Annotated in this window: 70 protein-coding genes and 1 pseudogene; 34 read left to right on the forward strand and 37 right to left on the reverse strand. The window is 65.6% G+C overall.

From position 1 onward, the window contains the following. Nucleotides 1-49: 49 nt before the first annotated feature. From ACKUB9_RS15975 to ACKUB9_RS16005, 7 genes are all read right to left on the reverse strand, one after another. The gene (locus ACKUB9_RS15975; protein ID WP_407523546.1) at nucleotides 50-529 is read right to left on the reverse strand and encodes a GAF domain-containing protein; all 480 of its coding nucleotides are present in this window, start codon (nucleotides 527-529) and stop codon (nucleotides 50-52) included. Nucleotides 530-869: 340 nt separating this feature from the next. Then, the gene (locus tag ACKUB9_RS15980) at nucleotides 870-1,379 is read right to left on the reverse strand and encodes a Ros/MucR family transcriptional regulator (RefSeq protein ID WP_407523548.1); all 510 of its coding nucleotides are present in this window, start codon (nucleotides 1,377-1,379) and stop codon (nucleotides 870-872) included. A gap of 182 nt (nucleotides 1,380-1,561) precedes the next feature. Next, nucleotides 1,562-1,903 carry an ArsR/SmtB family transcription factor gene (locus tag ACKUB9_RS15985; protein ID WP_407523550.1) on the reverse strand — a complete coding sequence of 114 codons (342 nt, stop codon included), beginning with the start codon at nucleotides 1,901-1,903 and terminating at the stop codon, nucleotides 1,562-1,564. After that, entirely contained in the window at nucleotides 1,890-2,333 is a 444-nt protein-coding gene (locus ACKUB9_RS15990; protein WP_407523553.1) for an SRPBCC family protein, read from the reverse strand. Before ACKUB9_RS15990 ends, ACKUB9_RS15985 begins: the two co-directional genes overlap by 14 nt. Nucleotides 2,334-2,756: 423 nt before the next feature. Further along, nucleotides 2,757-3,044 (reverse strand): VOC family protein, encoded by a 288-nt coding sequence (locus tag ACKUB9_RS15995; RefSeq protein WP_410823535.1) that lies wholly within the window; start codon nucleotides 3,042-3,044, stop codon nucleotides 2,757-2,759. Nucleotides 3,045-3,089: 45 nt separating this feature from the next. Next, nucleotides 3,090-5,954, reverse strand: coding sequence for an EAL domain-containing protein (locus ACKUB9_RS16000; RefSeq protein ID WP_407523559.1), 2,865 nt, complete (start codon nucleotides 5,952-5,954; stop codon nucleotides 3,090-3,092). A gap of 714 nt (nucleotides 5,955-6,668) precedes the next feature. After that, nucleotides 6,669-7,898: an HWE histidine kinase domain-containing protein gene (locus ACKUB9_RS16005; RefSeq protein WP_407523562.1), complete on the reverse strand. Its 1,230-nt coding sequence runs from the start codon at nucleotides 7,896-7,898 to the stop codon at nucleotides 6,669-6,671. Nucleotides 7,899-8,174: 276 nt separating this feature from the next. Between ACKUB9_RS16005 and ACKUB9_RS16010 the strand changes: the two genes are divergently transcribed. From ACKUB9_RS16010 to ACKUB9_RS16020, 3 genes are all read left to right on the forward strand, one after another. Then, nucleotides 8,175-8,597, forward strand: a complete 423-nt coding sequence (locus ACKUB9_RS16010; RefSeq protein WP_410824723.1) for a response regulator — start codon at nucleotides 8,175-8,177, stop codon at nucleotides 8,595-8,597. Nucleotides 8,598-8,605: 8 nt separating this feature from the next. Next, the gene (locus ACKUB9_RS16015) at nucleotides 8,606-9,121 is read left to right on the forward strand and encodes a response regulator (protein WP_407523568.1); all 516 of its coding nucleotides are present in this window, start codon (nucleotides 8,606-8,608) and stop codon (nucleotides 9,119-9,121) included. A gap of 251 nt (nucleotides 9,122-9,372) precedes the next feature. Beyond that, the gene (locus tag ACKUB9_RS16020; protein WP_407523571.1) at nucleotides 9,373-9,504 is read left to right on the forward strand and encodes a hypothetical protein; all 132 of its coding nucleotides are present in this window, start codon (nucleotides 9,373-9,375) and stop codon (nucleotides 9,502-9,504) included. 119 nt (nucleotides 9,505-9,623) lie between these two features. On the opposite strand, the gene ACKUB9_RS16025 is transcribed toward ACKUB9_RS16020, so the two are convergent. The 3 genes from ACKUB9_RS16025 to ACKUB9_RS16035 form a co-directional block, all read right to left on the reverse strand. Further along, nucleotides 9,624-9,968, reverse strand: a complete 345-nt coding sequence (locus ACKUB9_RS16025; RefSeq protein ID WP_407523573.1) for a DUF1236 domain-containing protein — start codon at nucleotides 9,966-9,968, stop codon at nucleotides 9,624-9,626. Nucleotides 9,969-10,060: 92 nt separating this feature from the next. Continuing rightward, nucleotides 10,061-10,273, reverse strand: coding sequence for a hypothetical protein (locus tag ACKUB9_RS16030; RefSeq protein WP_407523577.1), 213 nt, complete (start codon nucleotides 10,271-10,273; stop codon nucleotides 10,061-10,063). After that, nucleotides 10,270-10,659, reverse strand: a complete 390-nt coding sequence (locus ACKUB9_RS16035) for a hypothetical protein (RefSeq protein ID WP_407523579.1) — start codon at nucleotides 10,657-10,659, stop codon at nucleotides 10,270-10,272. The genes ACKUB9_RS16030 and ACKUB9_RS16035 overlap by 4 nt, the downstream gene beginning before the upstream one ends. Nucleotides 10,660-10,911: 252 nt before the next feature. Between ACKUB9_RS16035 and ACKUB9_RS16040 the strand changes: the two genes are divergently transcribed. The 6 genes from ACKUB9_RS16040 (at nucleotide 10,912) to ACKUB9_RS16065 (ending at nucleotide 13,924) form a co-directional block, all read left to right on the forward strand. After that, nucleotides 10,912-11,427: a phosphate-starvation-inducible PsiE family protein gene (locus tag ACKUB9_RS16040; RefSeq protein ID WP_407523582.1), complete on the forward strand. Its 516-nt coding sequence runs from the start codon at nucleotides 10,912-10,914 to the stop codon at nucleotides 11,425-11,427. A 506-nt stretch (nucleotides 11,428-11,933) separates the two neighbouring features. Further along, nucleotides 11,934-12,707, forward strand: coding sequence for a Crp/Fnr family transcriptional regulator (locus tag ACKUB9_RS16045; RefSeq protein WP_407523584.1), 774 nt, complete (start codon nucleotides 11,934-11,936; stop codon nucleotides 12,705-12,707). 146 nt (nucleotides 12,708-12,853) lie between these two features. After that, complete coding sequence (locus ACKUB9_RS16050) at nucleotides 12,854-13,066, forward strand: hypothetical protein (protein ID WP_407523586.1); 213 nt, start codon at nucleotides 12,854-12,856, stop codon at nucleotides 13,064-13,066. Next, nucleotides 13,063-13,335, forward strand: coding sequence for a hypothetical protein (locus ACKUB9_RS16055; protein ID WP_407523588.1), 273 nt, complete (start codon nucleotides 13,063-13,065; stop codon nucleotides 13,333-13,335). Before ACKUB9_RS16050 ends, ACKUB9_RS16055 begins: the two co-directional genes overlap by 4 nt. Nucleotides 13,336-13,404: 69 nt before the next feature. Next, nucleotides 13,405-13,605, forward strand: a complete 201-nt coding sequence (locus tag ACKUB9_RS16060) for a hypothetical protein (protein ID WP_407523590.1) — start codon at nucleotides 13,405-13,407, stop codon at nucleotides 13,603-13,605. Nucleotides 13,606-13,771: 166 nt separating this feature from the next. Beyond that, on the forward strand, nucleotides 13,772-13,924 hold the full coding sequence (locus tag ACKUB9_RS16065) for a hypothetical protein (protein WP_407523592.1): 153 nt from the start codon (nucleotides 13,772-13,774) through the stop codon (nucleotides 13,922-13,924). Between the two features lie 415 nt (nucleotides 13,925-14,339). Here ACKUB9_RS16065 and ACKUB9_RS16070 read toward each other — a convergent pair whose 3' ends face one another. The 3 genes from ACKUB9_RS16070 to ACKUB9_RS16080 all read right to left on the reverse strand — a co-directional run bounded on the left by ACKUB9_RS16070 (nucleotide 14,340) and on the right by ACKUB9_RS16080 (nucleotide 16,186). Next, a complete protein-coding gene (locus ACKUB9_RS16070; RefSeq protein WP_407523594.1) occupies nucleotides 14,340-14,639 on the reverse strand; it encodes a hypothetical protein in 300 nt (99 codons plus the stop codon). Nucleotides 14,640-14,776: 137 nt separating this feature from the next. After that, nucleotides 14,777-15,670 (reverse strand): YsnF/AvaK domain-containing protein, encoded by an 894-nt coding sequence (locus ACKUB9_RS16075; protein WP_407523596.1) that lies wholly within the window; start codon nucleotides 15,668-15,670, stop codon nucleotides 14,777-14,779. 3 nt (nucleotides 15,671-15,673) lie between these two features. After that, nucleotides 15,674-16,186 carry a YsnF/AvaK domain-containing protein gene (locus ACKUB9_RS16080; RefSeq protein WP_407523876.1) on the reverse strand — a complete coding sequence of 171 codons (513 nt, stop codon included), beginning with the start codon at nucleotides 16,184-16,186 and terminating at the stop codon, nucleotides 15,674-15,676. 236 nt (nucleotides 16,187-16,422) lie between these two features. On the opposite strand from ACKUB9_RS16080, the gene ACKUB9_RS16085 reads away from it, so the two are divergent. From ACKUB9_RS16085 to ACKUB9_RS16100, 4 genes are all read left to right on the forward strand, one after another. Further along, nucleotides 16,423-17,139 carry a glutathione S-transferase N-terminal domain-containing protein gene (locus ACKUB9_RS16085; RefSeq protein ID WP_407523598.1) on the forward strand — a complete coding sequence of 239 codons (717 nt, stop codon included), beginning with the start codon at nucleotides 16,423-16,425 and terminating at the stop codon, nucleotides 17,137-17,139. 340 nt (nucleotides 17,140-17,479) lie between these two features. After that, entirely contained in the window at nucleotides 17,480-18,871 is a 1,392-nt protein-coding gene (locus ACKUB9_RS16090; protein ID WP_407523600.1) for a methyl-accepting chemotaxis protein, read from the forward strand. 50 nt (nucleotides 18,872-18,921) lie between these two features. Then, nucleotides 18,922-19,257, forward strand: coding sequence for a hypothetical protein (locus tag ACKUB9_RS16095; RefSeq protein WP_407523602.1), 336 nt, complete (start codon nucleotides 18,922-18,924; stop codon nucleotides 19,255-19,257). Between the two features lie 217 nt (nucleotides 19,258-19,474). After that, nucleotides 19,475-19,777, forward strand: a complete 303-nt coding sequence (locus ACKUB9_RS16100) for a response regulator (RefSeq protein ID WP_407523604.1) — start codon at nucleotides 19,475-19,477, stop codon at nucleotides 19,775-19,777. Between the two features lie 239 nt (nucleotides 19,778-20,016). Here ACKUB9_RS16100 and ACKUB9_RS16105 read toward each other — a convergent pair whose 3' ends face one another. From ACKUB9_RS16105 to ACKUB9_RS16115, 3 genes are all read right to left on the reverse strand, one after another. Further along, nucleotides 20,017-20,652, reverse strand: a complete 636-nt coding sequence (locus tag ACKUB9_RS16105) for an NAD(P)-dependent oxidoreductase (RefSeq protein ID WP_407523606.1) — start codon at nucleotides 20,650-20,652, stop codon at nucleotides 20,017-20,019. Between the two features lie 75 nt (nucleotides 20,653-20,727). After that, the gene (locus tag ACKUB9_RS16110; protein WP_407523608.1) at nucleotides 20,728-21,003 is read right to left on the reverse strand and encodes a hypothetical protein; all 276 of its coding nucleotides are present in this window, start codon (nucleotides 21,001-21,003) and stop codon (nucleotides 20,728-20,730) included. 120 nt (nucleotides 21,004-21,123) lie between these two features. Beyond that, nucleotides 21,124-21,846, reverse strand: a complete 723-nt coding sequence (locus ACKUB9_RS16115) for a GNAT family N-acetyltransferase (protein ID WP_407523610.1) — start codon at nucleotides 21,844-21,846, stop codon at nucleotides 21,124-21,126. Nucleotides 21,847-22,036: 190 nt separating this feature from the next. On the opposite strand from ACKUB9_RS16115, the gene ACKUB9_RS16120 reads away from it, so the two are divergent. After that, complete coding sequence (locus ACKUB9_RS16120; RefSeq protein ID WP_407523612.1) at nucleotides 22,037-22,558, forward strand: hypothetical protein; 522 nt, start codon at nucleotides 22,037-22,039, stop codon at nucleotides 22,556-22,558. Nucleotides 22,559-22,563: 5 nt separating this feature from the next. On the opposite strand, the gene ACKUB9_RS16125 is transcribed toward ACKUB9_RS16120, so the two are convergent. Then, entirely contained in the window at nucleotides 22,564-22,704 is a 141-nt protein-coding gene (locus ACKUB9_RS16125; RefSeq protein ID WP_407523614.1) for a hypothetical protein, read from the reverse strand. Nucleotides 22,705-22,735: 31 nt separating this feature from the next. Next, a complete protein-coding gene (locus ACKUB9_RS16130) occupies nucleotides 22,736-24,475 on the reverse strand; it encodes a potassium/proton antiporter (protein ID WP_407523616.1) in 1,740 nt (579 codons plus the stop codon). Nucleotides 24,476-24,681: 206 nt separating this feature from the next. Between ACKUB9_RS16130 and ACKUB9_RS16135 the strand changes: the two genes are divergently transcribed. The 5 genes from ACKUB9_RS16135 (at nucleotide 24,682) to ACKUB9_RS16155 (ending at nucleotide 28,538) form a co-directional block, all read left to right on the forward strand. Continuing rightward, nucleotides 24,682-25,182, forward strand: a complete 501-nt coding sequence (locus tag ACKUB9_RS16135) for a hypothetical protein (RefSeq protein WP_407523618.1) — start codon at nucleotides 24,682-24,684, stop codon at nucleotides 25,180-25,182. 256 nt (nucleotides 25,183-25,438) lie between these two features. After that, nucleotides 25,439-25,879, forward strand: a complete 441-nt coding sequence (locus ACKUB9_RS16140; protein ID WP_407523620.1) for a hypothetical protein — start codon at nucleotides 25,439-25,441, stop codon at nucleotides 25,877-25,879. A gap of 222 nt (nucleotides 25,880-26,101) precedes the next feature. Beyond that, complete coding sequence (locus ACKUB9_RS16145; protein ID WP_407523622.1) at nucleotides 26,102-26,302, forward strand: hypothetical protein; 201 nt, start codon at nucleotides 26,102-26,104, stop codon at nucleotides 26,300-26,302. 599 nt (nucleotides 26,303-26,901) lie between these two features. Continuing rightward, nucleotides 26,902-27,153 carry a hypothetical protein gene (locus tag ACKUB9_RS16150; protein WP_407523624.1) on the forward strand — a complete coding sequence of 84 codons (252 nt, stop codon included), beginning with the start codon at nucleotides 26,902-26,904 and terminating at the stop codon, nucleotides 27,151-27,153. A gap of 80 nt (nucleotides 27,154-27,233) precedes the next feature. Then, complete coding sequence (locus ACKUB9_RS16155; protein WP_407523626.1) at nucleotides 27,234-28,538, forward strand: pilus assembly protein TadG-related protein; 1,305 nt, start codon at nucleotides 27,234-27,236, stop codon at nucleotides 28,536-28,538. Nucleotides 28,539-28,698: 160 nt separating this feature from the next. Here ACKUB9_RS16155 and ACKUB9_RS16160 read toward each other — a convergent pair whose 3' ends face one another. Both ACKUB9_RS16160 and ACKUB9_RS16165 read right to left on the reverse strand, forming a co-directional pair. Beyond that, entirely contained in the window at nucleotides 28,699-31,929 is a 3,231-nt protein-coding gene (locus ACKUB9_RS16160; RefSeq protein WP_407523628.1) for an ATP-binding protein, read from the reverse strand. Between the two features lie 96 nt (nucleotides 31,930-32,025). Beyond that, nucleotides 32,026-32,466, reverse strand: coding sequence for an SgcJ/EcaC family oxidoreductase (locus ACKUB9_RS16165; RefSeq protein WP_407523630.1), 441 nt, complete (start codon nucleotides 32,464-32,466; stop codon nucleotides 32,026-32,028). Nucleotides 32,467-32,593: 127 nt separating this feature from the next. Here ACKUB9_RS16165 and ACKUB9_RS16170 point away from each other — a divergent pair, with 127 nt between their 5' ends. Next, entirely contained in the window at nucleotides 32,594-32,845 is a 252-nt protein-coding gene (locus tag ACKUB9_RS16170; protein ID WP_407523632.1) for a hypothetical protein, read from the forward strand. Nucleotides 32,846-32,987: 142 nt separating this feature from the next. Here the strand turns inward: ACKUB9_RS16170 and ACKUB9_RS16175 are convergent, their stop codons facing one another. After that, entirely contained in the window at nucleotides 32,988-33,611 is a 624-nt protein-coding gene (locus ACKUB9_RS16175; protein WP_407523634.1) for a sigma-70 family RNA polymerase sigma factor, read from the reverse strand. A gap of 340 nt (nucleotides 33,612-33,951) precedes the next feature. Between ACKUB9_RS16175 and ACKUB9_RS16180 the strand changes: the two genes are divergently transcribed. The 3 genes from ACKUB9_RS16180 to ACKUB9_RS16190 all read left to right on the forward strand — a co-directional run bounded on the left by ACKUB9_RS16180 (nucleotide 33,952) and on the right by ACKUB9_RS16190 (nucleotide 35,119). Further along, a complete protein-coding gene (locus tag ACKUB9_RS16180; protein WP_407523636.1) occupies nucleotides 33,952-34,188 on the forward strand; it encodes a hypothetical protein in 237 nt (78 codons plus the stop codon). Between the two features lie 2 nt (nucleotides 34,189-34,190). Next, complete coding sequence (locus tag ACKUB9_RS16185; RefSeq protein WP_407523638.1) at nucleotides 34,191-34,430, forward strand: hypothetical protein; 240 nt, start codon at nucleotides 34,191-34,193, stop codon at nucleotides 34,428-34,430. A gap of 254 nt (nucleotides 34,431-34,684) precedes the next feature. Beyond that, nucleotides 34,685-35,119: a hypothetical protein gene (locus ACKUB9_RS16190; RefSeq protein ID WP_407523640.1), complete on the forward strand. Its 435-nt coding sequence runs from the start codon at nucleotides 34,685-34,687 to the stop codon at nucleotides 35,117-35,119. A gap of 6 nt (nucleotides 35,120-35,125) precedes the next feature. On the opposite strand, the gene ACKUB9_RS16195 is transcribed toward ACKUB9_RS16190, so the two are convergent. Next, entirely contained in the window at nucleotides 35,126-36,550 is a 1,425-nt protein-coding gene (locus tag ACKUB9_RS16195) for a hypothetical protein (protein WP_407523642.1), read from the reverse strand. Nucleotides 36,551-37,211: 661 nt separating this feature from the next. On the opposite strand from ACKUB9_RS16195, the gene ACKUB9_RS16200 reads away from it, so the two are divergent. Together ACKUB9_RS16200 and ACKUB9_RS16205 are read left to right on the forward strand one after the other, a co-directional pair. Continuing rightward, nucleotides 37,212-37,895 (forward strand): hypothetical protein, encoded by a 684-nt coding sequence (locus tag ACKUB9_RS16200; protein ID WP_407523644.1) that lies wholly within the window; start codon nucleotides 37,212-37,214, stop codon nucleotides 37,893-37,895. Continuing rightward, complete coding sequence (locus ACKUB9_RS16205) at nucleotides 37,895-38,092, forward strand: hypothetical protein (RefSeq protein WP_407523646.1); 198 nt, start codon at nucleotides 37,895-37,897, stop codon at nucleotides 38,090-38,092. The genes ACKUB9_RS16200 and ACKUB9_RS16205 overlap by 1 nt, the downstream gene beginning before the upstream one ends. A gap of 229 nt (nucleotides 38,093-38,321) precedes the next feature. Here ACKUB9_RS16205 and ACKUB9_RS16210 read toward each other — a convergent pair whose 3' ends face one another. Next, a complete protein-coding gene (locus tag ACKUB9_RS16210; protein WP_407523648.1) occupies nucleotides 38,322-38,951 on the reverse strand; it encodes a TetR/AcrR family transcriptional regulator in 630 nt (209 codons plus the stop codon). Between the two features lie 96 nt (nucleotides 38,952-39,047). On the opposite strand from ACKUB9_RS16210, the gene ACKUB9_RS16215 reads away from it, so the two are divergent. Then, on the forward strand, nucleotides 39,048-40,157 hold the full coding sequence (locus ACKUB9_RS16215; protein WP_407523650.1) for an aldo/keto reductase: 1,110 nt from the start codon (nucleotides 39,048-39,050) through the stop codon (nucleotides 40,155-40,157). Nucleotides 40,158-40,215: 58 nt separating this feature from the next. Here the strand turns inward: ACKUB9_RS16215 and ACKUB9_RS16220 are convergent, their stop codons facing one another. Beyond that, entirely contained in the window at nucleotides 40,216-40,767 is a 552-nt protein-coding gene (locus ACKUB9_RS16220) for an SDR family oxidoreductase (RefSeq protein WP_407523652.1), read from the reverse strand. A 71-nt stretch (nucleotides 40,768-40,838) separates the two neighbouring features. Here ACKUB9_RS16220 and ACKUB9_RS16225 point away from each other — a divergent pair, with 71 nt between their 5' ends. After that, on the forward strand, nucleotides 40,839-41,378 hold the full coding sequence (locus tag ACKUB9_RS16225; RefSeq protein WP_407523654.1) for a hypothetical protein: 540 nt from the start codon (nucleotides 40,839-40,841) through the stop codon (nucleotides 41,376-41,378). A 182-nt stretch (nucleotides 41,379-41,560) separates the two neighbouring features. Here the strand turns inward: ACKUB9_RS16225 and ACKUB9_RS16230 are convergent, their stop codons facing one another. The 5 genes from ACKUB9_RS16230 to ACKUB9_RS16250 are packed head-to-tail and all read right to left on the reverse strand — an operon-like array spanning nucleotide 41,561 to nucleotide 43,377. Further along, nucleotides 41,561-42,157: a DUF1643 domain-containing protein gene (locus ACKUB9_RS16230; protein ID WP_407523656.1), complete on the reverse strand. Its 597-nt coding sequence runs from the start codon at nucleotides 42,155-42,157 to the stop codon at nucleotides 41,561-41,563. Further along, the gene (locus tag ACKUB9_RS16235; protein ID WP_407523658.1) at nucleotides 42,147-42,440 is read right to left on the reverse strand and encodes a hypothetical protein; all 294 of its coding nucleotides are present in this window, start codon (nucleotides 42,438-42,440) and stop codon (nucleotides 42,147-42,149) included. Before ACKUB9_RS16235 ends, ACKUB9_RS16230 begins: the two co-directional genes overlap by 11 nt. Then, on the reverse strand, nucleotides 42,440-42,916 hold the full coding sequence (locus tag ACKUB9_RS16240) for a phosphatase domain-containing protein (protein WP_407523660.1): 477 nt from the start codon (nucleotides 42,914-42,916) through the stop codon (nucleotides 42,440-42,442). Before ACKUB9_RS16240 ends, ACKUB9_RS16235 begins: the two co-directional genes overlap by 1 nt. Further along, a complete protein-coding gene (locus tag ACKUB9_RS16245) occupies nucleotides 42,909-43,184 on the reverse strand; it encodes a hypothetical protein (protein ID WP_407523662.1) in 276 nt (91 codons plus the stop codon). Before ACKUB9_RS16245 ends, ACKUB9_RS16240 begins: the two co-directional genes overlap by 8 nt. A gap of 28 nt (nucleotides 43,185-43,212) precedes the next feature. Continuing rightward, on the reverse strand, nucleotides 43,213-43,377 hold the full coding sequence (locus ACKUB9_RS16250) for a hypothetical protein (RefSeq protein WP_407523664.1): 165 nt from the start codon (nucleotides 43,375-43,377) through the stop codon (nucleotides 43,213-43,215). A gap of 176 nt (nucleotides 43,378-43,553) precedes the next feature. Here ACKUB9_RS16250 and ACKUB9_RS16255 point away from each other — a divergent pair, with 176 nt between their 5' ends. Beyond that, the gene (locus ACKUB9_RS16255; RefSeq protein WP_407523878.1) at nucleotides 43,554-43,844 is read left to right on the forward strand and encodes a hypothetical protein; all 291 of its coding nucleotides are present in this window, start codon (nucleotides 43,554-43,556) and stop codon (nucleotides 43,842-43,844) included. 101 nt (nucleotides 43,845-43,945) lie between these two features. On the opposite strand, the gene ACKUB9_RS16260 is transcribed toward ACKUB9_RS16255, so the two are convergent. Next, nucleotides 43,946-44,380: a hypothetical protein gene (locus ACKUB9_RS16260; protein WP_407523666.1), complete on the reverse strand. Its 435-nt coding sequence runs from the start codon at nucleotides 44,378-44,380 to the stop codon at nucleotides 43,946-43,948. Between the two features lie 422 nt (nucleotides 44,381-44,802). Between ACKUB9_RS16260 and ACKUB9_RS16265 the strand changes: the two genes are divergently transcribed. Further along, nucleotides 44,803-45,414 carry a hypothetical protein gene (locus ACKUB9_RS16265; RefSeq protein WP_407523668.1) on the forward strand — a complete coding sequence of 204 codons (612 nt, stop codon included), beginning with the start codon at nucleotides 44,803-44,805 and terminating at the stop codon, nucleotides 45,412-45,414. 462 nt (nucleotides 45,415-45,876) lie between these two features. Then, a complete protein-coding gene (locus ACKUB9_RS16270) occupies nucleotides 45,877-46,161 on the forward strand; it encodes a hypothetical protein (protein WP_407523670.1) in 285 nt (94 codons plus the stop codon). Nucleotides 46,162-46,202: 41 nt separating this feature from the next. Here the strand turns inward: ACKUB9_RS16270 and ACKUB9_RS16275 are convergent, their stop codons facing one another. The 7 genes and pseudogenes from ACKUB9_RS16275 to ACKUB9_RS16305 all read right to left on the reverse strand — a co-directional run bounded on the left by ACKUB9_RS16275 (nucleotide 46,203) and on the right by ACKUB9_RS16305 (nucleotide 50,143). Then, nucleotides 46,203-46,616, reverse strand: coding sequence for a hypothetical protein (locus tag ACKUB9_RS16275; RefSeq protein WP_407523672.1), 414 nt, complete (start codon nucleotides 46,614-46,616; stop codon nucleotides 46,203-46,205). A 46-nt stretch (nucleotides 46,617-46,662) separates the two neighbouring features. Then, on the reverse strand, nucleotides 46,663-46,890 hold the full coding sequence (locus tag ACKUB9_RS16280) for a hypothetical protein (protein WP_407523674.1): 228 nt from the start codon (nucleotides 46,888-46,890) through the stop codon (nucleotides 46,663-46,665). Continuing rightward, nucleotides 46,890-47,120 (reverse strand): hypothetical protein, encoded by a 231-nt coding sequence (locus ACKUB9_RS16285; protein ID WP_407523676.1) that lies wholly within the window; start codon nucleotides 47,118-47,120, stop codon nucleotides 46,890-46,892. The genes ACKUB9_RS16280 and ACKUB9_RS16285 overlap by 1 nt, the downstream gene beginning before the upstream one ends. Continuing rightward, nucleotides 47,072-48,316 carry a hypothetical protein gene (locus tag ACKUB9_RS16290; RefSeq protein WP_407523678.1) on the reverse strand — a complete coding sequence of 415 codons (1,245 nt, stop codon included), beginning with the start codon at nucleotides 48,314-48,316 and terminating at the stop codon, nucleotides 47,072-47,074. Before ACKUB9_RS16290 ends, ACKUB9_RS16285 begins: the two co-directional genes overlap by 49 nt. A 220-nt stretch (nucleotides 48,317-48,536) precedes the next feature. After that, a complete protein-coding gene (locus ACKUB9_RS16295) occupies nucleotides 48,537-48,878 on the reverse strand; it encodes a hypothetical protein (RefSeq protein WP_407523680.1) in 342 nt (113 codons plus the stop codon). A gap of 144 nt (nucleotides 48,879-49,022) precedes the next feature. Then, nucleotides 49,023-49,220: pseudogene (locus ACKUB9_RS16300) on the reverse strand (helix-turn-helix domain-containing protein); the annotation flags it as partial. Further along, nucleotides 49,217-50,143: a recombinase RecT gene (locus ACKUB9_RS16305; protein WP_407523682.1), complete on the reverse strand. Its 927-nt coding sequence runs from the start codon at nucleotides 50,141-50,143 to the stop codon at nucleotides 49,217-49,219. The pseudogene ACKUB9_RS16300 and the gene ACKUB9_RS16305, both read right to left, overlap by 4 nt. A 10-nt stretch (nucleotides 50,144-50,153) precedes the next feature. Between ACKUB9_RS16305 and ACKUB9_RS16310 the strand changes: the two genes are divergently transcribed. The 4 genes from ACKUB9_RS16310 to ACKUB9_RS16325 all read left to right on the forward strand — a co-directional run bounded on the left by ACKUB9_RS16310 (nucleotide 50,154) and on the right by ACKUB9_RS16325 (nucleotide 51,306). Beyond that, a complete protein-coding gene (locus tag ACKUB9_RS16310) occupies nucleotides 50,154-50,306 on the forward strand; it encodes a hypothetical protein (RefSeq protein ID WP_407523684.1) in 153 nt (50 codons plus the stop codon). Continuing rightward, entirely contained in the window at nucleotides 50,306-50,713 is a 408-nt protein-coding gene (locus ACKUB9_RS16315; protein ID WP_407523686.1) for a hypothetical protein, read from the forward strand. Before ACKUB9_RS16310 ends, ACKUB9_RS16315 begins: the two co-directional genes overlap by 1 nt. Then, on the forward strand, nucleotides 50,703-51,047 hold the full coding sequence (locus tag ACKUB9_RS16320; RefSeq protein WP_407523688.1) for an SNARE domain-containing protein: 345 nt from the start codon (nucleotides 50,703-50,705) through the stop codon (nucleotides 51,045-51,047). The genes ACKUB9_RS16315 and ACKUB9_RS16320 overlap by 11 nt, the downstream gene beginning before the upstream one ends. Before the next feature lie 70 nt (nucleotides 51,048-51,117). Beyond that, the gene (locus ACKUB9_RS16325) at nucleotides 51,118-51,306 is read left to right on the forward strand and encodes a hypothetical protein (RefSeq protein ID WP_407523690.1); all 189 of its coding nucleotides are present in this window, start codon (nucleotides 51,118-51,120) and stop codon (nucleotides 51,304-51,306) included. Nucleotides 51,307-51,634: the final 328 nt, after the last annotated feature.

Here is a 51,634-nt window from a genome sequence, read left to right on the forward strand (position 1 = left end):
CTCAACCCAGGTGGACCAGAGCCTCCGTTCCTGAGGCCCGCAGCCTGTCTCAAATCATCTGACGACGGACACTGATGACCTCGGCCAGATCACGAAGCTGACGGACCTGCTCGGGCGAGAACGGTCGCGGCTTGGTGTCGATGATGCACAGGGTGCCGAGCCGCAGGCCCGAGGGCAGCGCGAGGGGTGCGCCCGCGTAGAAGCGGACACCAAGCTCGCCGGTCACCAGGGGGTTGTCGCAGAAGCGCGGGTCGCGACGGGTGTCTTCCACGACCAGAACGTCGTCGGACAGGATGGTGTAGTTGCAGAAGGCGATGTCACGCGGCGCACCGTCCGCGTTGAGACCGCACTTCGCCTTGAACCAGAGATCGTGCTCCTCGACGAGCGGGATCAGCGCGATCGGCACGCCGAAGAGCGTCTGGGCGATGCGGCAGATGGTGTCGAAGTGAGCCTCTGGCGGGGTGTTGAGGATCTTGAGGGAACGCAGAGCGCTCAATCTCTCGCTCTCAGACCAGGGTTGGGACAGCACACCACACTCCGTCACGCCGGGCGCATGGTCATCGTGCTCTGGCCCGGCCGAGCGAAGCTGCATAACGAAGGTTAAGCTGTGATGTATCCTCCGCGATCACGCTTGCGGATGGCAGTACCAACGAATTGGATGCGTGGACCGGCATAATTCGGTTGGCTTAGATCGGTGGCGCTGCGGTGCTCTCTTCACAATGAAATCGAAGTTGATGCCAGTCTGTCGCGATCCTTCCTTGGCGACAATCACCGGATCAGAGGCGCATCCGGATGAAATCTGATCGCCGAGCCTGAGGTGAGAGCCTGACGGTCTGACCTCAAGCTGCATGTGCCCAACCGGCGTCGCGCTACGCGGCACTGTCCTTCGTCTTCCGTGTGCGGCGCACCGGCTTTGTGTCTGTGGCCGCAGCCGTTATCGCCGGATCAGGAGTCGCGCTCTTTGGCGCAGATGCCTTCCGGCGTTGCTGACCGAGGCCGATGCTCTTGGCGAGTTCCGAGCGTTGAGCGGCGTAGTTCGCCGCTACCATAGGGTAATCCTGCGGCAGGCCCCACTTCTGCCGGTACTCCTGCGGTGTGAGCCCGCGTGTGGTCAGGTGACGCTTGAGCGACTTGTACTGCCGTCCGTCCTCCAAGCTGATCAGGTAATCAGGCGTGATACTCTTCTTGATCGGCACGGCGGGAGTCAGCTTCACAGGCTCGCTCGCCGGAGGTGCACCAAGGCCGCGCAGCGCGTCGTGAACCAAGTTCAGCAGGGTTGCGAGTTCGCTGATCGGGACGGAGTTCTTCGAGACGTAAGCCGAGACGACACCGGCTGTGAGCGTCGTGAGATCATGTAGGGGGTTTGCGCTCTCGTCCATCGTATGACCCTTCGTTACACGCACTCGCATGTGTAGCGAAGTGCCGGGTTCGTCAACGTTCGCCGCGAAACCACCTGTGTCTGGCCAGATCACAAAAGCGAAACCTTAGGGCCAAAGCTTCTGGCCAGGATCTGATCCGGCCGACAAGGTCCGAGAAGGAGCGAGGCTGTCGTTCTTAGCCACTAGGCGAGCGGTCCATCCTCGACTGCGATGCGGAGGCGATCCAGGGCGTCGTCCCACAGACCAGACACCTCAGCCAGAAAGTCGCGTGCCTCTCGAAGCACCTGCGGCCGATAGGCGTAGCGGCTCTCCCGGCCAGACCGCTCGCTAGCGACTAGCCCGACCTGCTCTAAAACCCGGAGGTGCTTCTTCACGGCCTGCCGCGTCAGACCGGTGTCACCTGCCAGCCCCACAATTGAGTGTGGCTGGCCGCCCGCCAGGGTCGCCAGCAGTGCTAGACGGGTTGGGTCGCCAAGGGCCGAGAAGACCTCAGCCCAACGGTAGGTCGTATCAGACGCTGACATGCGCGACGATGTTCGTGGCTTGAATGCTCCAGCCTTCCTCGTTCCTGCGCATTGCGTTCAGGCGGCCATCGGCTGGTAACGCCTCAAAGCCACTCTCGGTGATCGTCAAGCGCGTGCCGTCTGTGGCAGCTTCAAGGTGGAATTCAACGAGAGTGGTGGGAGCCTCGTCAAGGCCAGCCGCAGGGTCCTGCGGGTGCGGCCATCGAAAGGCGAAGCAATGGGGCGCATCCAAGCGGACGGTTGTGGAAGACCACGGCGTGGCCTCGTGTCCGGGATAAGTCATCCGCCCAGTCGTGGTCTGGCCGACGACGAACGGGCCGTCGAGATCAACGCGGAACCAAACACCGAACTCCCGGTGATCGGTGAGTACTTTCCAGACGCGCTCAATGGGGGCGTTGAGGACGATCGTCTTTATCACGCGTTCCGTCATAGGCAACCCCTGGTTGCCTATCTGCACGGTCCCGGCTTGATGTGCAACCTCCTGGTTGCCTATCCTTGGTGACAGCTTGGGGTGGAAGCTCTGTAAAAACGTGGAAGCCGTCGGTCGAGGCAGAAGTATCTTCCCTCGGACGCTCTGTCGGCACCAGAATGGATTTCTGGCGGGCTCAAATGTCCGCCGAATAAAAAATGTTCTAAGGTTTCGTAACACGCCTTCATTTTCACGCAGTCTCAGTGGATATCCGCCACAAACGAGTATCGACTATACTCATACGAACATGCTCTCTCTCATTACCGCTTCGATGTTGTTACCGTCAGGATCGAGAATGAATGTGGCATAGTATCCAGGAGTATATCCGCCGCCACACAGTCCTGGTGAGCCATTGTCACGTCCTCCGGAATTCAAGCCAGCGAGTTAGAAAGCTTCGACTTCAGTGCGGCTCAGGGCTCGGAACGCAATATGTTGTTTGACGCTATGCGGGTGGAAAACGTCGATCCAGAATATGGGATAGCTCACCCCATAACCGACGCCAGCAAGTTCAGGATCATCCCCGCCGCTCGCAGCGCCGAACGACCTCGTCAGCCGGACCAAAGGATGGAGCCCACTGGAAGCCAAAACGCTGTCGTAGAACTTTGCCGAGGTATGTATGTCGGCAACGCCGATCCCCGTATGGTCGAGACGCCAGTGATTATCTTTCTGCAACAGCGCCACTCCTTGCTTGCCGATATACGTCTAGGTCGTAAGCCCTTATCTATATGTCCGCATCCTGAGATCGTGATCCTGCACCTGACAGCGGATGTTTGTGTGGCAGCCCGCCGCCAGCGCGGCCTCGACAGGCTGGGGACGACCGAGCACGTAGCCTTGCACCTCCACGCATCCTTGCGCCTCGGCGAACGCCAACTGCCCGGGCGTCTCGATCCCCTCGGCCGTGATCACCATGCCGAGGCTGATGCCTAGACCAACGATGGCGCGCACGATCGCGGCCGTCTCAGGGTTGTCGAAGTCCGCCATGAAAGTGCGGTCGATCTTGATCTTGTCGAAGGGAAACCGCCGCAGGTAGCTCAGTGACGAATACCCGGTGCCGAAGTCGTCGAGGGCGAGCCGAACTCCCAGCCCGCGTAGCCCGCGAAGGAGGTCGCGCACCCCATCTCCCTCGTCCAGCAGTACTCCCTCGGTGATCTCCAGTTCCAGCCGCCCAGGCGGCAGCCGCGACGCGCTCAGGGCAGCCTGAACGGTTCGGAGCAGGTTGGCGTGACGCGCCTGCACGGCCGAGATGTTGACCGCGATCCGCACCTGCGACGGGAACCGCTGAGCATCGTGAGTGGCGGCGCGCAGCACCCACTCGCCGAGCGGCACGATCAGCCCAGTCTCCTCAGCCAGAGGAATGAACTCGCCCGGCGACACGAGGCCGCGTACAGGATGCCGCCAGCGCACCAGCGCCTCGTAGGCCACGACCGTACCGCTCGCCGCCTCCACGATCGGCTGGTAGTGCATCTCGAACTCGCCGCGACGGAGAGCCAGCCGTAGGTCGAGTTCAAGGCGGCGGCGCTCCTCGGCCGTCTCGTCCATGGCGGGCTCGAACAGCCGGTAGGTATTGCGGCCCTCGTGCTTGGCCCGGTAGAGCGCCTGATCGGCGCGCTTGAGCAGGGTATCGGTGTCGAGGCCATGCGTCGGGGCGAGAGCAATGCCGACACTCACCCCGACTTCGAGGGGCCGCTCGCCCAGCCAGACGGGCTCACGCATCGCCACAATCAGGCGCTCGGCCAGGGCAGCACACTCCTCCCTGCCCGCTCCATTTATCACGATCACGAACTCGTCCCCGCCGAGCCGCGCGGCCATGTCCTCGACGCGCAGCGCGCTTTGGAACCGCCGGGCGACCTCACGCAGGAGGGCGTCGCCCATGCTGTGCCCGAGCGTGTCATTGATGGACTTGAAGCGGTCGAGGTCGAGGTAGAGCAGCCCGCACTGGCCACCATGATGTCTCACCTCTGCCAGACGCTGCTCCAACCGCTCCCGCAGCAACAGGCGGTTAGGCAGGTCAGTGAGCGCATCGTGGCGCGCCATGTGGGCGATCTGCTGCTCGGCCATCTTGCGTGCGTTGATGTCGAGATGCGTGCCGACCAGCCGAAGGGCTGCGCCGCTCGCGTGGTGAGCCACAACCTTGGCACGCGAGAGTACCCAGGTGTAGTCGCCTCCCCGCGTGCGCAGGCGGTACTCGCACTCGTAGGCAGGCGCGCGGCCCTGTACGTGATCGGCCAGTAGGCGTAGCGCCTTCCCCTTGTCGTCGGGATGGAGCAGGCACTCCCAGGCGCGCATGTGCTCCTCGACCTCACCGGGCGCGTAGCCGAGCATGGTCTGCCACCGGTCCGAGTACCACGTTCGACCAGTGATGAGGTTGCAGTCCCAAAGGCCGTCGCTGCCCGCATCGAGGGCGTGGGCGAGGCGCTCCTCGCTGCTGCGGAGGATCTCCTCGGCGTGCTTGCGCTCGCTGATGTCGAAGTTCAGCCCGACGATCCGCGTTGATCGGCTGCCAGCCGTGTTGATGACCCGACCCGTACCCAGGATCCATCGATCTGGCTCACCCGGACGGGAAACGCGGAACTCCGCCCGGTAGGTGGTGCCGCTCGCCACGGCGCGCCGAGCCTCCTGCCACAAGCCTTGCAGATCGCCCGGATGGAAGATCTCGAAGCATTCCGCCATGCCGATCGTGCGGGCACCGTCCTGCGGCAGGTTGAACAGCCGCAGACTCTCTGGCGAGAGGAGCACTTGCCCGTCCGCCACGTTCCAATCGAACAGCCCGGCGCCCGCGGCTTCTTGGGCTACTTGGAGCAGATCGGTTTTCTCACGCAGATCCTGCTGCGTGCGCACAAGATCGTCGATGTCGAGAGCGGTGCCGAGCCACGCGGTGATCTCGCCGTCCCTGCGGAGCGGCACTGCGGTGAGACGATGCCAGCGGTAGGTGCCGTCGCGGCGGCGCAAGCGGCCCTCGACGGAGCCATGGCCGCCGCTAGAGATCACCTCCTGCCACGCCTGGGCGATCCGGAATGCGTCCTTTGGGTGGTTTGTCGCGATCCGGGCAGCGCGGCTCAGACCGATCGGGCCGAAGTAGTCGTGGAATTGGTGGTTGACGTAGACGGCTTCGCCGTCACCATCCCGCATGATCCAGACCATGTGGGGCAGCATCTCGGCCAAGGCGCGGTAGCGCGCCTCGCTCTCGGCGAGATCTGCCCTGGCCAGCACGCGCTCCGTGATGTCGTCGTGAGTGGCGACCCAGCCGCCCTCCGGCGTTGGCTCGTGGTGGATCTCGTAGACGCGGCCGTCGCGCAGAGTGACAGTGGTCTCGACGACACGGTCAGCGATGTTGATCTGGCGGCGCCACGCCGCGTACTCGTCAGCGGGCATTTCAGGTCCAGTGCCGACCGCGTAGCGCAAGTCGATCACCTCGCGAAAGCTCATGCCGATGCGCAGAGCATTGGGCAGAAGGTCGTACATGGTGGCGAAGCGGTCGTTGAACAGAACCAACCGCTGCTCGCGATCGAAGACGCAGAGCCCCTGCCGGATCTTGGCGAGCGCCAGCTTGGCCGCGACGGCGCCTTCGTGGAGCGGATCCAACGTGTCGTCCGCGCGGTTAACGATTAAGTTGCTTGCGTCTGGCCGTGCTGGCCTGAGGGGCACTCGGCGAACGCTCTTCCTCCTACTCGGACGTGACACGATCCCACCCCATCATCGTTGTGGGCCATCATGCGCGCCGGTTGTTAAAGGCGAGTTGTAGATGCCTGGAGAAGCTCTGACATTTCCGGTTCAATGACGACGACATACAAGAAATTGAACACGCTAGGCAGTTATCGAACGAGCCAAGTATCGTTCTCTTGCTTGCGGCGGCGAGCATATGGCCTCGCCAACTCAGAGGCAGCCATCCGAACAAGTTCGATGGCAGCGGCAGCCGGAATGAGTAACGCCGCTTCGCCCCCGTCCGCGGTGCGCATCCGAACGGCGAGCGTATCGCCGCCATCGATCAGTTCGGCACTGTGAGCCTGCACGGCTGACACGATCTGGAGGGGTGGTGTTGGCTTCATGGGTGTCTCCTCGGACTTCAGGCACTCCGCTCAGACCGCCTGCCGCCCAGGTAACCTACGTTACTTCAACTTTCTTGCGCGCGACTTAATTGCGCATCTTGCCTTCGCTCGGCGAGCACAGATGTTCTGACGCGACATTGTGGTCGCAAGCCACGTCAACGAAGTCAGCAGGACCGCTGATCAAGGGTGCCCAAGGCAGAGGGCGACTTCCGATCGCGGATGTGAGGCTGAACCATAACTCAGAGCGCCGTCAGGCGACCTCCAGAGGGATGTCGAGCACGCAGATCACACCCGCAGGCTCAAAACTGATCTCCACCTCGCCTCCGAGTTCGCTGGCCAAGCCTCGCTCGATCATGCGCGAGCCGAACCCCTTGCGTGTCGGAGCCTGGACCGGTGGCCCCCCCTGCTCCTCCCAACGCAGAGCCAGCCGAAGTCGGGCGGCAGGTGGCCTACCACCCTCGTCGATGACCCGCCACGTCACCGTCACCGTACCAGTCGCATTCGATAAGGCGCCGTACTTGATCGCGTTGGTAGCCAACTCATGCAGCACCATCGCGAGCGCCAAAGCGATGCGCGGCGAGATCCGGATCGGGTTGCCCTGCCAGCGGCAGCGCTGGCCGTCGCCGCCATGCAGGCGCAATGCATCGGCGACAATCTGCGAGAGGTCTGCCCCATCCCAACTTTCTGCCGTCAGCACGTCGTGCGCCTTGGACAGAGCGATCAGCCGGGCCGTGATCGCCTCACGCGCCTCGTTCAGCGACCCTGCCGTGCGCAGCGTCTGGGTGGTGAACGCCTGGACCGTTGCGAGCGTGTTCTTCACGCGGTGGTTCAACTCGTTGACGAGAAGTTGCTGATGCTCGGTGGCCCGCTTCTCGACCGTGCGGTCGCGCAGGATCTTGAGGAAGCCGATCAGCCCGCCGTCGTCGTCGCGCAACGGCATCATCAGCCCGTTGGCCCAGAAGCGGGTCCCGTCTTTCTTCAGGTGCCAGCGGTCGTCCTCGGCCCGCCCCTCGGTGACGGCCAGTCGCATCTCGGTCTCGGCGATAGCGGCGCGATCGTCCTCGGGCGTGAAGATCAGGTTGGCTGGGTGTCCCACCGCCTCCTCCTCGCTCCAGCCCATCAGGTGCTGGGCGCCCGCGTTCCAGCCGGTGATGCGGCCTGCCAGATCCGTGGTGAAGATGGCGTAGTCCTTCGCACTCTCGACGGCGAGGCGGTAGCGCGCCTCGCTGGCCGCCAGGGCTCCCCGGCTGGCGATGAGTTCAACGTTGGCCTGCTCCAACTCGGCGACGCGCGCTTGGGCAAGTACGAGAGCGGCCCGTGCGTCGGCGAGTTCGCGCTCGTGCTCGGCGCGGGCGGCGGGGACGTCATCAGCGGTGCGGCGAACCGCCTCGTCGAGAGAGCGGCGCAGCCGGGCGATCTCAGCCTCAAGCTCCGCCTCACGATCGTGGGGCGGAGGCTCCGACACATCCGGCTCTTTCACTCTACTCTCCACACCGCGCTTGTCAGGCGGACCTAATTTGGCGGTCGGGAGATGAACCGGCACCACGTCCGCAATGCGGCACCTTGTCGGGATTCCCCAGCGACATTGCACCACAAGCGCGTCCGATCTCAGCCCCGTGGAAGCCCCGGCCGCTGTAGCCAGACCCTCACCCATGAGCCTGACCATTGCCCCGCCACAGGTTGGCTCTATCCACGGCTTCACACGTGCGGACGTGCATCCGCACGACCTGTCCGGCGTTAGGGAGCGACACGCACGTTGACCGAGCACAGAAGCACCATGACCGCCGCGGCTGCGGACGATCCACCCCTCTCCGCAAGGCGGGCGCGGACCATCCTCGTGGTCGAGGACGACGTCAGCATTCGCTACCGGATCTGCGATGCCCTGCGTTACGCCGACTACAAGGTGATCGAGGCAGCGACGAGCGCCGAGGCCATCAAGATCCTCAAGACGGTCAGCGTCGACCTCTTGTTCATCGACCTGCACCTGCCCCACCCGAACGAGGGGTTCCGGGTGGCGGCCCTCGCGAAACGCCGCCAGCCCGACATCAAGGTTCTCATGACTTCGCCCCGGCTGCATGCGACGGATGCGGCCATCGCCGAACGGTTCGGCACCTACATCCGCAAACCTTACCTCATCTCGCGCGTCCTCGCGCTCGTGGGCGAGGCGCTCGTGGACTGAGGAGCGAGGTGGGTGCCTCGTTCAGGAACAAAGATCCGACCTTTGCCGTTGGCAGGTGCATGAGCACGCTGCCGCCCAACGTCCTGCCTCTCTCGGGTGCTCCGCCCGGACACACCATCCTGGTGGTCGAGGATGAGGTGATGGTGCGCCTCGTGATCGCCGAGTACCTGCGCGAGTGCGGCTACAGGGTGCACGAGGCGGCCCATGCGGACGAAGCCGTGACGGCGCTGACCACACCCGGTGTGACGGTGGATCTCGTCTTCTCCGACATCGAGATGCCGGGCGGATCAATGGACGGCTTTGCCCTGGCGCGCTGGATCCGGGAGAACCATCCCGGCGTGAAGGTGGTGCTCACCTCGGGCGCGGCTCGTTCGGCTCGGGTCGCGGCCGACCTGTGCGAGTGTGGTCCTCTGATGCGCAAGCCCTACGAGGTGAAGGAGGTGATCGCCCGCATCCGGCGGCTGCTGGCCGCAGCCGACCGAAAGGTCGATGACGTGCTGAGAGCCATCACCGCGGCGTCATAGACTTGGGCGACAGCGAGGCTCCGGGAACACTCCAGCCTCGTGCGGCATTTCGTGCTCTCGGGCTCGCCCACGAGGTCTTCGACGTTGAATGGGCATTCCCCGATCCTGATGACCGCGACACAACGGGTTGGCGTTGGCGACTGGATCTCGACCTGCCCGTGAGATCTTCCACTTCAACGACCATCTTCGGAGTGGAACCGGCGAGCCCGTGATCCGTTTTCAGGCTGAATTTCGGCTTTCGGAGCATGAGTATGCAGCAGCTTGATCAGCAAGCGGCAGATACCGCTTTGCCTTCACCATCTGCCGGTACAGCGTTCGTCGGTTTTGTCGCATCCACCGCCAGCTTGATCTTTACGATGCTTGTGCTCGGTGGCATTGCTTAGCGGTGACCGCTTCTGTTACCAGTTCCTCCAGGAATAAAATTTCCCAGAGCCGCACAAGCGGCGACGCTTCCTGTTCGGCGCGCTACTGATCATCTATCCACTTCCTACAAGGATGGCCATCAGTCGATGGATGTCACCACGCGTCGTGAACGTGCGTCAACGATGTAAGTGCCGGTATCGGACAGAAAATAGCCGCAGTCCCGCAGGTGGGGACTCCGGCTGACAACGGTGTAAGGCAGCGGATCAAGCACGACGTCTTCCGGAACCGTGGCTCCGGCTGGTAGTAGTAATTTCATCAATATCAAGTTCGATCGGTGCTGGTGTGCATATTGTTTGATGAGCGTGCGTTGCTCAAGCGTAACATCTAACGTGCCGGTCTTGCTCGGATCGGGATCAGAGGCCACTTGAGCCACACAAGTGGTGCTCACGATGAGCGAGATCGCCATGGCGAACGGAATACGCATCTTACACCACGCAATTGCAACACCTCTAAGAAAATCATCCTAGAGTAGAAATGTTCCGCCAGGAAGGGTCACGCCTTGCCCGCATGCTGCGGCTACGGCTCTCCCTGAAGCTGGCGCAGGCGCGCGCTCATGACACCGAGGTGCGCCTCGAACCCCGCGAGCAGCATCTCGGCCTCCGATGGATCATCGCCGCGGGCCACCGAGAGCGTGATCAGCGTCCGCTGCCGCTCGCACACAGCCGCCAGATCGGCGACCTGCTCGAACACGAGAGTGAGGGCTTCGCAGTACCCGGTGGTGTCGCTCACCCCTTCCGCTCCACTTCGAACTCGGCTCGGCACTGCTGGATGCGAGCTTGGCGCAGGGTGGCCAGGACGCGGTCGAGGTCGGCCCACAGGCGCTCCACGTCGGGATCCTCCTGTCCGCCTGGGGCGCGCGGTGCGATAGGCTGCGCGGAGACGTGCGGCTCCTCACTCCTCCGAGGAGACATGTCGCGCAGCAGCCAGTACTGGTATCTCAGCATGGACAGGACGCTGATCTCGTCGAGAAGCTGATCCTGCACCGGGCCCGGATCGCCGCCCTCCCGGCACAGGTCATCGACCTCGGCGGCCAGGACGTTGGTGCGCCTCTCGGCCTCCCTGATCCGGCGGTCAAGTTCGTGCATAACGGCGTCGAGGTCCTGATCGAGGATCATTCCTGCATCCGTGATGCGCTGACCGACACGGTCACGAAACCCCTTCTCTGGGCGGCCAAATCCATCTGTGACAGACCGTAGCGGTTTCAGGTTGGGGCTGCAACTTAGGGCTGAGAGGTCCCGATTGGTGCCACGCGCGATCCCCATCTCGCTCCGTTGCAAGGAAGCGTGCGCCGTGGACGGGTGAAGAGTTGGACAGGTGCCACCCGATCCGGTCACATCCAGGGATGGGGGATCGGGGGAGGACGCCCGGTGTCTGACAGCGCTCAGGGGGGCGGACGGCTCACGCGAGCCTCGGCCTTCATCTTCCTGCACACCGAGCACGCGATCTACGCCGCTCTGGGCCTGCTCCTGGCCTTCACAGCGGTGCTGGCACTCGTCGATGCGACGGGCCTGACTTGGCACGCCGTGACGGCCTTCGGCGGCGCGCAACAGCTTCTCGAAGTCGTCGACCGCCTGCTGTTCCTGCTGATGCTGGTCGAGATCCTGCACACGGTGCGGGTCTCGATGCGCTCGGGCAGGCTGACCTGCGAGCCGTTCCTGATCGTCGGGCTGATCGCCTCGATCCGGCGCGTCCTGGTGATCACGCTGCAATCCTCGGAGATCACCCACACCACGGACTGGACGCCGCAAAAGGAAGCCCTTTTCCGGGCTTCGATGATCGAGCTTGGCGTCCTGGCCTTGCTGATCCTGACGATGGTGATCTCCATCTTCTTGCTTCGCCGCACCAGAGATGAGGGCACGCTCGCAGATGCAGAAGAGCACTGATCATCCTGGGCTTCTCGGCCGTCTCCTACCCTTGACCATGCACCTGATCGGTGCCGATCATCGCCAAACGAAGAAGTATGGCAAGCGCGTCGGTAGGGGCCGCTACCACGCCGTGGCTCGGGTCGACGTCGAGCAGCATGTCTGCCCCGTTTCGCCTCATCGTAGATCAATCGCGACCGAATATAAAGTGCGTGAGTCTGTGACACCGCATATAAATGGACACAATTGGATTATGCATCAGGCTGACTGCGACCCGCGGTAGACGCAGAGCTTGGAGTCTTCGGTCCTGTTGGAGTCGCACGATTACCGCTGGGGGTCAGTTCTAAGCCTCTGTAGCAGGGGAGCGATACTCAAGAAATCCTATTTACGTGCTGATGTAGTGCCGTTACAGTTTACAACCAACAGATGCGTACATCGTGGAGGTGCTCGTGCGAGGCTTGGCCGTCACACTCGATACCGCGCACCCGCCCCTCGTGGTGGGCTGGTAACGCCGATCGGGCATGCCGATGCCAAGTCCTCTCCTCCGTAAGCTCGCCAGCCGGTTTTCCCTCTCGCAGGATGAGCAAGACGCACTCATCCGGGCCAGAACCCGGGTGCAGCCGGTTCCGGCGCATCAAGACCTGCTGGTGGAGGACACGGTTCCCAACCACGTCGCCATCATCGAACGCGGCTTCGCCTGCCGGTACAGGATCCTGCCGGACGGCCAGCGCTCGATCTTCGCCTATCTCATCCCGGGCGACCTGTGCGGCCTGCACGCCTCGGTTCTCGGCCGTCTGGACTACTCGGTGGCGACGCTCACCGCCTGCGAGGTGTCAACGATCCCGCTCCAGACCCTCGATGTCCTTGCAATAGAGTATCCTGCCATTGAGCGGGTGCTGCGCCGGATGAAGCTGGTCGACGAGGCAGTGCTGCGCGAGTGGCTCATCGGCGTAGGCCGTCGCTCGACCGACAAGCACATGGCGCATCTGTTCTGCGAGTTGCTGGTTCGGCTGCGGATCGTCGGCCTTGCGGTCGGGAGCAGCTACGAGCTTCCCTTGACGCAAGCGGATCTGGCGGACGCGGTGGGCGTGTCGGCCGTGCACGTCAACCGCGTCCTTCAGGCGCTTCGCCGTGACGGCCTGATCAGACTGCAAGGAAAGCGGCTGATCATCCATGACGTGGATCGGCTTCAGAAATTTGCGAACTTCCATTCCGGCTACCTGCATCTGCCCGGACAGCACATCAACTTCGATCCGACAAGGAGTTCAGTGCGGCTTGCTGACGGAATGAGTGCCGGTTGAGCGGGCCAGCAGAGTTCCTGCTGACCATGCAGGCAACCTCCACCGAGCTATTGACGCTGCGCTGTCGTGACCCGTCCAGCGGAGGTGTCTGGGCGAGCAGCAGGTGTGCTACGTGCCAGCAAGACAAGTCCAGATGGAGATCGGACATGAGGAACACGCCGGACGAGGAGATCAACCTGCTCGACCACCTTGTCATCGAGGGTGAGGCACGCCGCATCGTGCAAGCGCAACTCGTCGAGTACCTGCGCGGGGATGGTCACAGTGCTCACGCCGCCCGACGCCTGCTGCATGACATCGACGACGTGCTGGCGACCATGCAGCGGTATCGCGCCGATCTACGCGCCTCACGACGCTCATGAGCGTGAGGGCAGGGGCACCCGACCCAGCCCAGATCGAAGACCGGGAGAGCAGCCTCGTCATCCTGGCCCGGCTGATCGACGACGGCGAGGCGTATCGGCTTGCCCGCATCCACGATCTCGCGCGCCTGACCGCGGCAGGGCAGGACACGGCGCGAGCCGAGCAGGCCCTGCACGAACTTGATGCGCTGCTGGCGGCGATGCAAGCCCACCGCGATCAGCTTCAGGCTACGAACGAGATGGATCGTCCGCACGAAGTGAGTGCACCCTGAGGCTTGGAACTCACCCTCTTCAGCCGATGTTGGACGAGGCAGATTGCCACCCTGCATGATGAGGCCGCCATGGGTGACTCCGGTCTGATCTACTGGCTCGCGTTCACGACCTTCGCGCTCGTCTTTGCCGTCCTGATCTACCAGCGGATCCGAGTGCACCGGGCCAAGCAGACGGGCGAGCGCTCGACCTTCACGGATACGCACGGGGGCGAACCCCGGCCTCAGCACGGCATCGGCCACACGCAGAAGGAAGCGCAGGAGCGCTCCTGAGATAGGCGCTGCTCGCCGAGGGTCGGTCTGGTCCGTGCGGACTGGCGAGGAACGGGCGAGCGCGGCATCCTGGAACGAAAATCTGGGATGACCGCCGATGTGCCCGCGCCCGCCAGCCTTTCTCGGACTTGAGTGGCTGGAGGTGGCGTGGACAGCAACACGCAACTTGGGCTTCACCGAATTGGCGAGCCTGCCGGACGAGCACTGGCAACGGGTCCTGGCCAGCGTCGAGACCCGCATGCGCCTGAAACACGTCGATCTGCCCGGGGACTGGCGCGAGCGCCTCGCTTGGCAAGTCGGTCGGCGCCCGCGCGCGTGAGCGGCTGGCCATGCCGACCCGTCTCGGCTTCGTCGCGCGATTGCCCGCCAACGCTCCGGGCGTCAGTGCAGGCTGATGCTGTAGGCGTGCTCGATCACCACGCTGTAGGTCTCCGCCACCTGGAGCGCCACCTTCCGCTCCAGACCGAAGACAAGCGGTCGGTCACCGCGAAACAGGGTGTACCGCCGTCAGGCTTGACCGTGATGCGCACAGGCTCGGACATGAGCGCCTCCGTCAGGGCTGGCTCGTGTAGCGGCCAGCCTTCTGCTACTTCAACTAGGGCACGGAGCAGGGTTCAAGCAGGTGCGGCAGAGCCAAGCCTTGCGACTGCGAGCCCGCAGCATCGGCAGATCTGGTAATTACACTCGGTCGTGCAGGCCCTGCGTGGCTGACACATGCGGTGTGATTCGCTCAATCAAGATGAGGCTATTCTTCGATTGTCATGCACCAAGGTGAGTTTCGGTCGCTTTGGCCGTGAGGATAAATGTACTTCGCTCAGTCCGGAATTCTCGGCCGCGATCTGTATGCGATAGCCAAGGTGTTGGGCAACGACCCGCGCTTGATCAACGTTCGCGGCCGAGATCAGACAGGTGAACGCCTGATCCCCCCGCGCGATCCGTGCGACCAGCAGGCCGATCTCTACGCCTTCATTGAACTCCTCGGTCCGGCGCGGAAAGCGAAGGCGTAGCCCCTCCTCAACCTCGATCTGGCGCATCTCTCAGCATCCTGTCGCTCGCACCATCTCGCCGACAGGACGGTTAACGACAAGCAAACGCCCCGCCCGTTCGGGCGGAGCGTCGACGTATCGTGCGGGAATGTTGCCAATTGTCAGCACCCGCAGGAGGGATCACCTCAGCGGCGCTGGTTCGGTTTGGTCGTGCCTGCGGTGCCGGTACGAGTGACCTGCCCGCGCTCGTCCTCGACCTCGACCTCGGTCCGGCGCACCTTGTCCGACACCGTCTCGGTGTGCTGCTCGACCTCCTTGCGCAGGCCGATTTCTTCCTTCACCCGCACATCCTTCGAGACCACCGCCTCCTCGGCCCGCTCGGTCGCCTCGATGGTGCGCTCCGCAAACAGCCGCTCGTCCGCCGCTGTCGGAGCGCGGTCGACTGGACGGCGCTCGACGTGGACGTGCTCGTCGCGCAGCGCCACCTGCTCTTGGACAGGCGTCTCGACAACGTAGGAGCGCACCCGCACACGCCCAGCCTCGGCCACGCGCTTGCCGACCCGCAGTTGCTCCTCGGCGACCGGGATGGTCTCGTCACGGCCCACGGTCGTACCGGCCGCCGCACCAATCCCCGCCTGCGTGGTGGTCTGTGTGCCTGTCGTGGCCGCACCCGTGGCCGTGCTGGTGCCGGTCGAGGTCGCTGCGTAGCCGGTCCAGCCCTCCTTGCGCCACGCCGCCTCGCGCTCGTCCATGTGCACCGCACCGGAGGCGTCCAGCAACTCGATGATCCGTGCCGACTGGCTCTGGTCGGCGGTGACGATCACCAGGGTGCCGCCACGGCTCATGCCTTCGGCATACGAGTAGCGATCCTCGTCGGGCATGAAGATGTCCTTCAGCGACGCCCAGAACCCGCCCTCGTCCCGGCGGTAGTCGTAGGACGTGGTGCTGGACGCCGTGTACCCGCTCTGCGCCTCAGGCGAGAGACGGATGGTCTCCCGCGGCACACCAGCCTGCACCAGCTTGTCGAGGGCGGTCTGGGCCTCGTTGCGGGTGTCGAACATCGCCGTGATCGTCTGCATGAACTACTCCTCGGTAGTTGGCTCTGAGGTGATGGTGCCATCGGGCCGGATGCGCTCGATGGTGGCGTGCTGCTTGTGCAGCGTGACGGGCACTTCCACGTCCTCGCCCCTGGTGGTCTGGCGGATGTGCACTTCTTCCTTGAGGACGAGGCGCTTCTCGACTACGAGCACCTCCTCCAGGACGGGGATGATGGTGACCCCTGCCTCTGTGCGGACCTGTGGGGCAGGTTCGCCCTCCTGGATGATGCGGTCGATGGGAACACGCGTGACGCCGACCGCATCACTGCGCAGGGTCTCGCGCAGCACTTGTTCGTTGACCTCGGTGTGCGTGTGGACGCGCACGCGGCCCTTCTCGACGACGCGTTTGTCGATCCGAGCGGTCTCCTCTGCGAGCGGGATGACGGCGTCGGCGCTCACCGACTCCGTGGCCGTGGCCCGGTGTCCTGCTCCAAGGGCATGCGAGCCGACCTGATTGGACACGAACGGATCCTGCACGCTGTCGGGTCTGTTGCTCATCGTCTCGCCTTGCTCGGCGAGAAAACTGACCAGGAGTATGCGGGTTCCAGCGATGTGAACGGAATTCACATCGGCTAAGCTCCCACACGACAAGACATTCTCATGACAGCCTGACGTGAGAAAAGTAGACCACCTGAGAGCGGCAGCACGCGTTCGCCTGCCGATCGGCCATGCACGAAGGCGCAGGCTGTAGCCGCAGGTCTCGACAGGGATGATCGGCAGACCACATCCTCTCCATGGCTGGTCGCGAAGCCCGTCTGTTCGTTCTCGCGCCGTCGCACTTCTGCGAGCGGGCGCGGTGGGCGCTCGACCACGCTGGCGTGATCTACCGGGAGGTGCGCTGCGCCCCCGGGCCGCACGCGCTGATCGCGATACGCCTTGGGACGGGGACGGCGCTACCGATCCTGAACACCGGCACCCAGGTGATCCAGGGCAGCGACCGCATCCTGACTTGGACCGGGATCAGTGGCGGTGATCCTGATCTCGAAGGCCGCTTCGAGCGCTGGGTCGGCCCGCTGGTGCGGCGCTACCTCTACAGCGCGCTGCTCCACCACCCGTCCTCGAAGGTCCGCGAGATCCTGCTTGATGGTGTCCCTCGCCCGCAGGCGCTGATGGGTCGGCTGCTGTGGCCCTTGACGCGCCAGCGGATGATCCGGGGCATGGAAGCCTGGGCCGACGCGCGTCCTGGGCTGGAGCGGCAGGTCGAAGCGGCGCTCGACTGGTTCGACGCGCAGGTGGCTGGGCGGCACTACCTTGTCGGCGGCGGCTTCGGCCGTGCTGACATCACGGCGGCCAGCCTGCTGGCGCCGCTCGCCCGCCCGGCAGCCTGCCCGCTGTACCGGCACCTCAGCCTACCGTTCGCGGTCGAGGATGCGTTGCGCGGCTGGCGCAAGCGCCGATCCCTGTTCTGGGTCGAGCGGATCTACGCGGAGCACCGTCATTCCGACAAATAGCAACCAGTGTGGCGATCCGCCACGCAACGATGATCTCTAAGAATACATTCCTGCTGACAACTCGTCGCAGGTTGCATTTTGCAAGGACGACCTCTCTGAGCGGTAGCCTTCCTCGTTCAAGCGGGCGTCGCGTTGCAGGGCCTCGTTATCATATCATAATGTCCTGTGTTATCGATTGAACCTCGCGGCACAAACTGAAGTTGTGATCAGATAGGCTTGATGCCAGCCTGTGACATCTTGTGCAATCGCGGCTCAAGCTGATGAGACAGCAAAACATAAACCCCTCATTAGGAGCTTGTGCTGTACGGTCTCGTACAATCCGCACGCAGGACGAGCAGCCATGTTCGGCAAATTCCGGGTCGTCAAGGACAGGGCTAGCACGGGCGCCGTCACGCGCAGCAAGACAGGCGCGAGCCGCCAGGAGCTTGAAGCCAAGCTCGCGGCGCTCAGCAGGTCGCTGGCCACCATCGAGTTCGCACCGGACGGCACCATCCTGGATGCCAATCCCAACTTCCTCCAGGCGGTCGGCTACGACCTCGACGAGATCCAGGGCAAGCACCACGCCCTGTTCGTCGAGCCCGCCGAGGCCGCCAGCACAGCCTACAAGGAGTTCTGGGCCTCCCTCCGCCGCGGCCAGTATCAGGCCGCCGAGTACAAGCGCTTCGGCAAGGGCGGACGCGAGATCTGGATCCAGGCCACCTACAACCCGGTGCTCGACGCCTCCGGCACGCCCGTCAAGGTGCTCAAGTTCGCCACCGACGTCACGGCCCAGAAGATGCGCGGCGCCGACCTCGACGGGCAGGTCGCGGCCATCAACAAGAGCCAAGCCGTCATCCACTTCGCCATGGACGGCACCATCCTGGACGCCAACGACAACTTTCTCGACGCGATGGGCTACCGGCTGGCCGAGATCCAGGGCCAGCACCACCAGATGTTCGTCGCGCGCGCCTACGCGGCGAGCCGCGAGTACCAGGAGTTCTGGCAGAAGCTGCGCCGGGGCGAGTTCCACTCGGCCATCTACTCGCGGCTGGGCAAGAACGGGCGCGAGGTGTTCATCCAGGCCACCTACAACCCGATCCGTGACATGAGCGGGCGGCCATTCAAGGTGGTCAAGTACGCCACCGACATCACCGAGAACATGCGCGCGCGGACCCAGGCGATCGGGTCGGCCGAGCAGACCCTGATGAACGTGCAGACGGTGGCTGCGGCAGCCGAGGAGATGAACGCCTCGGTGCGCGAGATCACCGGAGCGATGGGCCGCTCGAAGGCGGCGGTGGACCTGATCCACGGGCACACCATCACCGCCGATCGCTCGACGGCGCAGTTGCGTCGGGCGGCCGAGGCGATGGACGGAGTGGTACAACTGATCACCAAGACGGCCGAGCAGATCAACCTCTTGTCCTTGAACGCGACGATCGAGTCGATGCGGGCGGGCGAGGCAGGCAAGGGCTTCGCGGTGGTGGCCAACGAGGTGAAGACGCTGGCCAACCAGACCACGGCGGCGACGGGCAAGATCTCGGAGCAGATCGGGGCGATGCAGGCGGTCTCGACGGAGGTGGTGGAGACGCTGGCGGCGATCAGCACGCAGTTCGGCTCGGTGCAGGGCTTCGTGACGGGGGCGGCGAGCGCGATCGAGCAGCAGAGTGCGGTGACGCAGGAGATCTCGGCCAACATGCAGACGGCCGCGCAGGGTGTGGAGAGCATCACCCGCAGCCTCGCGGCGTGGCGGTAGTGCGGCATGGCTACGGTCGGATCGCCTGTCGCAAGAATGGAGAGCCCTGGATGAGCGCGCAACTTTTGTCTCTGCCGTTGCCTCATCTGGTGGCCGCGGTGGAGCGGATCGAGGCGGAGACCGGTACTGACGTACTGGCGGCGGCTCGGGCCGAGCACCTCGAAGCGCTGTCGTCCCTGGTGGAGCATGTGCGAAGCGAGATCAGGGTCCTTGCGGCCAGGGCGACGGCGGCTCTCGGAGTACCGGGCAGGCTCTCGAATGCCGACGTGGATCTGGCCGTGTCACTCGGACACCTCGCGGGCGAGCTTGATCAGCTTGCGATGCTGGTCGAGAGCCGTCTGACCACGACCGCCGCAGAACCGCGTTCTCATCGTGCAACTCCGTAGGAGGCTGGTGCGCGCACAGGTCGTGATCGGAGCCGCCACAACACTCAGGCCAGCGCAGTCATGATCTCCTCGGTGAGGCCACCGTAGGTGGAAGCCGAATTCGACGGGAAGCGGCGCAGGGTGCGGCCAGTGCCCACCGACCGGACGCACCGATTGAGATTTGCACGCCAACGCCTGTTGATGCGAGGGTGCTTCCCCGGAGAGGGCGGGAGGTGCCATGTCTGAGAGCCACCCCCTTGCAGGATGCAGGGTGTTCGTCGTTGAGGACGACTATTTCATCAGTGATGATCTGGCTAACTTCTTGACTGCCGCCGGAGCGACAGTCGTCGGACCCGTATCTCAAATAGATCTAGCGATGGATCAAGTCAAAATTGACGAATTTGAGGTTGTGGTTTTGGACATCAATCTGCGAAATGAAATGTCGTACTCAGTCGCAGACGAGTTAAGGCGACAGAAAATACCATTTATCTTTGCGACCGGATATGATAAAAAGCCAACCCAGAGCGTTTTGCGGGCGTGAAGCGTTGGGAAAAACCTTACCACATGAATGATCTTGTTGTCGATATCGCGAGCCTTTGCCCCAAAATTCGCCCCGCCTAGCGATCTATACGCGGCTTCAATGGTGGTTAGCTGTGCGGCGGTCGGTTCGCCTCAGCGGCATCAAGCTCTGCGATTTTCCCGGGCGATCAAGTCGCGGTGCTCCTTCCGGTTCTGCAACGCGGTGTTCGATCGCCTGGAAGCACACACTGCCTGCCGCCCTCACTGGATCAGCACGGGCGTCCGCCCGACGTACTGCCGGTTCTCGATCTGGCGGACGAGGAAGTCGGCCACGGCCGAGCGGGAGATGAAGCCGCCCTTCCATGAGGCGGGTTCGCCGAGCACCATGTAGCCGCTCGCCCGCCTGCTGTTGGTGAGAATGCCCGGCCGCACGATGGTCCAGGCGAGGCTGCTGGTACGGATGATCATCTCCTGCACGTCCTTGTCGTCGTAGGCCCGGCCGAACACGATCTGGAAGGGCATGAGGTGCAGCAGGCTGATCGCCGCGCGGCTGTCACCTGCCCCGAAGCCCGTGACGGCGATCAGACGCGACACGTCCGCGGCCTCCATGGCTCGGACGAGCACCTGGGTTGCCTCGGAGAACAGGGTCACGAGGTGGAACAGTTCCCGCGCGGGAACGCCCAGGGCCTGGATGACCACGTCGATGCCGCTGAGAGCCTGCGCGACGTCGCCCTCATGCCGGGCGTCCCCGTCGACCTTCTCCAGTCGCTCGTGCGTGATCGGGATCCGCGAGGCCGTGCGGGCGAAGGCGCGCACGCGATGACCCTGCTTGAGGGAGGCCCGCACAGTGGCGAGCCCGATGCCCTGGCTGGCCCCGATGATCAGGACGTGGGCCATGCCGAGGCTCCGGCCCGCCGCAACGGTCTCGGATACAGAGACTGCAAGCGTGACATGAGAACACGAACCTCCGCGTTAGGCATGGTGGCGCAAGGCTCCTCGCAGACGCGAAGGCGTTGCTCGATGATGTCGCCGGGCATCGACGTAGACGGAAGCGGGGGTGCGATGGACTGGCTTGCTCATGTAGTAGCCGTTGCTGGCCAAGGCGATCGCGTTGCTGACAACCAGATCGCCGAGCACGGCCCAGGCTGTGGCACCACCGGGCCCGATCCCCTCGTGCGCCCGTACAGTCGGCACGGCAGTCTGCACCACGACGCCCGCGGTTAGCAGGACGGACACGATCTTCCTCATGACGGTCTCGGGTTCTGAGGTGAGACGAACGTGAACTGGCACGTTGCAGTATGCAAATCACGTTGTTGGCACAGAGAAGATGCATTGCACCATTGGTGCACCCGGTGAAAGCAGTGCAACTTACTCAGGCGCAAGCGGCAAAGCATTCTGCCGGAGTTCGTCGAGCCGTTTGCGCTGGCGGCCTGCACCGTCGAAGTTCGCAGGATCAAGCCAGCGCCCGTAAGCCGCGCGATGGGAGGGCCACTCGTGATCGAGGATCGAGTACCACGCCGTGTCCCGGCTCTCGCCCTTGACCACCATGTGCTGGCGAAAGATCCCCTCGAAGGTGTAGCCGAAGCGCTCCGCCGCCCGGCGCGAGGGCGCGTTGCGGGCGTTGCAGCGCCATTGGTAGCGCCGATAGCCGAGCCCGAACACGTAGTCCGCCAGCAGGAAGAACGCCTCGGTTGCCACCCGGGTGCCCGCGATGCGCGGCCCCCACAGGATGTGCCCGATCTCGGCGCTGCCGTGGGCGGTGCTGATATCCATCAGACTCTGCCGCCCCTCGATGTGGCCTGTGGCCGTGTCGATCACCGCAAAGTAGAGCGGGTCGGCCGACGCAGCCTTCGCCGTCAACCAGTCGTCCAATTCGCGGCGGGAGGCAGGCACCGGATCGGGCAGCCAGCAGTGCAGGCGCTCGGCCTCGGGTCCCGAGACGACCTCGAACAACTGGTCACCGTGAAGAGCGGGATCGAGCGGCTCCAGGCGACAGTAGCGGCCGTCGATCGGCTGCCGCTCGGGCGAGGGCCATTGATCAGGAAAACGCACCATCTTGACCTCCGTGTCGGCATGAACAGGCAAACCCATCGATCCATCTACCCGCCCCCCGGCCAGGATACCGCCATCGACAATCGCGAGAGTGATCGTCCGCGCGATGCCGAAGCAGGTCTCCGTGTTCCGCGGCAGGTGCGAGAAGCGGGGTGCGGCGGCGCGGACCCGTTGACGCGCACGCAGACCGCTCCACCCTCAGTTCGGGGGCGCGTCACGGACGACGGCCATGCAGCAGTTCGAGCATATTCTCCGCTGGCGGCTGACGACGGGCTCGCACCCGTTCCCCGGCCCGGATGGCGGCACCTGCATCAACGAGGCCGCCGTAGTGGCGGCCGGGTTCCCGTACCAGTCGGTGCGCCGGGTCGAGGAGATGCCGCGCTGCTTCTCGCGGCCGATCTGCCGGTTGGCCATGATCCTGAACGACGAGGCCGACGACGCGCAGCGCCAGCGGCTGCTTCCTTTCGTGACCCGGCTGTCCTGCGCGGACGAGGCGTCGGTCGAGCGCGAGCGGGAGGTGTACATCGCCGCGCACCTCGGCTGGCAGCAAGTAACCTTCGACCAGGGTCTGCGCGTACTCGCCGGGGCGTTGGCGATCGGACGGCAGGCGGAGCCGCTGGGCGAGGCGGACGTGCGCGCCCGGTTGGCGGCGGCGTGCTCGGTCGCCCAGGCCGCGGCGGTGGCGCCCGCGTCGTCGCTGGTGGACAAACTGGTTGTATGGTTCAGGAGCAAGGAGACGGAGGACGCCTGAGCGAGTCAGGCGGTTCCCGGCGGGACGTTGAAGTCGCACACCACGCCCTCCGGCCTCAAGCGCAGCCGCACCTCGCCGCCGAGTTCGCCGCTCAGCCCGCACCCGGTCAGGCGTGAGCCGAAGCCCTTGTGCCGGAGTGGCGTCACGGGCACGCCACCGTGCTCCAGTTCGCGGTGATCAGGCCGGAGGAGTGTTCCACGGCTCGCCAGCCTCGTCGTCGAGATCGAGGATCGCGCTGATGAGGACGCCGCCGTCCACGTCGAACGCGACCAGCGCGGCCACTCCAAGTCTGATCACGTCACCGGCTTCGAGGTTCTCCTGGAAACGAGCCGCGAACGCCTCGGCGATCGTGAGCCCCTTCAGGTCGTCCGGCAGCGGCAGCCCGTACAATTCCGTCACGGCGGCCACCGGCACCTCACTCCTGAACACGAAGATGCTGGACACCCGATCCGGCACCTCGCGGTCCCGCGGCGCGAACAGGTCGTCGAGTTGCCGGATCCGCCTCGACGCCACCAGGAAGTAGGCATAGTCGCCGCCCCGCAATCGTCCTGCCTGCTCCGGCGTGAGCACTGCGCCGCCGCGCACCACCAGGATGGACCGGACCCACGTCGGCAGGCGATCGCGCCTGCGCACGGGACTGTCCGGCGCGATCGGGTAACCCACCATCTCGTACTCAAGCTGCCCCGGCAGGTCGATCTCGATCCGCCGCGGCGCGGGTGCGGGCTCCGCCAGGGCAACGCCGAGCCGACGCGCTGTCCAGGTGAGGGTCCAGCCCTGCACCAGCAGCGACACCAGCACCACGAAGAAGGCGACGTTGAAGTAGACCTCGGCGTTCGGCAGTCCCGCCAGCGTCGGGATCGCGGCCAGGAAGATCGACACCGCGCCCCGCAGGCCGACCCAGGCGATGAAGAGCTTCTCGGCGCGGGCGAACCGGAACGGCGCGAGGCACAGCCAGACGGCGGCCGGACGGCCGACGAGGATCAGGAACGCCGCGACGAGCAACCCCGGACCAGCGTGGCGCAGCAGTGTCGTGGGGGTGGCGAGCAGCCCCAGGACGGTGAACATGACGAGTTGCGCGAGCCACGTGGCGGCGTCGAGGAAGGCCGCGATCGCCGGGAAGGCGCGGACCGGGCGGTTCCCCAGGATCAGGCCCGCAAGGTAGACGGCGAGGAACCCGCTGCCGTGGAGAACCGCCGACACCCCGAAGATGAGGACGGCGGTGGCTGTCACGAGCAGCGGGTGCAGGCCGCCGGGTAGCGGGCTTCGGTTCAGAACCCAGGAGAGGGCGAACCCGCCGCCGAGGCCGACGACGGCTCCGACCAGCCCCTGGCTCATTAGGGTGAGCGGCACCTGCCAGCCCGAGGATGCCCCTGCCGCGACCAGCAGGTTGGCGAGGGCGACGGTGAGGAACACGGCCGCGGGATCGTTGAGACCGGACTCGATCTCCAGGGTGGCGCCGACGCGGCGGCGCAGTTGCAGGCCGCGGGTGCGGATGAGGAAGAACACGGCGGCGGCGTCGGTGGAGGCGACGATCGCGCCGAGCAGCAGCCCTTCGAGGGTGTTCAGGTCGAGGATGTGGCTGGCGACTAGCCCGGTAAGCGCCGCGGTGACGAGCACGCCCAGGGTGGCGAGGGCGCCTGCCGGTGCGACGAGGGTGCGGAAGGCGGTGAGGTTCGCGCGCAGACCGCCGTCGAACAGGATGACTGCAAGGGCGAGGGAGCCGATCAGGTAGGTGGTCTGGTAGTCTTCAAAGGGAATGCCACCCGGGCCCTCCTTCCCTGCCAGCATGCCGATGGCCAGGAAGACCAGCAGCAAGGGGGCGCCGAAGCGCGAGGCGACGAGGCTGGAGGCGATCCCGGCGAGGACCAGGAGGGCGCCGAGCAGCAGGGCGAGGTTGATGAGCGTGATGGCGGTCATCGTGTGCTTGCACCTCGGTCGCGAGGGTCTCGCGAGGATGACAGCACGCCGGAGAGGGCATAGCCTTTTCTTGTGCCGAATGCGTTAGGGTAAAATTTCACGGTGTCGCATACTAGGTAGAATACAATACTTTACATGCTGAGAATTTGCTCGCGAGTCCGAGTATGATAGCTTCATGGTTGAGGTCTTTGAGCGTGACGGGAACAGTGGGTGTCGCGATCAGTTTTGATCGCTTGGATCTGCCGCTTGGTCGATTGCTCGGCGTTTCGAGCGAGAGTTGTCTCCAGGCCGTGGAGGAGATGATGCCGACCAGCCTACCTCGACCACCCCTCGGACTGACCGTCGTCGCATTGACCCTCGCCGTCCTGCGGCTCCGCCTGATCGGCTGGCGCGCCGCGCGGGCGAGGGCGCAACACGACCATCGCGGTCTCCTCCGCCTCGTCGACATCTGGACCGAACTTCATCGCCGTACCTTGACCCGGCTCGGACCCGACGCGTTCTCAGAGACTGACCGGGTTTGTGTCCGGGTCTGCGACCGGGTTCGTCGCGTGGTGCCCCGGATCGAGCGCGAGACCCGCCGCCTCGCGTGGGCTGCGGGGCGGATGGAGCGGGCTCGCGCCGCGGCGGACGCGCGAGCCTGCCAGCAGGCTCAGCAGATTGATGCGGCGGCGCGGCAGCGTCTCATACAATTCTGGGCCGAGTTGTAGTCCGGCGCCTCGCGCCAGTTCTCATATAGGAGCCCGCCAAGGTGTCCTGCCGCCGCCGCGTCGAGGTCAGCCGCGGACGCGGTCGTCCGGGTGATGCCGCGGCAGGTCTCCGTCCACGTGTTCGCGACCGATCGCCTGCGGCTGGTGCCTCCTGAGCCGACTGCCCAATGCATGGAGCGCAGCGGCAAGCACCAATAGTTGAGGTCGGGGGCGATCTGTACGAAGGCTTGGTCCCGCAGATCGGGAAAGGGCGCTCATGCGATTTCCGACGCTCGCGGCCAAAACCATCCAGCCCAGGTCCAGTGTGGCGCCCGGAGGGGCGAAGCTCCGGCTCATCCTCGTATTCGCCACCCTCCTGACCGTCGCTGCCGCTGGGACCTGGGTCGCTACCGCGCCAGCCCGTCCCCTTGATCCGGGTCTTGCCCGCGTGATCGGCTTCATGGCCCTGGTCAAGGCCGGGTTGGCCGCGAACGCCCTGGCGGCCTGTCACTGGCGGCTCGCGCAGCCCGCACGCGCGTGGCGAGCCGCGGCCTACGTGGCAGGTCCCCCGCTTATGGTTGTTGGCGTGATCCTGCTGTGGTCACTGTGCGAGCCGGGCCTGGGTGCGCTCGGGTTCTACCTCGGATTGCTGGCGGTGCTTGCCGCCGCCTTCACTGACGAGGACTTCTTCCCCGACCCAAGGCCCCAGAACAACTGACGGGACGCTCGACCTCGCTCTACTGTGGCGGCGGGCCGAGCGAGCCCTCGTTGGCGGTGACCCGGTTCTTGGAGACGGCGCGGCTGCCCGCGGTGGGATGGTGCACGACGGACCCGATCACCTTGACCATGCAGTGTCACTCCTCGGCTGCCCTCGGTTGGCCAACTTCGCGGGCGAGGAGCACGCGTCGCGGTTGGTGTGCCGGGTTTAGATGGAAGAGGCATGCATCACGCCGACGTGGCCGAGAACGATCCGGATTTTGACACGATGCGGGCGCGCCGCTCGCTGGCGGAGTTCCCGCGTGAGGCGATCGAGCACCTGCGCTTGGCCATTCGCAGGCGACTGGTCGCGCGCGGAGTGCCGGAGATCGAGATGGAGGCGCGCATCGGTGACCAATCACGCTGGGCAGTAGGTCGAGCTTGACGGCGCGTCCTGCTAAGCTCCTCTCGACGCGGCCTGTAAGTCGGCAGCCCAGATGCCGATCCGACCGGAGCAGCAATACTTCTACCCGATCGATTGGCCCGAACTCTCGGCTGTAATTCGCTTCCGGCGTGTGGGCGGCAGAAATGAGGGGTGCGGGCGCCCGCATCTTCGGCGAGTTGATCACCTCGGAGATAGGCGTTGGTTTGACCCGGAATTCGAATGCTGGCGTGATGGCAGGGGACTCTGTCTTCGCGGGCGATAGATGGCCGAGGATCTCCTCGGCCTCGTGCGCACAATGTGCGTGGTGCTGGCCACCGCCCATCGGGGCCACATTCGAATTCTTAACTCGCGCGTGCGCCACTGCTGCCCAGAGATCTGGCACAATCGATCGGAACAATCCGATGCTAGAGTTGGCGCACGCACCTCGCATGAGGATCATCAAACTACTCTGCCTGAGTAGCGCTGTATCTGTTACGGCTCACTGTGTATGGGACCACGCGAACATCGAATATACGCGATGCAAGCCATATGCCTTGCCCAGTCTCATTTCGATGCACGGTGATCTCGTGCTCACCTCTGTGCAGGGTGAGCCGTGCTCGATGCAGTTGGCGCACTGGAGTATCGAAGCAGATGATAAATCAATCGTGCTGACGCCTCAGTACACAACCCAGCCAAACAGTGGCTCTGTCGAAATCAGAAATAAAATTTTGATCTACAGAGGAAAAACTTCTGCGTCTGAGCCGGATAATTTCCGCGTCGATCTGGAGGATAGCCTAAAGACAGTCCGACGAGAGGTCATTGTCACCATCATGCCTAAAGGACACCCGCAGGCCGCGGATGGCCGAGAATGATAGTCGCACGCGATGTCCGACAGGCACGGATTGCGGCGAGAGCGCGAGCGGTCGCCTTCCTTCGCGACCGGCGCGGCGCGGTGGCGATCGTCTTCGTCATCGCCCTCCCCATGCTGTTAGGCGCTGTCTCGGCTGGCATCGAGTACGGCCGCCTGCTGCATCGCCGCGCCCAGCTTCAGACCGCCGCGGACGCCGCAGCCCTGGCGGGCGGCAACATGCTCAAGCTCGTCAACACCGACGATGCCGCCGTGCGCAGTGCGGCCCTTCAGGTGTTCGCCACCCAGGCGCAGACACCGCCCGACCGCAGGTCGACCGCGACCGCCCACGTGACGGACCGGCGCGGCGGCGTCGAGGTCGCCGTAGAGGAGACGGTGCCGAGCCTCATGGGCAAGCTCCTCAGCCTGCCCTCCATGACGGTGAGCGTGCGAGCAACGGCGCAACTGATGAACCAGCTACGCCTCTGCGCCTTGGCGCTCGACGCCTCCGCCAAGGGTACGCTCTACCTGGAGAAGGATGCGCAGGTCACCGCGCTCGACTGCTCGATCTACTCGAACTCCCGTCACGGTCAGGGTGTGCTGGCGGGCGACAACGCGACCGTCAGGGCGCAGTCGATCTGCTCGGCGGGCGGCTATGAGGCCCCGAAGGCGAACTTCACGCCCACGCCGATCCCGCAGTGCGCGCCGATCCCCGATCCGCTCAAGGATCAGGTTCTGCCGACACCCGGATCCTGCATCATGCTCCCCTCCTACATCAGCCCGAAATCCGCGACCGAGGGCAAGAACGAGATCAAGGACGTCACCGCCACCCTCAGCCCGGGCACCTACTGCGGTGGCTTGAAGATCACCGGCAAGTCACAGATCACGCTCAATCCCGGTATCTACGTCATCAAGGACGGGCCGCTGGTGGTCGAGAAGAAGGCCAGTCTGTCGGGCAGCGAGGTCGGGCTGTTCTTCACTGGCGACAAGGGCGGCCTGCGGTTCGACAAGGACACCACCGTCTCGCTCGCCGCGCGCACCTCCGCCCCGATGGCGGGCCTGCTCATCGCCGAGGAGCGCACGGTCGCCAACCCGGTCGTGGCCGTTCTGGACGAACTGGTGCCGCCCGCACCCCCTCTTCCGGGCGGCACCAAGCCCCTGCGCGAGTACCGGATCATCAGCGACAACACCCGGACGATGCTCGGCACCATCTACCTGCCAGCCGGGCGGCTGGTGATCGATGCCAAGAAGCCGGTGGCGGACCAGTCGGCCTACACGGTCATCGTGGCGCGACAGATCAACCTCTACGAGGGGCCGAACCTCTTCCTGAACACCAACTACGGCGCGACCACCGTGCCGGTGCCGGAGGGAGTTGGTCCAAGGGTCGGCGCCATAACCCTGGCCAAGTGACACCCGTCCCTGCTTTCGGGGTGTGGCAGGGTATCGAAACATGAAACCACATGCCCGAGCACCTAATCCGAATTTTCTACGGCGTATCGCCGTTTCGTCCTCGATCTGTCCAAGCAGATCCTGTCCCGCTGCGGTTTATCTGATGAGACGGATTTGCCGATCAGACCTGCTGGTGTTTGACAAAATCTGCGCTCAGGCGCGTGATCTCGGCCAGGGTCGCACGGCGAGCCTCGGCCAGTCGTGCCAGAACACTCTCAAGATCCTGCTGCGCGGCGCATGCCTGTTCCAGGTCACGGCAGACCTGGGCGAGGCCGGTGAACCCGAGCAGGCCCGCCCCTGACACCATCGCGTGCGCGTCCGCGGCCAGACGCTTGCGTCCGACCGCCTCGCCGAACCGGGAGCGCAGGTCCGCCGCCAACCGCATCAGCAGGCCGAGCATCATCTCATGCCCGGTCACCTCCAACATCTCCTCGTACATCGCCAGATCCAGAACCGGTTCGGTCGAGACAGAGGGGATTGCCGTGGCCTCCTCCTGGCTCTCGGTACGCATCCAGCGCGCGACGGCGGCGTGCAGATCCTCGCGGCGGAACGGCTTGCCGACATGATCATCCATGCCCGCCTCCCGGAACTGCGCCACCTGCCGCGGCAACACGTTGGCCGTCATGGCAATGATCGGCAGGCGGCTGATGGGGTGATCGAGCGCACGGATGCGCCCCGCGGCCGTTTGCCCGTCCATGCCCGCCATCTGCACGTCCATCAGCACGAGGTCGTAGCCGCGGGTCTGCACCGCCATGACGGCCTCCGCGCCATCGCCGACGACCTCGACCGTGTGCCCTGCCGCTTCCAGCATCGCGCGGGCGATGTCCTGGTTGATGGCGTTGTCGTCGGCGAGCAGGATGCGCGCGGGTCGCGCGGCAGCAACCCGCATCCTCTCCGCACTGGCGACGCCCTGGCGCTCGCCCGCAGCACGCGGCAGGGTAACCGCGAACCAGAAAGTGGACCCCGCGCCCGGCGTGCTCTCGACGCCGATCTCGCCGTCCATCGCCTCAATCAGCCGCCTGCTGATCGCCAGCCCCAGGCCCGTGCCGCCGAACGCGCGCCGGATCGAACCATCGACTTGGCTGAAGCGCTGGAATAGGCGCGCACGCTTGTCCGGCGGGATGCCGATCCCGGTGTCCTTCACCTCGACCCGGATCCGGCACACGCTGTCAGTCACGGGCTCGGACGAGAGCGTGAGCGTCACGCCGCCCACGGCCGTGAACTTGACGGCGTTGTTGAGCAGGTTGAGCAGCACCTGCCGCAAGCGATCCGGATCACCCACGAACATGCCCGTGAGCGCGGGGTCGATCTGGACCGTGAGGGCGAGGGGCTTGGCCTCGGCCGCGATGCGCACGATCGCCACGGCCTCCTCGATCAGCGTCGCGGGCGCGAAGGGCCGCGGATCGAGGTCGATCTGCCCCGCCTCGATCTTCGAGAAATCTAGGATGTCGTTGACGACCGTGAGCAGCGCCTGCCCGGCGCCCTGGATGCGCTCGGCGTGGCAGCGCTGGCGATCGCTCAAGCCACCCTCCTGGAGGAGCAAGTCGGCATGGCCGAGTACGCCGTGAAGGGGCGTGCGGATCTCGTGGCTCATGGAGGCCAGGAACTCGCCCTTGGCCTCGCTAGCTGCCTCCGCCTCGACTTGCGCCTGCTCGGCCCGCTGCCTGCTCTCGTCGAGAGCCTGCTCGATCCTCTTTCGCGCCGTGATGTCGGTGTAGGTGCGTACCGCACTGCCGTCAGGCAGGGGCACCGTGCGGATCTCCAGCACTCTGCCGTTCGGGCGGGTGCGCTCGTAGACGTGCGTGCGCTGCCCGTCGATCCCGTCCGGAGAGACGATCGCCCGCATGGCGTTGCTGGCCTGCGGGAACTCGCCCATGCGGATCTGATAGGCGATGATCTCCTCGCTCGTGGGCTGGCGGCGCATCATCTCCGGGTCGAGGTCGAGCAGCGCGACGGCGCGCTGGCTGACCACCTTGGCCCGGCGGTGCCGGTCCACCAGGATCAGCCCCTGGTCCATGTTGTCCAGCGTGGTGCTCAGCAGCGCCTGCTGCTCGGCCAGTTCGTGCGTGCGGGCCGCGACGCGGCCTTCGAGATCGCGGTTAGCGGCCTGGAGCGCGTCGGCCTGCTGCCGGAGCTTAATGGATGCGGCGGCCAGGGCCGCCCCGACCGCGTTGGCTTCGCGGATGGCGGTGTGGGGCGGGGCGAGGACCTCGCCCTCGCCGAGCGCCCGGGCTGCCTTCGCGAGCAGGCGCTGCGCGGTGAGCATGCGGCGCCCGACGAGGAACGAGAAGGTCAGGGTAACGAGGCCGAGACCGGCGATGGTGGGCAGCAGCACCCGCAGGGACGCCGCGAGCGGCTCGTGCAGGGCGGAACGGGGGATGCCGGTGCTGATGATCCAGCCTGTCAGGGGCGAGCGGCGGTAGCTGGCGAAGACCGGCACGCCGAGAGGGTTGTTGCCCGACCATGTGCCGCGCTCGGCCGTGATCAGATCGAAGCCGGGAAGACGCCCGCCCGTGGTCGCCTCATGATGATCGGAGCGACTGATGATCAGGCCAGTGCGGTCAGTGACGGATCCGGAATAGGGGGCCCTGACCCCGGCCGAAGAGAGCACCTGCCCGAACAGCGAGGCCGGGAGCACCGCGCCGAGCGTGTACGTGATCTTGCCCTGGCGACTGACCGGGACGACGATGCGCACGATCGCCTCTTTGGAGACGGCTCCGGTGAGGAGGTCCGACACCGCAGGCTTGCCCGTCGCGAGCACGGCCTGATCGACCTCGCGCGTAACGCGGGGCAGGGCGGCTCCCCAGGGCAGGCGGGTGTTGACCACCTGCTGCCCGGTCAGATCGCGCAGAACGATGTTGGTGCCCTGCAAGCTGAGAAGCTCGCGGGCCTGCTCGTCGAAGCGCCGGAAGTCGCTGCTGTCGAGGGCTGGCGAGGTGGCGAGCGCCTGAAGGGTGGCGATCTCGCTCGTAAGGAAGCGGTCGATGCGCTCCAGGGCGTCGGCGTTCAGGGCGGCGGTGTCGGTTTCTAGGCGGGCCTGCTCAGCGGCGACCCATCGCTGGAGAAGCAGCGTGGTGACGGTGACCCCGGGCAGGAGCAGGGCGAGCGCGAGGGCGGCGATGTAGACTGAGAGCGAACGCGCACGAGAGTTCGACATCGGGGTCTCCGGGAGCGCGTCGCTCCGGATGCAACCTCGGCGTCGACCTCTCGCAAGTGCCATAGTGGAAAGAGGTTGAATTCGCAGGTGATCGATTGAGTTGCGAGAACGGGTCGGATGCGTGTTTCGAGCGGACGCGACATCATGGCAACATCGGCCCCGCCGACGTGCCCTGATCAGGCGTCTGTCGCCCAAGATTGAAGCCGGACGGCGCGAGCCTCAACGAGAAGAAGATCACAGCAATCACCCTCGGCGAGGAGTGTCGCTGCCGCGTCCTATTTTGAACCTGCCTTACTTCGGCATCGCAGACCGGTGAAAGTGGATGATCTTCCAGTCAGATCCGCGTTTGGCGATGACGAAGGTCACCCGCCCTGGGTTGCTGAACGGCCGACCGTCGAGCACGCCCGTGGAGTCGTTGAGCCCCGTGATCAGGACAGCCTCGTCCGAGAGAACCATCACGTGCTGCGAGGTGATGACCGCGGCTCGCGGTCGACGGGAGAGAAGAGCGTCCTCGAAGTAGCGCCGGATATCCGCTGGATCGGTCACGACCGTCTTGCTTCCGGTGCCCATGAAGAGGGCGTCAGGTGCGTAGAGCTTGGCAATGGCATCTACGTCGGAGGCGGCGAACGCCTCGGTCCACCTCTGCAAGACGTCGAGCGCGTGCTCCTGAGGTCCGGCGGGGGCGGCCGAGGTGAAGGACAGGGTAGCGAGGCCGACCAGAACCGTGCGCATGCGTCATCCCTCACAGGCTCGAAGAGGGCGGAAGCCGCCGCGGCAGTCGATGAGCCGTACCGAGCTTTCTCGGTGTGCAGGCGTTGCTCTCGCCAATTCAGAGTGGCCGAACCAGAGAAGGAGTGCCATGCGCAAGATCGTGTTCGCCGCAGCCGCCACGGGCGCCCTGCTGGTCATGAACGCCCCGAGCTTCGCGCAAGGGATCCGGATCGGACCCGGCGGCGTGGAGGTCGATGATGGGCGCGGCTACCGCGAGGAGCGTGAGGAGCGCCGCTACCGCTGCATGTGCGCCGAACTGCGCGACGCCTGCCGCAACAAGGACGTCTACGGCGAGGAGGGCCAGGGCAACTGCCGCCGCTACCGGCGCACGTGCGGCTGAGCTACGCCTCCGAACATCACCTGGGACCTTGTCACCGCAATTGCCTGAGGGTGAACCGGGCAGACCACTGGAGCATGGTTCAGGAGACGCGCATCTGGACCTGCAAGCGAGACATTCACCTGCGCCCAGGGTGCGCGGCCCCTTATCCCTCGTCTTGCCTCAACCGTGCCGCCAAGGTGGTTCGAGCCCGAGAGACCCGGCTCTTCACCGTTCCGGTCTGACAACCCTGGAGCACGGCCGCGTCCTCGTAGGTGAGGTTATGCCACGCCACCAGAAGCAGCGCCTCACGCTGCTGGCTGGGCAACGTGGACAGGGCGGCCCACAACTCCTTCACCTCGATCCGATCAGTCTGGACCGGCGGTGCAATCAGCCGTTCAGCCGCGACAACACCATCGACGTCCTCAACCTCGCGCTGACGCTTGCGGCAGGTCGTGTAGAAGAGATTGCGCATGATGGTGGTCAACCATCCGCCCAGGTTGGTGCCTGCCTCGAAGCGGTGGTGTGCCTGCCACGCACGCAACAGCGTCTCCTGCACGAGGTCGTCGGCTCGGGCCTCGTTCTTGGTGAGTGAGAGCGCGTAGGAGCGGATCTTTGGGATCTTTGCAACGAGTTCATCGCGAAACGCAGTGGCGGGAGCCGACAGGTCCGCGAGGGCCGCATCGCACCGGGCGACAAGCTCCTGAAGATGAGCGGGCGGTGCCTCCGCGATCACAGCCGCGTACAGGAGCCGCAACTCTGCACCGATGTGGAGGCGTAGGTCCGCCATGAGGCAGGGCCGAGGGACCTCATGGGGGGCTGAAAGGGGCGGAGGTGCCGGGCTGTCGCGCTCTGCTCCGTCCAAGGTCTGCTGCATCACCTCGCCCGCACCCAGAAAGACCCGAACCGGATCAGTGGCTCCCTCCCAACGGGGGCGATGTAGGTGTGTTCCTTGATCCGTAACGCGGGCGCGCCGTGGGCCCGCGCGCCCCCGCGTGAAGTCGCGCTCGTCTACGCCAACCCGCAGATGCTGCGCGCGATCAAGCGCACCAGCATGGATACGCCAGCGTCGGCATCCGCGCTGGCCATCTTGGTCGGTGTGCTCGCGGCGCGTACATTCGGGGTCAGGAGTGTTCTACATGCTCACCAAACCCCACGAGAAATCGAACAGGCGGCGTGAGGCCGCATCGGATCTCGACGTCGAGGACCTGCGTCGCCTGGACGAGGACTTCCGGCGGCGCCTGCGGGGGCGCCTCCTGCGACGTGGCCTCCCCGAGGCCGAGGTCGAGCGGTGCATTGAAGACCTCATGACGCGTGAGATCCCGTTCCGGCTCGACGTCGAGGCGGCGCTCAATGCCAAGGATTGAACGTGCCGCCCGCGTACCCGGAGTTCTTCAAGCAGCACTACGTCCTGGTCAAGCGGTTGGAGGAGATGCTCACGACGGATCCGAACCAAGTTGTTCGGTCGGCGCGCCAATCGATCCGCCAGTTCGAATTCTTCAAGCCTGCCGATGAGGATGAGGAAGATCTGAAGGTCATTGCGATCGAGACCTATGAAGAACTGATCGCGAGGGCTGAGGCGGTGCTTGCCGGGCGCGGTGGTATCTGATCGCCTGGGACTGCGTCGGGATCTCGTGGAACCAGATCGCGGTGTGGTGGCGGTGAGTTGCGCCAGATGCGGGTGACGCGCTCAGGGCGTGCGACAGGCCCGATCACCTCGACCACGCCGTGGGTCACCCCTCGGCTGCCCTCGGTTGGTCAACTTCGTGGGCGAGGAGCACGCGTCGCGGTTGGTGCACCGGGTGTAGATTGAGGAGGCGTGCATCACACCGACGTGGCGAGAACGATCCCGATGAGGACACAGTGACGGAGCGCCGCTCGCTGGCAGAGTTCCCGCGCGAGGCGATGGAGCGCCTGCGCTTGGCCATTCGCAGGCGACTGGTCGCGCGCGGGGTGCCGGAGATCGAGATGGAGGCGCGCATCGACGAGGTGATGGGCGCCTCCATCGACCTGGGGACGGAGGAGGGTGCCACTGTCCTTCGGGACGAAGACGGGCGCACCGCAAACGGTCTCGGGCTCCTTCTCGCGCAACACCTCGACTGCTACGTTGTGCTAGAGAGGCGGCTACACGCGGACCCCGAGGGTGTTCGCGCCGCAGCCCGTGAGAGCAGGAGCGAGCTTCGAAAACTGTCCCTCGGGCGCGAGGTCGACGCCGTCATCATCGAGGCTGCGATCGACCTGTACGAGGAGGTGATCGCGCTCGCAGGCGACGTCCTGGCGGGACGCGCCGAGGCGTGATCTCGCCTATGCCACGGGGGAGGACTCAGCCTGCTTGCGCGGCCGACCCCGAGCCCGCAGGGTGCCGGTCCGCTGCTTCTCCTCGCGCTTGGCCGCGCGGGTGCGCCGCTTGAGTTCACGGTTCGCCACCTTCTTCTGCTCGCGGTGCTCTTGCAACGAGCGCCGGTCGGCCACACGCTCGCCCTCCGGAACCGCAGCCCGGGGCCGCACGACGTCGAGCAGGCCCGCCTCGTCGACCGGGACAAGGGCGACGTCGTCGGTGATGCCGCTGTCCACCAGCTTGGATTGCAGCGCCTCGGCCTGATCCCGGCTGTAGACGTAGACGTCGTAGTCACCCGCGTAGGCGGGGTCGCGGACGGCGCCCCTCATGATGAACTGCCAGAGGTCCTCGTACTCGCGCGCCTCGATGATCGCCCGGCGGTCGAGGCCGAGGGCGTCGAGCACCGGATCGTCGCCGCTCTGGGCCTTGTTGGAGTAGAGGATCGCGCACGAGGTGTGCTCGCGCAGGCTGTTGGTTCCGGACTGCCTCGGCTCGCGCCAGAGTTCCGGGAACCGGTGTTGGAAGGCGAGGCGAAACTCGGCGTTGCAGGACCAGTACCCCTGGAAGCCGATGCGCTTCAGGTGCTCCGACATCCCGACGAGACAGCGCTCACCCTCGACGGTCTTCCACCACGTCGTCGACCCCCGGTGCGTGCAGAAGTAGTGCAGCCGCACGCGCGGTCTCGCCCGGGGCGCCGTCCGAACGCGAACCTCCTCGAAGGTGATCGCGTCCTCGGGCAGGTGGCGGTGAACGTGGCGGATGAGACTGGTCTCGAAACTGGCGGCGGCGATCGTGACCGACGTACACGCCGAGAGACCCGTCAGCGTCCACAACGACACCCAGCCCACGCGCCGTCCAGGACGCTTCGCGTCCTCCCAGGCGCCGAGATCGACCAGCAGGGGCCGCCGGGGATCGCGAGCGGCGGTGTGGAAGGGCAGCAGCCCATCTCCATCGCGGGCGAGCATGCCGGGCGAGGGCTGGTCGACGTCGTCACGAAGCTCGACCTGCCACCACTGGCCGCCGACAAGCGGGAGGAGCTTGTAGTAGTGGGCGAGCGAGGGCCACGTCGTCGTCGCCTCGAACGTCCCGCCCCGGACGGCGCCGTCCGGGATCTCGTCGATCCCGACGTGCCATCCTCTGAGGAGGTCGGGGTCGGTCTTGAGGAGGGTCTCATGGGTCACGGCGACGATCGCGTGCGGCGTGGTGGCGTGACCAATCAGAACGTCCCGCAGGCGCCGCTCGACCTTCGTCCGTTGCTTCTGCTCGCAGTGCACGGGGGTGATCGCGATGAACTTGCCCTTAGGTCGGTTCGCGCGGAGGAAGGCGACCTGCTCCTCGACAAGGTCGATGCGGGGTGTCGCCAGCAGGTAGCGACCCGAGTTTGCGAGCATGGTGCTGGTCATGGTGATGGACTTGCCGTCCCCAGGCGCTCCGCAGAAGATCTTACAATGCATGTCAAGAAATCACTCTAAAACAGTCGGTTGGAAAAATGTGTCCGTTGCCTTCTTAAAGATACAAGAGGTGACACATTATTTGGGATGACATCTCGTACTTAGTTCCACCTCGACGTCGAATGTCAACATATCTCCGTCACGCCGAGGTGGGCGGGGTGAGCCTGCGGCAGCAGGTGAAGGCCCGGGCCCCTCGGCCGCCGGGGCAGCGGGCCGCCTTCGGCCTGCTGGCACGGCGCTCCCGCCCTCATTCTCGATCCCGCTGAACTTGGTCGTGCCGCTCGTCCCCGCGCCGCGGCGCGGGCACGGTCGGCAGCCACTCGCGCCCCGTCGAGGTCTCGCGCCGCTCGACCTCGCCGCCGCGCTTCGTGGCGGCTTCACTAGATCTCGGACTTCGCGACCTCGGGCTCGTCTATGTGGTGGATCGCCTTCTTCGGCTTCGTCGAAGTCGGATCTCCCCGCAGGCGCCGCAGGCGCCTCGATCTCTAAAACGGCAGCGGACAGCCTTTACGGTGCGCGAACTGCGGCCCGATTTTCAATTTTACTCCAGGTGCGTCGTCCCGCTAGATAGGGCCATTGCTTCACGAGAAAGACTTTCATCTTGCACAACACCACTGATTTTTCGGGCAAGCCGACGTCGACGAGCTTGGAACTGCCTGCCCAGCCTCATACGGCCGACGCCGCGGCGTCTCAGTACTTCGACCGCTACGTGAAGGGCGGCATCACCGAGCGGTTCCAAAGACTGCCTCCGCATCGGGCTCTCGAAATCACTGCCTTCGTGGAGAAGTACTCTGTCGGGCGATGCGTGCCGGAGGCCGGTAACAGGCCGATCTGGCGGGAGGACGGCGCCCTCATGCCGTTCGTGAGGGCGTGGCTCGATGAGGATTGCCCAGGGTGGGGCCTTCTCGCTGTGCCCGACCTCGTTTCCTCGGACCTGGGATGCTTCATCGGGTTCGCGAAGATCGAGCACGTCGAGAAGTTCGACGCGGCGATCTCCATCCTCAAATTGCGCCGGGAGTCCTGCGGTCGTCACGACGCCTGGGCTGCCACGGAGCGCTACTGGAAAGCGTATGATGCCATCTGCTTCCGGTCGGAGTTTCCGCGTTCGCGTCGCATCTTCGCCAACAAGTGGCGGATCTGGTCGAGCGGCTTGCCGGTGCTGGAAGACGTCGTCGTCCAGTGGCTCGATCAGATGTGTCCCGGGTGGTGCCACCTGACCGACACCTACTACGTTGGCTTGCCGAGCGAGGAGCACGCGGTCGTGTTCAAGATGGTCTGGGGCTGATGACGGGGGCGGAGGTCGATGCGCTCGTCGAGTACATCGCCACCCTGGAGGCGGATCTCACCGAGGCTCATCGCCGGATCCAGGATCTTGAGTTCGAGGTCGAGGAATGCCGGGCTTGGGAGGCGGCCCACGAGGCTGCCGTCCAGGATCGGGTCGCGCGGCTCATCGAGCACAGGACAGGTCGTCCGCCTGCTTGACGACGTGGTCGGTCCTGATGAGCGAGGCCAGGGCATTCGCGTCGCGAGCTTGCCGGGCGCAGTATGTCTGCCGCACAACGTTGGCATTGGTCAGCATCATGTCGTCACCGTCCTCGACGGCGATCCTGCGGAAGTTCGGCATCGTGCGGCAACGAGGTCCTCGTCTCGCCCTCGCGTAGGTCCCCTCGTTGACCCGCAGGGAGAGGGAGCAGGGCGGGTGCGTCGGGGCTCAGGCGCTGCGAGAGGCCGCCCCCTCCCAAGCCGAGGGCCACGCCAGCATGGCGAACTCCGCCACGCGCGTCAGCTTCTCACGCGTGGCGCCGTCCCGCGCCAAGGTGGACATGCCCTGGATGACCGTCGTCACATAGGCCGCCAGCGTCTCGGCGTCGGCGTCCGCGGCCAACTCGCCGTCGCGCACGCCCTGCTCGATCCGCGCGCGCAGGCTCTCCTCGACCCCGCGGCGGATCGCGGCCAGTTCGTCCCGCACGTCGGCCGCCTCGGCCGAGCAGGCGATGGCGGAACTCGCAAGCAGGCAGCCGGGCGGCGTGTCCGCCCCGGTGAAAGCTACGGCCGCGCCCTCGATCAGCCCGCGTGCGGCCTCCCGTGCGGTCGGCGCCCTGGCGATGATCTCCGCGGGGGTGAGCGGGCGCGCGAGGTAGCGCGCCACGGCCTCCAGGAAGAGACCCTTCTTGTCGCCGAAGGCCGCGTAGATGCTCGGTGGAGTGACGCCCATCGCGCGGGTCAGAGCGGCCAGCGACGTGGCCTCGTAGCCGTGGCGCCAGAACAGCCGCATGGCCTGCTCCAGGGCGGCATCACGATCGAAGGACAGCGGACGGCCCGTCTTGCGGCGCACGGGCATGTGAGCGTATTTCATAACGGCCACTATGAAACCATTGACGCGTCAGAACAAGCGCTGCTACAGGTTTCGTATCAATCAATATGAAAGCTACTCCGCATGCCTCTCACCGACTACCGCACACTCGGCCGCTCCGGTCTTGCCGTCAGCCCGCTGGTGCTGGGTACGATGACCTTCGCGACCGCTCGTTGGGGCATGGGCGAAGAGGACAGCCGCGCCGTGTTCGACGCCTACGTCGAGGCAGGCGGCAATTTCGTCGATACGGCCGACGTCTACGCGGGCGGGCGCAGCGAGACGATGCTGGGCGGCTTCATCGCCGAGCGCGGCTTGCGTGACCAGATCGTGCTGGCGACCAAAGCGGGCTTCGCTGCCGGTCATGGCCCGCATGCGGGTGGCAATGGCGCCAAGCACCTGCGCGCGGCGCTGGACGCCTCGTTGAAGCGGCTGCGCACCGACTACGTCGACTTGTACTGGTCGCACGTCTGGGACGGGGTGACACCTGCCGAGGAGTTGCTGGAGACGATGAGCGCCCTCGTGCGTACCGGCAAGGTTCGCTACTGGGGCATGTCGAACGCGCCTGCATGGTATGTCGCCAAGGTCGCAACATTGGCGATGATGCGCGGTCTGCCGGGACCGATCGCGCTCCAGTATTTCTACTCGCTGGTGAACCGCGACATCGAGGACGAGCACGTGCCGCTGGCGGCTGAATTCGGCATGGGCGTCGTGCCCTGGAGCCCGCTCGCCTACGGCCTTCTGACTGGCAAGTACGACCGTGCGGCGGTCGAGGCGGCGGGTTCGCGGGCGGGCGGCCTTCCCGGGGACGCATCATCTGCCGGGGAGCGACGCCCGGACGGTGACAAGCGCCTGGACGGGGCCAACCCGTTCGGGGACAGCCTCTTCACCGCGCGCAACTGGACGATCGTGGATGTCGTGCGCCGCGTCGCCGCCGAGATCGGGCAGCCCCCCGCCCGCGTCGCGCTCGCCTGGGTGCTCGGCCGCTCGGGCGTGATCTCGACGCTGCTGGGCGTGAGCCGCGCGGCGCAGGTGGCCGACAACGTCGCCGCCCTGGACGTCGTCCTCTCACCGACGCAGCAGGCGGCGCTCGACGGGGCGAGCACGCCGTCCGATCCCCGGATGCTGTACGGCCTGTTCGCGCGGACGCAGCGCCAGCAGGTCGTGTTCGGCGGTAGCTCCGTGCGAGGTTGGTGACGAACCGGTAGATGGGGGTGCGGGCGGAAGCCTCGTGCGCGCCTTACGACCCGGCACCTCAGGTCAGGTGCAGACCACCGTCAACGTCGAGCACCACGCCCGTGACGAAGGCATTGCCGAGCAGGAACAGCACTGCGTCGGCCACCTCCTCAGCCCGCCCCGCCCGCCGCAGCGGCGCCTGCTGGCTGGCACGCGCGAAGAACTCGGGAGGCTTGTCGTCCCACCACGGCGTGGCGATGACGCCGGGCGACACCGCGTTGACGCGCCGGGGCGCGAGTTCGCGGGCGAGCACCGGCACCGTGCGCTCCAGGGCGCCGTTGACGGCGGCCAGCCCGGAGGTGCCCGGGTTGGCCAGACGCGACAAGGCGGCCGTGATGAGGGTGATCGAGCCCTCGGGCGCCAGGGCGGGCAAAGCGGCCTGAGCCGCATGCCAGTGCACCCAGAACTTGGACTCGAAGCCTGCCCGTAGGCCCGCAGGGTCAAGCTCGGCGAAGGGACCGGCTCCGCGTCCCCCGGAGGCGGCAAGCACGAGGTGGTCGACGTGACCCGCGCGATGGAAGAGCGCGTCAAGGGCGGCGCGATTGGTCGCGTCCACCGCAGCGCTCTGCACCCCCGGCCCGATCTCCCGGACGGCAGCGGCGAGCTTGGTCTTGTCGCGACCGACGACTCCTCGGTCCAGGCATGGAAGCCGACGTCGTCGTTGCTGCCCGAGAGAAGCTTGACGCCGATCGTGGGATCCACCGTGAGATAGTTGCGGTCGACAGCCCAAGCGAACAGGCCGCGCATCGCCTTCAGGAAGTTGTTGGCGGCATGCGGCCGATCCCGTCGCCGATCCCGCCCGGCGAGGATCGTGCCCTTGTCAATGAGCTTCGCCGTCTTCATGCCGGCGGTGGCCTCGACTGCACGATAGACGGTGTGTCGCTGCTTGCGGGTCGCGGCGCTGAGGTCGGACCGCTCCGCGCTCTCGATGTACTTCCCGATGAGCCACGAGAGGGAGCCCGTCGCCGGCCCCTTGGGCGCCTCGACCGGCTTGCCCTCTACGGCGATGCGGTAGTCGCGCCAGAACGCCTCGGTGCCGTATGGCTCGCGCATCCGGATCCGCTTGCCCTGGCCGACCCTCACGTACCATGTGACTCGGCCGTGGCGGGTGGTCTCGCGGACGAGGTGCGGCGGGCGCGGGCGTGGCATGGCGGCGGTCACAAGATGATTTCTTCCCTCTGAGCATCGGGCGCGTCGCTGGATAGGGCAACCGAGGTCACAGACTCGCCGTCGCCCGTAGTCTCCAGCACGACTCCATCCGCCCGCACGACGACGCGTACGACTGGCAATCCGGCGTCCCGCATGGCGCGGATCGCGCGGGCGACGTCGGCCTGCGTCACGGTCGCGGGTCGGCGCGGCATCGCTCAGGCCCCTCCCTTCCGCCACACCACCGGCTGCGCCCCGTCCGGCACGCGGTGACGCCCGCGCGCCATCGGGTGAACCGGGCCGCCGTCAGTCGAGCGCGCGAAGCACATCAGGTCCGGCCAGGGCGCCTCGCCCTCCTGCACCTGCTCGCAGACGTGCTCGACGTACTCGGGATCCCACGTGCCTGCGCCCCAGCACACCACCACCAAGGCCGCGGCCTTCGCCTCCCGGACGACGTGGTTCTCGTTCGCCCAGAGCTGGTCACGGGCGTGCCAGTCCGGCCCGTTCTCCTGCCAGCGCGACCACGCCCGGCAGTCGGCCGGGCAGGACGAGCGGAACGGGTAGAGGTTCACGGCCGTGAAGCCGCCGAAGCCCCAGGCTCGGGCGAAGTGGATCCAGCGCCGCACGGTCGGGTCGTCCACGCGGTGGTCCGCCGTGCTCGGGTTCAGGCCGATGAAGCACACTTGCCCGCCCTCGCCCCAGGTGCGGGTGAGCGTGTAGCGGTAGGTGCCGCAGCGCGAGAGCGTGGCGGAGCGCTTGATGGTGTCGGCGAAGGCAACGCCGAAGAGGTCGCGGGCCTGGAGGTCAGCCGGCATCGGCGCCCCTCCCTAGTAACTGCCACGCGAACGCCGCCGCCCGCGCCTGGAACCTGAACCACGTGTCCGCCTCCTGCCATGAGCCGGGGGGCGCGCGCAGGCTGGCCTCCGCGGCCCGGCGCAGGTCCTGCGGGATGGCCGCGGCGATCGCCGCCTCCGCCACCCGCTGCCACACTGCCCGGCCGTCCAGCCCGAGGTCGTCCCAAGCCGGCGCGGCTCCGCGCGGCCCGAGTGTCATGCTGGCCCAGCGGGCTTCGTAGGCGGCGCGGGCAGGGTCGCTCATCAGAACTCTCCCGGCGCGACCTGGCAGCAGACGATGCCGCGCGAGCGGTACATCTGAACGACGGTCGCTCTGTCTTCGAACACCAGCGATGGCGTGCGGCCCTCATCGAGCCATTCGGCCTTGAGGACGGTGTCGGGGCGGTGATCACCGACTGGGCGGGTGCGAAGCGGGATGCTTCCGAGGCCGTGCGCATCCAGCCAGGCCCGGGTCTTGTCGGCCACCTCGTCGGAGCGACCCGACCAGATCTCCACCTCGGCGCCGGTCGCGTGCAGGGCGAGCAGCGTGCGGATGATCGGGTGGCAGGGCTCGTCGCGATCGCAGGCCGCGTAGAAGCCGCTCCAGTCCTTCTCCTTGCTGGGCCGATCCAGGAAGTGCGCCCGGTGATCGGTGAGAGCGAGCGTCCCGTCCAAGTCGAAGACCACGAACATGCGGCTTCCCTCCTTGATGAGCGCTTCGGTAAGGGCGAGGTCAGCCACGCGAGCCTCCTATGCTTGAGGCGCGTCCGCGGCGCATCAGCCGCTCCAACGGGCTCTCCACCAGCCGCTTGCCCTTCGGCACGTAGCCGTACCGGCACAGGTGCTCCCGCCGGGCACGCAGCCACGTCTTGTAGGGACTGTAGGCCCGCGCCCCGAACGGGTAGGCCGCGTCGATCGCGGCTTGGCGCTCGGCGAGGGTAGCGCGGGCCAGCAGGCTCGCGTGCACCTCCGCGATGACGTATCGGGCAGTGTCGGACCAGTGGCTCACGGCCGCTTCTCCTCGGCGAGCGCTGCCTCTACCGCCGCCTCGGCATCTTCATCACCTCGTCGCGCAGCTTGTCCGGAAGGATTCGGAGGACGTTGCCGATCGGCGGCGCACCTCGTCGGCCGCCGCGGGCGTTCGCGATCGCCGCGGCCGCAGCTGTGATCATCTCGCGTGTAATCATGCTATGCTCGGCCATCGCTCTCACTCTGCTGCGATCGGGGTCAGGTCGGTGGTGGTGCTGGGACATGACCTAGCAGTCAGTTCGAGGCAGGCGCCATTCTGCAAAATACAGTCCTGTCGATGTGCGTTAGCTGCTCGATCACAATGGAGAGGGTTGTGCCTAGGAATTATCGCGCGCTCAAAGCTCTGATGATGGCGCAGGCTGTTGTGCTTGTTGGCTTGTTTAGCGCCGCACGTGCCCAGGAGCGGCCTTCGAGCGTAACGATGACATGCCAGCAGGCGGCCGGACTTGTCTCCGCACGCGGCGCATTGGTTCTCGGCACGGGGGGCTTTACCTACGATCGCTTTGTACGCGATCGCAGCTTCTGCGAGCCCACGGAGGTGGCCGCCAACGCGTTTGTTCCGACGCGCGATAACCCAGAGTGCCTCGTTGGATATCGCTGCATCGAGCCAGGTCGCGACGAATTCGGTGACGACCAGTAGAATTGAAGGACAGGGCAACATCGTTCGCCTCACACCGAAGTCGGCTCTCGATGACCACATCGCCTCAGCCCGTCCGACGGTGCCGTGCTCAGCCATCGTCCTCACTCCACGGCGGTCAGGGTCGGGTCGGGGGAATGGCCGCACGGGGCCACGTCTCGAGCGCCGTCCGGGGGCGCGCTCTCGGCCGCGCACGTCGTACAGAAGTCGTCACAAGCCCAGCCGCAGCCGCTGGGGCAGGCGTCCTCCTGGGTGCAGCCGCAGTCCCGGTAGATCCCGCCGAGGAGCGAGGGCACGCGAGGCGTGATGTCGTCCTCGGCCTCCAGGGCGCCGTCGAGGAGCCCGATCAGCGCGATGTCCGCGGCGTCGGCCGCTCGGCCGAGGACGTCGCCGAGCTGGTCCTCGTAGACACGGCGCTGAAGCCGCCACGTTGCGACGAGCTCGATGGCGATCGCGCCGATCTCGGCCTTCTCCTCGGACGTGAGGGTGCCCCAGATCTCGGCGCCGTCGAGGCGGTGGAAGGACGGTTGATCAGTCATGCGGCACGGCCTCAGCGTCAAAATTAGGAATTAAAGCGCGAATAGTTCGCAATTTGTACGCTGGCCCTCGGTTGAGCAGTCCAATGAGAACGTCCTGAGATGTTCACATAGCGTCGGAGAATAAATTTCTCGGTGGGCGACTTGATCATCTGCGTCACACCAGCGGCGGCTGCACGGAGCCTTCCACGAAAATGGCCACGCCATAGGCGAAGCGGTCGGCGCTCAAAGCGAATAGGTCTCGGCTGATCTGAGTGAATGTCTCGGGTGCTCTTCAACTTCTTTTGAACGGGGCACCAACTCACCCAGGGAACAAGGGCGGTACCACCATGTTGGCACGCCTTAAGTCGCGCATCTCTCTTGCGACTGCCCTTCGCGTCATCTATGCAGCATCGGCATAGAAAAGAAGAGATAATTGCGTAGAAATGGATGAAGACCAGAAACTCGCCGCTACTGAGGCATGCCGTGATATCTTGAATGCAGCTACGGAGACGTTGCTTTCGGCTCGATGTGCCTATCCCGTCATTACAGCTCAGCAAAGTGAGCGTGCGGCACTTCAAACCGCGCTCGGCATCCTCGTGAGCCTCTATGCTTACGATCCGACTGCAGTCGGCGGAAGCGAAGGTGCGATATGGATTCTCGACCGGATCCTCACGTTGATGGGCGAACCCGTCGAACGCGCCACCCGTACACATGTGGCATGGTACCGTGAGTGGCGCTGGGATACCGAGCCTCCTGATCGGCTGGTACCTGACATATTCAGGATCTATTCCGTAGGAACTTCTTTGATGCAGCGAGCACCGAAGACTCGAGCCGATATCTTGGAAATGATCATCGGGCGCGTTCACATGATCCCTGGCGGCGAACATGTTATAGGCATTCGTTTTCAGCATGCCGAGCGCTATGATAAACAGCTTTCTTTTTCCATCAATGTGAAACCTGGGAGCGAGGAGGCGCGTTTTGCCGTGATGACTATCTGCGCGGCAATTCGCATTTTCTCTCAGATTTATGATGTTAGAAACTACGCAGTACACTGATTTGAGCGTAAGGCGCGCGAAGCTGTCGGTGATGAGGTAGTGCATCACGCCGCCCTCCCGGCCGCGAGCGCGTCGACGATGGTGCTGTGCTCGGCCATCGTCCTCACTCCACGGCGGTCAGGGTCGGGTCGGGGCGACCGGCGCACAGCAGAGGCTCGCGTCGGTAGCGATGTTTCCGGGATGTTCTCGCGAAAATGGAAAGCAGCTTTCCATCTTGTGAAATATGTTTCCGTGGAACATCGCCAGACGTTCTCTCTTGGACCCCCTTAATTCTATGGGGAGCGGCGGGACATGCGGTGAACAAGGGGAGAGCGGCGCCGGCGGCGAACAGGTCGGGGCTGAGGCGGGCAGCGGTCATCGGCCGCCTCACGTCATGGTGAGGGAGACCCGGCTCCCCTTGCGGCCACACCGGACTTCGCGCAGAAGGCAGCTCCGTGGGGATGCGAGTGACGAGATCCAAGAGTGGATGACGCCGAGAAGCTCGCCGCTACGGAAGCGTACCAAGTCATTCTGACCAAGGCAGCCGAAACGCTGCGGGCAGCGCGCAGAACGCGTCCCGTCTTGACTGTCGAGCAGGGCGAGCGTGCGGCCTTGCAGGTCGCGCTCGCCGAGCTCGTGAGCCTCTACATCTGCGATCCGGCTGCGATTGGAGGCAACGATGGCGCGGCCTGGATCCTGAACCGCATCCTCGCGACGCTGGGCAGCGCCAGTGAACGGCAAGGCCTCAGAGAGCCCACGCTTCACTGAAGAAGGCGCGCCCGCGAAGCTGTCTATGACAAGAGGGCGCGTCAAGCCTTCGGCCCTTCGAGCAGGAGGGGATGGGTCGGCATCTGGCCGCGCTCGTAGGCGACCTGCAGCTGCGGCTCGATCCACCGGCTGACCGTCTGGCCGTCCGGCAGCACGACGTGGGCGAGCCACGCGCTCTCGACCGTCTCGATGCCCGAGGCGGTCGCTTCCAGCTTCGCCTTGATGACGAGCCCGAGCGCCCGCCACACCCGGCGGCGCTCCTGGTCGCGCGCGTCTGGCGAGATCGGTGCCAGCAGCTTGATCAGCCGCCCGGCCAGCAGGAACATCACGACGGCCTCGGTCGGCTCGTCCATGTGCATGACGCGCTCGGCGCCTGCCTTGCGCAGCATGGCCTCGATCTGGGTCCGGCTCTGCGCGACCGGCACCTTGGTGTCCTCGGCATAGCGGCGGGTCATGCCGCCCTCCCGGCCGCAAGCGCGTCGATGTTCTGCCGGTCGACCATCAGTGCAGGCCTCCAGCGGCGGGTTGCTCATGCAGGTCACGCCCGTCCAGCGCACCCTCCAGCGTCTCCGTCACGGCATCGCGCAGGTACTCCGCGGCGCCGGGCGTCATCGGCAGGCTCGCGATCGGTCGCCCGGCCGCGGTGAGCAGCCACAAGGTGATCGTCCCGCACCCGCAGGTGCAGCGGACGATCTGGCAGCGCGATGCGACGGGGATGGAATCGGACATCAAGCGCTCCTCTCACGCGCAGCCCGCGCCTCGGCGACGGTCCGCGCCACGATTTCCTCGGTGGTGAAGACGATCCGGCCCCGTCCGCCGCAGTAGTTGCAGCCGCGGCGGAACAGGCGGGTGTGCATGAGGCGCGGCGCCCCGTTCGGGCAGCAGCTCGGGCACCACTCGCCGTTCCCGGTCAGGTACGGGTCGTGCAGGGAGTCGGCGCGGAGGGCGATGCGGGGCATCGGGCGAGCATCCCCAGCTGTTTGGGGTGGTGCTCATGCCGGCCGGTCTTCGCCGCGGGATCGTAGGCCTCGAACAGCAAGCCCACCACGCTCGGCGGCTCACCCATCGCTGCATGCGCTTCAGGAGGATCCCGACCCAGGATCCGGCGCTCTACCCTGCGAGACGGGCGGCAGTGACCGGCCCACGTCGTCACCGCATAAGTAGCTCTTGCAGCAGGATATTTTTCTGGCTGCTGCGTCTCGGCGCGGAAATAACTTGTTGCTGGGCTGATTTTGAAGTCTATATTGCCGAAAAATAACAAATGATATCGGCAATGAGGGCGGGTCTGGGGAGCGTCAATTTGAATCGAGAAGTCAAGGTACGCGCCGAGCTTGCGCAAATAATCCTTGAGCTTGTTCAGAAATTGCCTAATGGGAACATGGTCAAAGACATAAATATACTCCGACCGGGTACCAACGGAGCACCGCCTGAGTTCGAGATTGATTTGGGAAGGCCATTGCCGCCGAACAGCGCGGAACTGGTCGAGTACGTGCACGACGCCATCATCGATGCGTATTACATCTACGAGGTTGTCGAGCCGGACTGGCAATAGAACCAACGGTGTCGGGCCACGAACACGGCGTCCTACCCAGTTGCTGATGACGAGCGCCCGCATCACGCCGCCCTCCCAGCCGCGAGCGCGTCGAGGTCCTGCATCGGCGTCCAGAGGATCAGCACGCTGGAGGAGATGTCCTATGCCCGGGTGCTCGGTGTCCCCCTGGCTAGCGCGAAGGCCGTATATGGTATTCGACATGACCCTGCGACTGGCCGGTGATTTTTCGCACCGCCGTGGATCCGGTTTGCGCCAATGTGATTGAGAGTGGCTGGATAGCCAGAGAAAAGCGGGAGCGCCGCTATGAATTTTGACCATAATACCCTGAATCGAATTGCATCTGAGATCAGGGCTGAGATCAACAGCCGCGCTGGCCATATAAAGATCGTCGCCATCGAGTTCGCAGAAATAGGCGGCGGCGGTCAACCTCCGGCATGCACTATCAAAACGGCAGGGGGCACAGTTAAGGAGCGCCTCAAGTTCGCTCAAAATGTTATTGAGGCGATGGGTCGACACAAGCGCCAGCTCGAAACTCGGTCTGCCGCAGCATGATAGATGTACGGGGCTGGCTGGGAAGCCGTTGATGACGGCAGGATGATTCATCGCGCCCCACACCTGCGCCGGCCACGTCCGCTCAGCCCAATCTCCGGCCGTCCACAGTGCTGCCCCCGAGCGTAGGCGCGCGCCTCGTCGCGTGGAATCGTGACGCGGGCCGTCAGGGACCCGGTCTCGCCAGAGAGGCTGAGCGTGCTGGCGGGGCGCGGCATCGCGGCCAGCGCCCAACAGGGAATCGGGTTGGGCAAGACCAGGGGCTCGGCCGGCATCACCGCACCTCCGCCCGCATCGGCACCGCCGTCGCGCAGAACATGCTGCCCGGCCGGCGCACCACGGGCGGCATCCCGCGGGTAGTGTCGGTCGGTGCGGACCGACTGGGCCCCTCGTCGGCGAGGAAGCGGACCACCGCGGCCACGAGGCGCTCGGACGAACTCAGGGCGTCGGCCGCGAGGTCGATGTTCGCCACCGCCCGCTGTGTCTCGGAGCAGTCGTCCGGCACGCTCAGGCGCTGGGCATGGCGCCGACAGCGGTCCTGATGGATGGCGGCAGCCTGCAGGCGGCGTCCCAGGTCGGCGAGGTCGAAGTCGCGGAGCGCGTTGCGCAGCTTCATCGGGCGATGCTCCCATCCTTGAGGGCGAGCATCAGGCCGCGGACGTAGGCGCGCCTGCTGTCCGGCAGCGCCCGGAACACGGTGAGCACGGTCCAGCTCTTCCCGGGCCGGCTCGATCTGAGTGACTTCGCTGGTCAGGTCCTCGACCGGCACGCCGAGAGCGGTCGCGAGACGCGGCAGCAGGTCGGCCGGCACGTTCCGGCCCCGCTCGAACCGCGAGATGGTGTGGCTGTCGCAGCCGATGGCATGGGCGAGCTTAGCCTGCAGGATGCCGAGCCGCTCCGGCGGACCATGATGCGCTCGCCCAACGAGCGCGGGGGGCAGGTGGACTGCATCGCTCAGCCCTCCCGGCTCGCACCGCGGCGCCCGCGGCCCGGCTCGCGCTCCATCGCGCGCAGCGCCTCGTCGCCGGGGAAATCGCCGCTGTCAGTGACGTCGCCTTCGCTACCACGGTACTCGGCGGTATCGAGATCATCGCCGGCACCCTCGGCCTCGGGCGCGTCCACCGGCGGCTGATGCTCGATCTGATCTGCCAGCGGGTTCGCCACCGCCTTGAAGGGCCGATCACCACCGCCGCGGCGGCCGAAGTCGTAGAGCTCGTCGTCCCGCCGGATCAGGTCGTCCATGTCGGTCGACATCGGCAGGCGCTTGGCGAGGCGGCGCAGCACCGTCTTGCGCGCCATCTCCTCCCACCAGTCGACCCAAGGGCCCTTGTTCGCGGCCCGGCTGACCCGGCGAACCTTCTCGATCTCCTCCAGGCTCATCACCTCGCGGTAGATGCCGCCGTCCTTCGTCTTCGCGATCGCGTACGTCGCCCGCGGCGCGCCGCGCGGCCCGTCCAGCTTCGGCTCGTGCTCGATGCGCTCCTCGTCGCCGAGCACGACGACGTAGTTCCAGAGCGCCGCGTCGACCGTCTTCTCGGCGATCGTCAGCACGTCGTTGCCGGGCGAGAGCGCGAAGCCCCACGTGAGCGGCGCGTCGCCGGTCGACCAGAACACGAAGACGAAGGCGTAGGCGGGTGCGGTCGCGACGCGGGCGAGCCACGCCGGATCGTGGTCGCCGTGCACGCGGCCGTCGGCGACGAGGCGCGCGAGCTGCGAGCGGCCCTGCAGGTAGGCGGCGGCCTGCACCGGGTAGTCGTACTCGGCCACGGCGCGCAGGCAGTTCGCCTTGAACGAGGTCGGGCGGGTCGGCCGCGTGCTCTTCAGGTCGACGATCGCGTGCGGCTTGAGGTAGTCGACCCTAACGCTGCGCCGCCGAGTCATTGACAGCAGCGTGCGCAGCTTCGACCAGCACCGCTACATCGAGCCCCAGCCGCTCGGCCTCACGCCCGGCCCGTACCGCTACGTGATGACGACCGAGAGCCGCTGCCCGGATCGGTCCGTGGTGGACACCATCGCCGACTTCGACATCGAGGTGATGCCCTGATGAGCCTATGGGAAACGATCGCCGGCATCCTCGGCGCCGACCGCTATGCGGCGCACGCCATCTGCCTCACCAACGACCCGATCATCATGACCGTCTACATCGCCTCGGATGGCATGACGGCGCTGAGCTACTTCGTGATTGGGGCGTCCCTGGCCATTCACCGCACGGTGATCGCGCAGTTCAGTCCAACCGCGATCGGGATGTACGCCGCCTTCATCTTTCTGTGCGGTCTCTCGCACCTGACGATGACGCTCACGCTGTTCACGGGCGTCTACCGTCTGGACATCGCGGTGCGGGCCGCAATGGCCGCGGTCTCTGCGGTGACGGCCTTCTACACGGCCCTGGCCGTGTTCTTCCACGAGGCGCCGGGCGGCGCCAAGGTGCAGGGGACCTGGTGTGCTCGATAAGCTCGATCCGGTCGCCCTGCTCACGGCCGCAGGGCCGATCCTGATCGCCTTCGTCACGGGGTGGTTTGCGTGGGTCGCCGGCAAGAAGAAGGCCTCGACCGAGGCACAGGTCGCCATCACCTCGGGCTTCGAGGTGCTGATCCGCAAGCTCCAGGAGGAGCGGACGGAGCTGACAAAGATCATCGACCGACAGGCTACGGCGCTCGACCGGCAGGCCGACAAGATCGATGGGCTGGAAGCCGAGGTCCGGGGTCTCCAGCGCCACATCGACCGGCTGGAGAAGGCCATGCGGGACGCCAACGTTGACGTTCCCGCGCTGCCGAACCGAGGGTGACGTCGTGTCGGCCTGCCCGCTCGCCGCCCTGTGGCGATGGCTACGCCGCCACCCCGGGCCAGATCCCGATTTGCTCAAGGTCGTCGAGGATTTCCGCCGAGAGCGGGTGGACTCTCTGGAGGCGGAGTTAGCTCGCCGGCGAGGCGAGCGTTCGCTGATGCACGCCCTGCAGCGCGAGTTGGACGACCTGCGCCACTACCGAGCCGAGGCCGAGCGGCGAATGATGGCGCACGGCATCGATCTACCGAAGGACGACTGACCCGCCTCGCCGTACATCGATCCGACAGAGCCCGCCCGGCACCCCATCTCAGCGGGTATCATATCGTGAGTGAATGCAGCTACGGCTGAAAGAATGCTTCGTTCTGGCTGTCTCCCCGAGAGACTTCCAATGCCCTCTTGCCCGCCCGGCCCCGTTGCGGCGGGCTTTTCATTCCTGGATCAGGTTGCTATCAAGCGCGTGCTTGAACCTCTTCAACCCCGCCCGGCTCTGCCGCGGCGGGGTTTTTCTTGGCCGGTCACGCGCAACTGCCACGAATCACTCAGGTGATTTCATGCCGCTGCTCGAACCGCGATAGTGGGGTGGTAGA

This window comes from Methylobacterium oryzisoli (assembly GCF_046557895.1).
Taxonomy (GTDB): domain Bacteria; phylum Pseudomonadota; class Alphaproteobacteria; order Rhizobiales; family Beijerinckiaceae; genus Methylobacterium; species Methylobacterium oryzisoli.

Coding starts and splice junctions, on each gene's coding strand:
- ACKUB9_RS15980 (WP_407523548.1), bottom strand. CDS start 1,379: ATGGACGAGAGCGCAAACCCCCTACATGATCTCACGACGCTCACAGCC.
- ACKUB9_RS16165 (WP_407523630.1), bottom strand. CDS start 32,466: ATGCGCACGGTTCTGGTCGGCCTCGCTACCCTGTCCTTCACCTCGGCC.
- ACKUB9_RS16145 (WP_407523622.1), top strand. CDS start 26,102: ATGCATCACGCCGACGTGGCCGAGAACGATCCGGATTTTGACACGATG.
- ACKUB9_RS16315 (WP_407523686.1), top strand. CDS start 50,306: ATGAGCCTATGGGAAACGATCGCCGGCATCCTCGGCGCCGACCGCTAT.
- ACKUB9_RS16295 (WP_407523680.1), bottom strand. CDS start 48,878: ATGAAGCTGCGCAACGCGCTCCGCGACTTCGACCTCGCCGACCTGGGA.
- ACKUB9_RS16290 (WP_407523678.1), bottom strand. CDS start 48,316: ATGAATCATCCTGCCGTCATCAACGGCTTCCCAGCCAGCCCCGTACAT.
- ACKUB9_RS16195 (WP_407523642.1), bottom strand. CDS start 36,550: ATGCTCGCAAACTCGGGTCGCTACCTGCTGGCGACACCCCGCATCGAC.
- ACKUB9_RS16140 (WP_407523620.1), top strand. CDS start 25,439: ATGCGATTTCCGACGCTCGCGGCCAAAACCATCCAGCCCAGGTCCAGT.
- ACKUB9_RS16265 (WP_407523668.1), top strand. CDS start 44,803: ATGGATGAAGACCAGAAACTCGCCGCTACTGAGGCATGCCGTGATATC.
- ACKUB9_RS16050 (WP_407523586.1), top strand. CDS start 12,854: ATGAGGAACACGCCGGACGAGGAGATCAACCTGCTCGACCACCTTGTC.
- ACKUB9_RS16130 (WP_407523616.1), bottom strand. CDS start 24,475: ATGACCGCCATCACGCTCATCAACCTCGCCCTGCTGCTCGGCGCCCTC.
- ACKUB9_RS16025 (WP_407523573.1), bottom strand. CDS start 9,968: ATGCGTATTCCGTTCGCCATGGCGATCTCGCTCATCGTGAGCACCACT.
- ACKUB9_RS16225 (WP_407523654.1), top strand. CDS start 40,839: ATGGAAGCCGACGTCGTCGTTGCTGCCCGAGAGAAGCTTGACGCCGAT.
- ACKUB9_RS16250 (WP_407523664.1), bottom strand. CDS start 43,377: ATGGCCGAGCATAGCATGATTACACGCGAGATGATCACAGCTGCGGCC.
- ACKUB9_RS16095 (WP_407523602.1), top strand. CDS start 18,922: ATGAGCGCGCAACTTTTGTCTCTGCCGTTGCCTCATCTGGTGGCCGCG.
- ACKUB9_RS16255 (WP_407523878.1), top strand. CDS start 43,554: ATGGCGCAGGCTGTTGTGCTTGTTGGCTTGTTTAGCGCCGCACGTGCC.
- ACKUB9_RS16085 (WP_407523598.1), top strand. CDS start 16,423: ATGGCTGGTCGCGAAGCCCGTCTGTTCGTTCTCGCGCCGTCGCACTTC.
- ACKUB9_RS16205 (WP_407523646.1), top strand. CDS start 37,895: ATGACGGGGGCGGAGGTCGATGCGCTCGTCGAGTACATCGCCACCCTG.
- ACKUB9_RS16080 (WP_407523876.1), bottom strand. CDS start 16,186: ATGAGCAACAGACCCGACAGCGTGCAGGATCCGTTCGTGTCCAATCAG.
- ACKUB9_RS16275 (WP_407523672.1), bottom strand. CDS start 46,616: ATGACCCGCCGCTATGCCGAGGACACCAAGGTGCCGGTCGCGCAGAGC.
- ACKUB9_RS16285 (WP_407523676.1), bottom strand. CDS start 47,120: ATGCCCCGCATCGCCCTCCGCGCCGACTCCCTGCACGACCCGTACCTG.
- ACKUB9_RS16070 (WP_407523594.1), bottom strand. CDS start 14,639: ATGCGCCAGATCGAGGTTGAGGAGGGGCTACGCCTTCGCTTTCCGCGC.
- ACKUB9_RS16090 (WP_407523600.1), top strand. CDS start 17,480: ATGTTCGGCAAATTCCGGGTCGTCAAGGACAGGGCTAGCACGGGCGCC.
- ACKUB9_RS16235 (WP_407523658.1), bottom strand. CDS start 42,440: ATGAGCGACCCTGCCCGCGCCGCCTACGAAGCCCGCTGGGCCAGCATG.
- ACKUB9_RS16075 (WP_407523596.1), bottom strand. CDS start 15,670: ATGCAGACGATCACGGCGATGTTCGACACCCGCAACGAGGCCCAGACC.
- ACKUB9_RS16230 (WP_407523656.1), bottom strand. CDS start 42,157: ATGCCGGCTGACCTCCAGGCCCGCGACCTCTTCGGCGTTGCCTTCGCC.
- ACKUB9_RS16060 (WP_407523590.1), top strand. CDS start 13,405: ATGGGTGACTCCGGTCTGATCTACTGGCTCGCGTTCACGACCTTCGCG.
- ACKUB9_RS16175 (WP_407523634.1), bottom strand. CDS start 33,611: ATGGCGGACCTACGCCTCCACATCGGTGCAGAGTTGCGGCTCCTGTAC.
- ACKUB9_RS16210 (WP_407523648.1), bottom strand. CDS start 38,951: ATGCCCGTGCGCCGCAAGACGGGCCGTCCGCTGTCCTTCGATCGTGAT.
- ACKUB9_RS16045 (WP_407523584.1), top strand. CDS start 11,934: ATGCCAAGTCCTCTCCTCCGTAAGCTCGCCAGCCGGTTTTCCCTCTCG.
- ACKUB9_RS16115 (WP_407523610.1), bottom strand. CDS start 21,846: ATGGGTTTGCCTGTTCATGCCGACACGGAGGTCAAGATGGTGCGTTTT.
- ACKUB9_RS16055 (WP_407523588.1), top strand. CDS start 13,063: ATGAGCGTGAGGGCAGGGGCACCCGACCCAGCCCAGATCGAAGACCGG.
- ACKUB9_RS16305 (WP_407523682.1), bottom strand. CDS start 50,143: ATGACTCGGCGGCGCAGCGTTAGGGTCGACTACCTCAAGCCGCACGCG.
- ACKUB9_RS15990 (WP_407523553.1), bottom strand. CDS start 2,333: ATGACGGAACGCGTGATAAAGACGATCGTCCTCAACGCCCCCATTGAG.
- ACKUB9_RS16150 (WP_407523624.1), top strand. CDS start 26,902: ATGCAGTTGGCGCACTGGAGTATCGAAGCAGATGATAAATCAATCGTG.
- ACKUB9_RS16035 (WP_407523579.1), bottom strand. CDS start 10,659: ATGATCCTCGATCAGGACCTCGACGCCGTTATGCACGAACTTGACCGC.
- ACKUB9_RS16170 (WP_407523632.1), top strand. CDS start 32,594: ATGCGCAAGATCGTGTTCGCCGCAGCCGCCACGGGCGCCCTGCTGGTC.
- ACKUB9_RS16280 (WP_407523674.1), bottom strand. CDS start 46,890: ATGTCCGATTCCATCCCCGTCGCATCGCGCTGCCAGATCGTCCGCTGC.
- ACKUB9_RS16215 (WP_407523650.1), top strand. CDS start 39,048: ATGCCTCTCACCGACTACCGCACACTCGGCCGCTCCGGTCTTGCCGTC.
- ACKUB9_RS16100 (WP_407523604.1), top strand. CDS start 19,475: ATGTCTGAGAGCCACCCCCTTGCAGGATGCAGGGTGTTCGTCGTTGAG.
- ACKUB9_RS16260 (WP_407523666.1), bottom strand. CDS start 44,380: ATGACTGATCAACCGTCCTTCCACCGCCTCGACGGCGCCGAGATCTGG.
- ACKUB9_RS16110 (WP_407523608.1), bottom strand. CDS start 21,003: ATGAGGAAGATCGTGTCCGTCCTGCTAACCGCGGGCGTCGTGGTGCAG.
- ACKUB9_RS16020 (WP_407523571.1), top strand. CDS start 9,373: ATGCAGCAGCTTGATCAGCAAGCGGCAGATACCGCTTTGCCTTCACCA.
- ACKUB9_RS16105 (WP_407523606.1), bottom strand. CDS start 20,652: ATGGCCCACGTCCTGATCATCGGGGCCAGCCAGGGCATCGGGCTCGCC.
- ACKUB9_RS16120 (WP_407523612.1), top strand. CDS start 22,037: ATGCAGCAGTTCGAGCATATTCTCCGCTGGCGGCTGACGACGGGCTCG.
- ACKUB9_RS15985 (WP_407523550.1), bottom strand. CDS start 1,903: ATGTCAGCGTCTGATACGACCTACCGTTGGGCTGAGGTCTTCTCGGCC.